The organism is Streptomyces sp. NPDC017943 (assembly GCF_044328425.1).
GTDB lineage: Bacteria > Actinomycetota > Actinomycetes > Streptomycetales > Streptomycetaceae > Streptomyces > Streptomyces djakartensis_A.
In genome coordinates this window covers 1-54,530 of sequence record NZ_JBIRHH010000008.1, presented here as the reverse complement: position 1 = coordinate 54,530, position 54,530 = coordinate 1, and the positions used below count along the sequence as shown (strand labels likewise).

The window sequence follows — 54,530 nt, the reverse complement described above, 5'->3', positions numbered from 1 at the left end:
ACAGCTCGCTACGGATGCGGGTCCTGTCCGCCGGCAGAAGGGAGCGGCTCAGAACATGTCCGGGCACCACGGCCGCCTGGACGTACGCAGCAGGGCGTCGGCCTTCCGGGCGGCGCCCGCTCGTTCTTCCCCGACCCGCCCCAGGGCCGCCAGCCGCACCGCCGACTCGTCCCCGAGCCACAGCGCCGCCAACTCCCCCAGGCCCAGCGCCAGCTCGGCGCTCTCGGTGGTCGGCGTGCAGGACGCCCCGCCGGTGCCGGCCTCCAGCCGGTAGCGCCCGCCGGTCAGCCCGTCCACCCCGGCGACCTCCAGCACCAGCGCGCCCTCGCCCTCGTACGTCCGCGCCTCCAGGGCCCGTTCGACGTCGAGGATGCGCACCCACAGCCAGTCGGACTGCGTCGTGAGGGCGGCCGCCCTCGGGTTGGGCAGCAGCAGCGGAAGCAGGTCGTCCGGGGCGCGCCAGCCGCTCTTGACCGTGACGACCCAGTCGATGGAGCACAGGTAGTGCCACAGGGCCCGCTCCGCCCGCGGGGTCACGCCGGTCAGCCAGTCCACGCTCGCCGTGTTCAACGGCTGCTTGGCGTCACCCCAGTGGTCGTCCACCCGGTAGACGGCCATGCCCTCCACCTCGCCGGACGCCGAGCGGTACACGGCGTAGAAGGGCGTCTTCCACGACGGGTCGGCGCGCAGGGCCCCCGTGTTCACCTTCCACCAGTGCTCGTCGCGGTCGATGGCGCCGGGCCGGGTGCGGCACAGCCGCTCGTGGAGCTCCGGTCCGAGCTTGCGCACGTCCTCGCCGTCCACCAGGTCGATCCGGCCGCCGTCCGCCGGGCCCGCCCATCGGGTGTCCACCCCGGCCCGCGGCACGTCGACGGTCCACTCGGCCGTCCAGGTCGCCGGGCCGAAACCGAACCGGCCGTAGATCGGGTACTCGGCGGCGATCAGGGTCGCGACGACGTCCCCCCGCTCCTTCGCGGCCGCCAGGTCCTGCGCCATCATCCGGGAGAGCAGACCCCGCCGCCGGTGGGTCGCCGTCACGGTGACGCCCGAGACGGCGTCGGCCGGGACGCTCGCCCCGCCGACGGCCGTGAGCCGCTGATCGAAGGAGCGGAGGGTCGCCACGCACCGGTCCCGGTCGAAGGCTCCCAGGTACCGCCCGGGGACGAACACCCGGCGCCGCGCCTCCACCTCCTCCTCCGACAGGGCCTGCGCCCGCAGGAAGCCGGTGCCCACGGCGCGCTGCCAGGCGGTGAACTCGGTCTCCGTGATCGGGCGTACGTCGATGCCGTCGGCGCGGTCGAGGGAGGTCATGGACCCACGCTAGGCGGCGGGCCGGCCGGTGTCGTGCGAATATCCGACCGGCCCTCCCGGTCACTCCCCCGAAGCTCAGGCCAGCAGGTCGTCCACGTGTGCCTCGCCCTCGCGGTACCGGCGGGCGATCTCCGTGCTGCACTCGTCGGCGGTGCGCTGCAACCGGCGGCGGCGGCGCGACACCTGCTGCTCGTAGCGCTCCAGGCGCCCGATGCCCGTGGTCAGCTCCGGGTCGGTGCGCGCACCCAGGTCGGACAGCTCGACCTCGCCGAGCATCTCGGCGGCCAGCCGCCGGTACTCCTCGCCCTGCGGCGCGCCCACCGTCAGGTGCCGGGCCGAGGAACGGCTGGAGGCCGGGGCGTCGCGCAGGATCTCCGCGAGCCGCTCGACGACGGAGGCCTCCAGGGGCGCGGTGACACACGCCGCGCCCTCCGGCGCACGCCGGTCCAGCTCCGCGCGCAGGATGTCGATCCGGCCCTGGAGCAGCCGCCGCACGTAACTGAGGTCGGCCTCGTCGCGCTGGGCCTCGCGGCGCAGCGCGCGCAGCTCGGCCAGGCTCAGCGCGGTCAGGTCGCGCGCGGGGGTGTCCGAAGGCAGCCGCGGGCTGTCCGTGCGCTGGACGGGCGGCCGGTGGTACTCCGGCGCCCCGACCCCCGTGTACGTCGACCAGGCAGCGCCCGGGTACTGCCCGGTGCTCGATGTGCTCATGTGCCTCGACCGTCCCCTCGACCGGTGTGTGAATGCATCGTGCCACCCCGACTGGCCGCTATGGGAACGAGTGCCCCCGATAGACCCCAGATGGGCGGTTAAGCAGCAAAATACGTCTGTGCGCTGCCTGTTGGCGCCCGCGCAAACCACTCTTTCGAGCCATGCGCCCACCGCGTGAGGCGGGAAAGTCACCGCCCTGCATGATGGACGCATGCGAGCAGTGGTGCAGAGGGTGGACGGCGCGAGCGTCGTCGTGGACGGCGAGAGCGTGGGCGCGATCGAGGGCGAGGGACTGTGCGTCCTGGTCGGCGTCACGCACGAGGACACCAAGGAGAAGGCCGCGCAGCTGGCCCGCAAGCTGTGGTCGATCCGCCTGCTGCACGACGAGAAGTCGTGCAGCGACACGGGCGCCCCCCTGCTGGTGATCAGCCAGTTCACCCTCTACGGGGACGCCCGCAAGGGCCGCCGCCCCACGTGGAACGCGGCCGCCCCGGGCGATGTCGCCGAGCCCCTCGTCGACGAGGTGGTGGCGCAGTTGCGCTCCCTCGGGGCGACGGTGGAGACGGGCCGGTTCGGGGCGGCGATGCGTGTATCACTGACCAACGACGGCCCGTTCACCGTGCTGATCGAAATCTGACCCGAAAGATCTACAAGTCCTACGGCTCGACGACGACTTCCTGGGCGGCCGCCGTGTCCCCCGCGACCAGCGGGGCGTCCACCGCCACGTTTCGCTTCACCAGGGCCAGGGCCACCGGACCGAGCTCGTGGTGACGCGCGGAGGTCGTGATGAAGCCGATCTTCCGGCCGTCGGGGGTGTCCTCGGCGAGCCGCAGTTCGGTGCCGGCCGGCGGCAGGTGCACCTCGCTGCCGTCCAGGTGCAGGAAGACCAGGCGGCGCGGCGGCTTGCCCAGGTTCTGCACCCGGGCGACCGTCTCCTGGCCCCGGTAGCAGCCCTTCTGCAGGTGCACGGCCGAGCCGATCCAGCCCAGCTCGTGCGGGATCGTGCGGTGGTCGGTCTCGAAGCCGAGCCGGGGCCGGTGCTGCTCCACGCGCAGGGCCTCGTGGGCGAGGATCCCGGCGGGCGGCCCGGACCGCTCGGCGTAGGCCTCCAGGTCGGCGCGCGGCAGGAACAGGTCCCGGCCGTAGGGGGTCTCCCGGACGACCGCGCCCTCGGGCACCTCGGCGATGGAGCCGGCCGGGAGGTGCACGACCGCGATGTCACCGGTGCGGTCGGCGACCTCGACGCGGTAGAAGAACTTCATCGACTCCAGGTAGGCGATCAGCGCCTCCTGGGTGCCCGGCTCCACGTGGGCCCAGACCGTCGTGCCGTCGTCGACGAGGTACAGGGCGTGCTCGATGTGGCCGTTCGCCGAGAGGATCAGCGCCTCGGTCGCCCGGCCCGCCGGGAGGTCGCTGACGTGCTGGGTGAGCAGCAGGTGCAGCCACGCCAGCCGGTCGTCGCCGGTGACGGTGACGACCCCGCGGTGCGAGAGGTCGACGAAGCCGGTGCCGTCGGCGAGGGCGCGCTGCTCGCGGAACAGGTCGCCGTAGTGGGCGGCGACGCCTTCGTCCACGCCCTCGGCGGGGACGGCGCCGGGCAGGGTCAGCAGAGGGCTCTTCATGTCCGTAAGCCTACGACTCGGTAGTTGAAGCCTTGAGGGTGCAGTCCTCGCAGCGGCCGAAGATCGCGAAGTGCTTCAGGTCGGTGTCGAACCCGAAGGTCTGCCGCAGCTGGGCCGTGAACTCCGCCGCGACGGACACGTCCGCCTCGATCACGTTCTGGCAGTCCCGGCAGACCAGGTGGAGATGGTGGTGCCGGTCCGCCAGGTGGTACGTCGGCGCCCCGTGGCCCAGGTGGGCGTGGCTGACCAGGCCCAGTTCCTCCAGGAGCTCCAGCGTCCGGTAGACGGTCGAGATGTTGACCCCCGACGCCGTCTTCCGCACTTCCACGAGGATGTCGTCGGGGGTCGCGTGCTCCAGGGTGTCCACGGCTTCGAGCACGAGTTGCCGCTGCGGGGTCAGCCGGTAGCCGCGCTGCCGCAGATCACTCTTCCAGTCGGTGCTCACCACACCCCAGAGTCTAGGCGGACTCGCACCGGACCGGACGGGGAAGCCGTCCGGCCGCTCGGCGAGGCGCCTACTTGAAGAAGGCGATGCCGTCGTCCGGCATGTCGTCGGGCAGGGCCTTCGCCCAGCGCTCGACCTCCTCCGGCGTGACGACCTTCTTCAGGTGCGCCGACATGTAGGGGCGCAGCTCGACCTCGGGGGTCTGCTTCTCGCCGACCCACATCAGGTCGCTCTTGACGTAGCCGTACAGCCGCTTGCCGCCGGTGTAGGGCTGGGCGGAGGCCGTGCGGGCCACCGCGTCCGTGACGAGGTCGATCTGCGGCTTCTTGTCGGCCAGCTCGCCGTACCAGATCTCGATGACGCCGTCGTCGCGGGTCATCGTGACCTCGACCTTGCGGTCGGCGTCGATGCGCCAGTAGCCGTGCTCGGACTCCAGGGGGCGGACCTTGTTGCCGTCGTTGTCCAGCACCCAGGTGTGCGAGCGGTACTCCAGGAAGTCCCGGCCGTCGTGGGTGAAGGCGACCTCCTGACCGAAGTTGCACTTCTCGGAGCCGGGGAAGTCGTGCACACCGGCGCCCGCCCAGTTGCCGAGCAGGAAGGCGAGCGGGACGAGGTCCTTGTGGAGGTCGGACGGGATCTCGATCATGGGAACTTCCTAGACGGGGGTCAGCGCTGGCCCTGGTACAGCTTCTTCACGGTCAGTCCGGCGAAGGCGAGGACGCCGACGGCGACCAGGACCAACAGGATTTCGAAGAAAAGCTCCACGGGGTGCTCCTTGAGCGGGGGTGCGAACGGTTGCACAGGGCCGAGGCCAGCTTACGCGGGCCCTGTGCGCACTACGATTCCGGCTATGGCGAACAAGCTGGTGATCAAGGTGACGGCGGGGGCCGACGCCCCCGAGCGGTGCTCCCAGGCGTTCACGGTGGCGGCGGTGGCCGTCGCCAGCGGCGTCGAGGTCTCCCTGTGGCTGACCGGGGAGTCCGCCTGGTTCGCCCTGCCCGGCCGGGCCGCCGAGTTCGAGCTGCCGCACGCCGCCCCGCTGCCGGACCTGCTGGACTCGATCCTCGCGGCCGGCCGCGTCACCCTGTGCACGCAGTGCGCCGCCCGCCGGGACATCACGGAGAAGGACGTGCTGGAGGGCGTACGCATCGCGGGCGCGCAGGTCTTCGTCCAGGAGGCGATGGCCGACGGCACGCAGGCCCTCGTCTACTGAGAGACGCCCGTGGCCCCGGCGCGGAGCCGCAGGGGCGCGGGTCGCTCACCTCGGGCGCTTCCTGCCGTCCAGTTCGTCCCACCAGTCGTCGGACTGCGGATCGCCCGAGGGGTCGTCCCACCAGCGGTCCTCCGGGCCGCGCCGGTTCGCGACCATGGCCGCCACGGGCGGGATGACCATGGCGACGACGCACATCCCGACGGCCACGGGGACGGACCACAGCCGCACGACGCCCCAGGCCAGGACGAAGAGGCCGATGCACAGGCCCATCATCGCGAAGTACGTCCGCCGCCTCCGTGCGTACATGACTCCAGCGTAGGTCCGGGCGCGCCGAAGGGCCGCACCCCAGGCGTCCAACCCGGTGGGTGCGGCCCCTCGTGAGGACTCTCGCCCTCCCGCCGTCAGACGGCGATCGCGACCTCGGCCAGGCCGCCCTGCTGGGCGACGACCGTGCGGTCGGCGCTGGCGCCGGGCACGAGGGCGCGGACGGTCCAGGTGCCCTCGGCCGCGTAGAAGCGGAACTGTCCGGTCGCCGAGGTCGGCACCTCGGCCGTGAACTCGCCGGTCGAGTCCAGCAGGCGGACGTAGCCCACCACGGGCTCGCCGTCCTTGGTCACCTGACCCTGGATGGTGGTCTCACCGGGCTTGATCGTCGAGGCGTCGGGGCCGCCGGCCTTCGCACCGCACATGTCGTACTCCTGAAGGGGGTCTGGAGAGGTCGGTCGGGTTCGCTTACTTGGCAGCGCCGAGCTCGATCGGCACGCCCACGAGGGAGCCGTACTCGGTCCAGGAGCCGTCGTAGTTCTTGACGTTCTGGACGCCGAGCAGCTCGTGCAGCACGAACCAGGTCAGCGCGGAGCGCTCACCGATGCGGCAGTAGGCGATGGTGTCCTTGGCCAGGTCGACGCTCTCCGCCTCGTAGAGGGCCTTGAGCTCCTCGTCCGACTTGAAGGTGCCGTCGTCGTTGGCGTTCTTCGACCACGGGATGTTCCGGGCGCTCGGCACGTGGCCGGGGCGCTGGGACTGCTCCTGCGGCAGGTGGGCCGGGGCGAGCAGCTTGCCGGAGAACTCGTCGGGCGAGCGCACGTCGACCAGGTTCTGCGCGCCGATCGCGGCGACGACGTCGTCGCGGAAGGCGCGGATGGAGGTGTCCTGGGCCTTGGCCTTGTAGTCCGTCTTCGGACGCTCGGGCACCTCGTCGCCGGGGACCAGCTCGCGGGCGTCGAGCTCCCACTTCTTGCGGCCGCCGTCGAGAAGCTTCACGTTCTCGTGGCCGTACAGCTTGAAGTACCAGTACGCGTAGGAGGCGAACCAGTTGTTGTTGCCGCCGTAGAGGACGACGGTGTGGTCGTTGGCGATGCCCTTCTCCGACAGGAGCTTCTCGAAGCCCTCCTGGTCGACGAAGTCACGGCGGACCGGGTCCTGGAGGTCCTGGGTCCAGTCGATGCGGATCGCGTTCTTGATGTGGTTCTTGTCGTACGCGGACGTGTCCTCGTCCACCTCGACGATCGCGATGTCCGTGTCGTCCAGGTGCTCCTGAAGCCAGTCGGCGTCTACCAGGACGTCGCTGCGGCTCATGCTCTTTCTCCTCCGGGGCAGTTACGGCGGGGCGTGCGAGGTCTGCGGGCGCGCGTCCGTGTCGGGGGCGGCGCACGGGTGCCCTTGATGCAGGGCGGCGGGGATGCGCGCACCGGCGAGCAGGCCGGCGCGGTCGCTCAGAAGGGGCGACAGAGCATGGCGGCGACGCGGCACAGGTCTACTGCCCGCCGCTTCGTGAGATCCGCCTGTCGCTTCATGGCCTCGATCGTAAGGACGGCAGGGCGGCCATGTCACCGGCGTGTCGCATGCTGAGACGGGATGATCCGCGATGTGGGATCAGTGAGCCGTCGAGCCGCTCGCCGCACGGGTTCCGCCCGGCCGGTCCGCCCGGCGCATCTGCGCTGCGGACGCCGCCGTCTCGCCCACCGGACAGCCCTGGTGGAAAGGGAGTGCCGGTCCCCTACCCGGCGAGCCGGACGTCGGAACCCTTCACCGAGATCTCCACGCCGTCGGGGGCGGCCTGGACCTTGTCGAGCTCGATGTCGCCGGGCAGGCCGTCGATCTTCTGCTGGAAGTCGGTGATGGTGCGCACCCGGTTCTCCGCGAGGTTCACCCCGGCGAACTTCGGCAGGCCGTCGGCCTTCACGCGCACGGTCCCGTCCACCACCGTCACCGTGCTGAGCACGGCGACCGGCTCGGGCAGCTTCGTGCCGAGGACGGTGGCCTCGACGGCCACCTTGATCTTGCCGTTGCCTCCGTCGGAGAGGCCGACGACGTTGGCGGTGACGCCCGGGGCGATCTGCGTGGGCTCGACCTTCGCGGTCTTCAGCAGCTCGTCGTAGGCGATGGTCGCGGTGCCGGTGGCGGTGGCCGCGGTGGCGGAGCTGTAGTCGCCGGAGAACTCGACGCCCTTCATGTCGGCCTGGAGGTCGTCGATGCGGATGGTGCGGCCGCCGTCGCCCGCGGCGGCCTCGTAGTTCTCGATGCCCACCTCGACGTCGTCGAGGGAGCCGCCGACGACCTGCGTGAGGAACGGGAAGCCGTTGATGCTCACGTCCGGGGTCGAGGACAGGTTCTCGGCCGACTTCAGGCGGTCGGCGACCTCGTCCTCGGCGAAGTTGACCGCGAGGCGGTCGGCGATCACGAACAGGCCGCCCAGGACCACGACGAAGATCAGCAGTATTCGCAGTGCGCGCATGCGGTGTTTCCCCCACCTAGGCGGTTGTGACGGCGTCCCTCGACGACCGGGCGGCCGTCCCTGGCGTGAGCGTAACTCCGCGGGCAAGGGCGGCCGCCGAATTGTCGATCATCTGTGACAGGCCGGGCGGGGCCCGGTCCGGGCGGTGGGTGCCAGGGGGTGTCCCCTAGCCCAGCGCCCGGCCCAGGACGTACACCGCCGGGGCCGCCGCGGCGAGCGGCAGGGCCACGCCCGCGGTGAAGTGGACGAAGCGGGAGGGGTAGTCGTAGCTCGCGGCGCGGTGCCCGATCAGTGCGCACGCCGCCGCTCCCGCGCCCAGCAACGCACCGGCCGTGCCCAGGTCCGTCATCGCCCCGGCCGCCGCACCGCCGCCCGCGCCCGCGAGCAGCGCCACCACCACGGACGCCGGGGTCGGCAGCGGCAGCGCCCGCGCCAGGACGGCCACCGCCACGGCGACCGCGCCCACCGTCACGGCGTCCGCGTCGGCGGCGAGGTGGCCGCCCGCCACGATCGCCAGCGCCGAGGCCGCGACCGTCGCCATCAGCCCGTACATCCGCTCGTCGGGATCGGCGTGCGAACGCAGCTGGAGCACCAGCGCGAGCAGCACCCACACCCCGAGCGCCCCCAGGATGGCCGCCGGCGACCGGTCCGAGGCCAGCAGCGCGGCGTCCGCCGCCAGCGCCCCGGCGAACCCGAGCGCGATGCCCTGCCGCGCCGGCCACATGCCGTTGAGCCGGAACCAGCCCGCGGCGGTCACGGCCTGCAGCACGACCAGCGGCACGAGCAGCGCGTACGTGCCGACCGCCGCCGCACCGGCCAGCAGCAGCCCCAGCAGGGCGGTCAGCGCGGCGGGCTGCATCCCCGGCTCGATGATGGGCGAGCGTCCCTCCGCACGGGCCCGCTGGGCGTCCGTGAGGCGGGTGTTGCCGCCGACCGTGGCCGGGCCGTACGCGGGGGCGGCCTGCCCGGCGCCGTCCGGGCCTGCGGCGTCCGGCGGGCCGTCGGGCGCGGGATGTGCGGACGGCGCCGGGTACGCCGTCTCCGCCGGGGCCGGTGCGGACACCGACTGCTGCGTCTGCGTCTCCCAGGTCTGCCCCTGCCACTGCTGCGTGTACTGCTGCGCGGCCTGCGGGTCGTCGTACCCCGGGTACGCCTGACCCGGCCACGCCTGCTGCTGCGGCTGCTGGTGCGCCTGCGGCTGCTGCGGCTGGTGCCCGTACGAGTCGTAGGGGCGGTAGCCGTCGTACCCGTCGTACCCGTCGTGTCCGCCGTACGGCTGGTCGGTCATCGTCACCCTCCTGCGAACGGCGGGAGCACCTCGACCGTGCCGCCGTCGGCCAGCCGTACCGTCTCGTGCCCGCGGGTGCCCACGGGGTCGCCGTCCACCAGGAACGAGCAGCGCAGCAGGACGCGCTCCAGCTCCCCGGGGTGCCGCTCGCGCACGCCGGCCAGCGCCTCGGCGAGCGTGGCGGCCTCGTACGGCTCCTCGGCCACTCCGGCCGCGGCCTTGGCGGCGGCCCAGTAGCGCACCGTGACCTTTGGCATCTGCTTCCTCAATCGCACAGTCGCAGCGGACTCACATCGACATTCGCACGGGTCCACCCGACGGTGAACCCCGTCAGGCTAGCCCGCCCGCCGGACCGCCCATGCCGCGATCCGGTCCAGGAGCTCCTCGCCCGCGGCGTTCTCGGCGTGCCCCATGCCGGGCTCCAGCCACAGTTCGCCCTGGTCACCGGCGGCGGCGGCCAGCATGCGCGGGTGGTCGAGCGGGAAGTAGCCGTCGGCGTCGCCGTGCACGATCAGCAGGGGCGTGGGGGCGATCCTCGGCACCGCCTCCACCGGCGACAGCGGCACCGGGTCCCAGTCGCGGTGGTGGATGCGGGTGCGCAGCCCGTAGCGGCTCACCACGCGGCCCTCGGGGCGGGTCACCAGCCAGTGCAGCCGCCGCATCGGGGCGGTCCCCCGGTAGTACCAGCGGGCCGGGGCGCTCACCGACACCACCGCGCGGCTGTCGCCGGGGTGCAGCGCCGCGTGCCGCAGCACCACCGAGCCGCCCATCGAGAACCCGACCGTCACGACCCGGCGGTATCCCAGCTCCCGCGCCCAGCGCACGGCGGCCGCCAGGTCCGCCACCTCCCGGTCGCCGACCGTCGAGCGCCCGCCGGAGGCGCCGTGCCCCCGGAAGGAGAAGGTGACCACCGCCCCGTACCGCGCGAAGGCCCGGGCCACCCGCCGCACGTGCGGCCGGTCCACGGCCCCGGTGAAGCCGTGCGCCACGACGAACACGAGGTGGCCGGAGGGCGTACCGGTGGTGCCGGACGCGGCGGCGCCCGGCTCGTGGAGGGCGTCGATCGTCACCCCGTCGGACGTCCGCAGAAACGTCCGCGACGGCCCTCGAACGGGCGTTCCCGCGGCCGTCTCGGGATGCGGACGATCGGTGGAACGCGCCACATGACCTGCCGGACCAGAGCTCATGTGGGCTATTCTGCTGGGCAGAGGACTCGGGCAGCGAAGCCCCCGGGTCCTTTTGTGCTTTCGGAAGCGTTGTATACGACGCGGGAAACCGCGGGTGTACGGGGCCTTCGGGATCGCAGAGCCCGTGCTGTGCCAACCAGCGTCCTCGCAGGGACCGAGGAGGAACCAGACGTATGAGTTCTCTGCTGCTCCTGACCAACGCCCTCCAGCCGTCGACGGAGGTGCTCCCCGCACTCGGCCTGCTCCTGCACAACGTGCGGGTGGCCCCCGCGGAGGGCCCCGCCCTCGTCGACACCCCCGGCGCCGACGTCATCCTCGTCGACGGCCGGCGGGACCTGCCCCAGGTCCGCAGCCTGTGCCAGCTGCTGCGCTCCACCGGGCCGGGCTGCCCGCTGGTCCTCGTCGTCACCGAGGGCGGTCTGGCCGCCGTCACCGCCGACTGGGGCATCGACGACGTCCTGCTCGACACCGCCGGACCCGCCGAGGTCGAGGCCCGGCTGCGGCTGGCCATGGGACGGCAGCAGATCGTCGGGGACGACTCCCCCATGGAGATCCGCAACGGCGACCTGTCGGTCGACGAGGCGACGTACTCCGCCAAGCTCAAGGGCCGGGTCCTGGACCTGACCTTCAAGGAGTTCGAGCTGCTGAAGTACCTCGCGCAGCACCCGGGCCGGGTCTTCACCCGCGCCCAGCTGCTCCAGGAGGTGTGGGGCTACGACTACTTCGGCGGCACGCGCACGGTCGACGTGCACGTACGGCGGCTGCGCGCCAAGCTCGGCCCCGAGCACGAGTCGCTGATCGGCACCGTGCGGAACGTGGGTTATCGATTCGTTACGCCGGAGAAGCCGGAGAAGATGGAGCGGGCCGCCGAGGAGGCGAAGACCGAAGCCGCCACCGCAAAAACCGGCAAAGCGGACGAGTCGGCCGCGCTGGGCGCCGCCGAGGCGCGCACCCGGGCGTGAGGAGCGCATCCCGTCGCCGACCTGGGTCTCGTCCCGCGCGAGGGCGTCGCCCGGACGGCGGTCGGGATATCGTACGGACCCTCCTTCACGCCCTGCCCGGAGCGGGTATATCCGCGTAGACTCCGCGCGTGGCCAAGGTGACTCGGGATGACGTGGCGCGGCTGGCAGGGACCTCCACTGCCGTGGTCAGCTATGTCATCAACAACGGACCCCGGCCGGTCGCCCCGGCCACGCGCGAGCGTGTCCTCGCCGCGATCAAGGAACTGGGGTACCGGCCCGACCGGGTGGCCCAGGCGATGGCGTCCCGGCGCACGGACCTCATAGGCCTGATCATCCCGGACGCCCGCCAGCCCTTCTTCGGGGAGATGGCGCACGCGGTCGAGCAGGCCGCCTCCGAGCGCGGGAAGATGGTCCTCGTCGGCAACACGGACTACGTGGCCGAGCGCGAGGTCCACTACCTGCGGGCCTTCCTGGGCATGCGGGTCTCCGGCCTCATCCTCGTCAGCCACGCGCTCAACGACCTGGCCGCCGCCGAGATCGACGCCTGGGACGCCCGGGTGGTGCTGCTGCACGAACGCCCCGAGGCCATCGACGACGTCGCCGTCACCACGGACGACCTCGGCGGCGCCGAGCTGGCCGTCCGGCACCTGCTGGAGCACGGCCACGCGTACGTCGCCTGCATGGGCGGCATAGCGGAGACGCCCGCGGTCGGCGACCCGGTCTCCGACCACGTCGAGGGCTGGCGCCGCGCGATGGACGACGCCGGGATCCCCACCGAGGGCCGCCTCTTCGAGGCCCTCTACAACCGCTACGACGCCTACCAGGCCGCCCTGAAGATCCTCTCCGGCCCGGACCGCCCACCGGCGATCTTCTGCTCCACCGACGACCAGGCGATCGGCCTGCTGCGCGCGGCGCGCGAACTGCGCATCGACGTGCCCGGCGAGCTGGCGGTGGCCGGGTTCGACGACATCAAGGAGGCGGCCCTGACCGACCCGCCCCTGACGACGATCGCCTCGGACCGTCCGGCCATGGCCCGGGCCGCGGTGGACCTCGTCCTCGACGACGGACTGCGGGTGGCGGGCTCCCGGCGCGAGCGCCTGAAGGTCTTCCCGTCACGACTGGTGGTCCGCCACTCCTGCGGCTGCGCGTAACCCGCCGGCTCCCGCGCGAGGCCCTTTACATCGGGCATACGCACTTCTGTCGGGCTTCTCAGTGAGCACTCAGGAAGCTCTCATGGTCGGGCCGCACGCTCGATGCCATGACCGAGAGCTTCCACCGCAGCGGCGAGTACCCGAACCCCTACGAGGGTCAGCAGCAGGCCCCGGTGAACCCCGAGTGGCCGCCCCCGCCGGCGTACGCCCCGGCGCACGCTCCGCACAAGCGCACCCGCGGGCCCGTGGCCCTGCTCGCCGCCGTGGCGATCGTCGCGGCCGCGACAGGCGGCGGCACCGCCTACGGCATCCAGGAGCTGGCCGGCAACGACACCGTCGCCTCCAGCTCCACCAGCACCCACGTGGTCCCCTCCAGTCAGAAGGGCACGGTCGCCGGGGTCGCCAAGGCGGTCAGCCCCAGCATCGTCGAGATCAGCGCCGACTCCAACGCCGGGTCCTCCACCGGCTCCGGCGTGATCATCACCAGCGGCGGCGAGATCGTCACCAACAACCACGTCGTCTCCGGCGCCTCGAAGATCCAGGTGACGACCAGCGACGGCAAGACGTACTCCGCGAAGACCGTCGGCACCGACAGCAAGAAGGACCTGGCGCTGATCGAGGTGCAGGACGGCTCCGGCTTCAAGGCCGCCACGCTCGGCGACTCGGCCGGGGTGCAGGTCGGCGACCAGGTCGTGGCGATCGGCTCGCCCGAGGGGTTGTCCGGCACGGTGACCAGCGGCATCATCTCGGCCCTCGACCGCGACGTGACCGTCCCGACCGACGAGGGGCAGCAGCAGCCCCAGCAGGGCGGGGAACAGTGGCCGTTCGAGTTCGGCGGGCGTCAGTTCAACGGCGACACCGGCAGCGACACCACGACGTACAAGGCGCTCCAGACCGACGCGTCCCTCAACCCGGGCAACTCCGGCGGCGCGCTGATCGACATGAACGGCAACATCATCGGCATCAACTCCGCGATGTACTCGCCGGCGAGCCAGGCCTCCTCGTCCGCCGACGCGGGCAGCGTCGGCCTGGGCTTCGCCATCCCGATCGACACGGTGAAGGCCGACCTCGCGAAGCTGCGGGCGGGCTCGACGGACTGATTCCCCCGGCGGACGGAGGGCGCCCGGCCCCGCGCCGAGTCGTGCGACGCTGAGAACGTCAGAGCACCCCCGCCCCCACCACACCCGAGGACCGCCCGCCCATGAGCCCCGCAGACGGCGACCGTGACACCCAGCGCATCCTGATCGTCGACGACGAGCCGGCCGTACGCGAAGCGCTCCAGCGCAGCCTGGCCTTCGAGGGGTACGGCACGCAGGTCGCGGTCGACGGCGCGGACGCCCTGGAGAAGGCCGCGGTCTACCGCCCCGACCTCGTCGTCCTCGACATCCAGATGCCGCGCATGGACGGGCTGACCGCCGCGCGCCGCATCCGCGCCGCCGGCGACACGACACCCATCCTGATGCTCACCGCCCGCGACACGGTCGGCGACCGCGTCACCGGCCTCGACGCGGGCGCCGACGACTACCTGGTCAAGCCGTTCGAACTGGACGAGCTCTTCGCCCGGATCCGCGCCCTGCTGCGCCGCAGCTCCTACGCGGCGGCCATGGGCGCGGCCGGCCCGGCCGACGAGGACGTGCTGGCCTTCGCCGACCTGCGCATGGACCTCGCCACGCGCGAGGTCACCCGGGGCGGGCGCCCGGTGGAGCTCACCCGCACGGAGTTCACGCTGCTGGAGATGTTCATGGCGCATCCGCGCCAGGTCCTCACCCGGGAGCAGATCCTCAAGGCCGTCTGGGGCTTCGACTTCGAGCCGTCGTCGAACTCCCTGGACGTGTACGTGATGTACCTGCGCCGCAAGACCGAGGCGGGCGGGGAGCCGCGCCTGGTCCACACGGTGCGCGGGGTCGGCTACGTGCTCCGCCAGGGCGGCGCCGAGTGAGCAGGCTCGTCCGCCGCTTCCGCTCGCTGCCGATCCGCTCGCGGCTGGCGCTGCTGGTGGCGGCGGCCGTGGCGTTCGCCGTGGCGGCGGTGTCGGTGACCTGCTGGTTCATCGTGCAGGGCAAGCTGTACGACGAGATCGACGAGGACCTGAAGTCGTCGGTGGGGCCGGTGCACCCGGACGAGTTCCGGGACCTCGTGGCCGCCTGCCCCCAGACCCCGTCCGACGCGCTGGGTGTGGGCTCGCGGCCCAAGAGCTACGGGCAGTTGGTCAGGGTCGACGGCAGGGTGTGCCTTTTCCCCAGCTCCACGGCCCAGGTGCAGGTCAGCGGCGCCGACAAGACCGTGGCCAAGGCCCCCGACCCGAACGTGCAGCACTTCCGGGACGGTACCGACACCGACGGGAACAGGCTGCGCGTCATGACCACCGCGCTCGTCGTCAAGGACGACTCCCTGCGGCCGGGCGTGGCCGCGGACTACTCGCTGGTCGTCGCCCTGCCGCTGAAGGGCACCCAGTCCACGCTCAACGAACTGGCGCTGATCCTGCTGCTGGTGTCGGGCGTGGGGGTGCTCGGCGCCGGCGCGGCCGGGCTGGCCGTCGCCCGGGCCGGGCTGCGGCCCGTCGACAAGCTGACCGACGCCGTCGAGCACGTGGCCCGCACCGAGGACCTGAACATCCGCATCCCCGTGGAGGACGACAGCGAGGACGAGATCGCCCGCCTGTCCCACTCCTTCAACTCGATGACCTCGGCGCTGGCCAGCTCCCGGGACCTCCAGCAGCAGCTGATCGCCGACGCCGGCCACGAGCTGCGCACCCCCCTGACCTCGCTGCGCACCAACATCGAGCTCCTCACCCGCAGCGAGGAGACCGGCCGCCCCCTCCCCGAGGCCGACCGCAAGGCCCTGCTGGCCTCGGTGAAGGCCCAGATGACGGAACTAGCCGCGCTCATCGGCGACTTGCAGGAGCTGTCCCGCCCGGACACCGGCCACCACGCCGGCCGGACCCAGATCGTCGCCTGGCACGACACGGTCGAGTCGGCGCTGCGGCGGGCCCGGCTGCGGGGCCCGGACCTGACGATCACGGCGGACGTCGAGCCGTGGTTCGTCCGGGCGGAGCCGTCCGCCCTGGAACGGGCGGTGGTCAACATCCTGGACAACGCGGTGAAGTTCAGCCCGGAGAGCGGCGTGATCGACGTACGCCTGGCCGACGGCACCCTCACGGTCCGCGATCATGGCCCGGGCATCCCCACCGACGAACTCCCCCACGTCTTCGACCGCTTCTGGCGCTCCCCGAGCGCACGGTCCCTGCCGGGCTCGGGCCTGGGCCTGTCGATCGTGGCCCGCACGGTGCAGCAGGCGGGCGGCGAGGTGACCCTGGCCCCGGCCGAGGACGGAGGCACGGTGGCGACGGTCCGGCTCCCGGGAGCGACGGTCCCCCCGCCGGCGGACCTCCCTACCGACTGACGTACGCCACGAAGGATGCCCAGGGGCTCGAGCCGCGCGGCAGGGGTGCTCGAAGGCGCCAGGGCGGTACTGCGCGACGGCAAGGCCGGTGAACACGCCCTGGCGCCTCCACCGCGGCGACGAGTGAAGTGTCAGTGGAAGCCGAGCATGCCGGGGGAGTCGATGTCCACGGTGACCACGCCCGGCGGATAGGCGTCCTCCTTACGACCCCACGGACAGCCCCGACCCCGACACCCGCACCCGGATGCCGTCGCGCTGCACGCGGACCTCCTGCAACCGCACGTTCCCCTGCTCCGGCTCCGGGAGTTCGAACGCCAGGGACAGCCGCTCGGCCAGGACCGGGCGGGTCAGGCCGGACAGGGCGTCGAGCAGGTTCGGGTCGAGGCCGAGCCGGCGCAGCACCTGCGGGTGGTCCAGGGCCAGGTCGACGAGGTTCAGGCGCTGGGCCTGGCGCGCGAAGCGCGGGGACCCAATGAGCTCGGTGAGCCTGCCGTCGTCGGCCAGGGCCTCGCGCACGGTCGCCCCGGGCACCCCGAGCCGCCGCACGAGGGCGGGGACGGACAGCAGGGCCTTCGCCTTGCGGGTCTGCCGGGCCAGGTCCGCGCTGCCCTCGGGCGTGAGGTGCAGGCCCTGCGCGGGACCGGTGCCCGGGCGGTAGGTGGCCAGGTCGCCGATGTCCAGGCGCATGCTGCCGATCTCGGTGGCGATGCCGCGCGCGCCCTGGCGCCGGATCCGGGCCTCGGCGTGCATCCGCAGATCGTGCCCGGCGACCGGCAGGGTGCCCTCGGCCCGTACGCGGTCGCGGCCCTCGCCGGTGAACGTGACCTGGGAGGCGCCGAGTTCGCGGTTGAGGTCGGCGAAGGACAGCTGCACCTCCCCGTCGAAGCGGGGGACGCGGGCGCCGCGTACGGAGGTGAGGCCGTCGGCGTCCAGGCGGACGTCGTGGGCCGTTGCGGACACCTTCGCGAGGGAGACCCGGTCGGCGGCGACGTCCGGGACGGTCACCTTCACCGACTCCAGCCGCTCAGCGGCGACTTGGGTGAGGAAGGGGAAGCCGCCGATCTCCACCTCGGGCGCTGCGGCCAGGTCGAGGCGGTCCTGGAGGGTGTCGGCGGCGCGGTGCTCGGCGTAGAGCAGGGCCCAGCGGTCGGCGAGGGCGGCGAAGGCGGCGACGACGACCAGGCCGACCACTGCCTTCACGGCGAGGGGCAGTCCGGCGAAACGATTCTTCCGCCGCCTGCCGCTCCGTCGACCGCCCCGCCTGCCGCCCCGCCGGTGGTCCGGCGGGGCCCAGGCGTCCTCGGCGCCCTCCTCGGGCGCCTCGGGGAGGAACTCCTCCAGAGGGGTCACCTCGAGAGGCCCGTCGTCGAGGGCGGCGAGCTCCTCGTACGGGTTGGGCCGGGGATGCGCAGCTGCGTGGTGGGGGGTACGCATCGAGCCATCCGACCACGCGCACCGGCCCCACCCGCAACTCGAACCCCGGGTATGCGACCTACTTCACGATCGTGATCCGGTCGGCCTTCGGGGGCGCGATCGGGCTGGTCGCCGAGGAGTTGGCCGTCAGGTACTGCTCCAGCGCGGTCAGGTCGTCGGCGCCCACGACGTCGCCGGTGCCCTGTCCCAGCGTCGGGAAGCCGTCGCCGCCGCCCGCGAGGAAGCTGTTCGTCGCGACGCGGTAGGTGGCCGACGGGTCGATGGCCGAGCCGTTCAGCTTGATGCTGTCGGTGACCACCCGGTCGGCACCGGACTTGGTGAGGTCCAGCGTGTACGTCAGACCGGACGAGACCTGGAGGATCTTCGGCGCGGCCGCGTTCGGGCCGGACACCTGCTCCTTGAGCGCCTGGATCACCTGCGCGCCCGTGAAGTCCTGGAGGTTCACGGTGTTGGCGAACGGCTGGACCGTGAAGCCCTCCGCGTAGGTGACGACACCGTCGCCCTCGGCGCCCTTGGCCGCGTAGGTCAGGGGCGCGCGGATGCCGCCGGGGTTCATCAGCGCCAGGTCGGTCTCCGGGTCGAGCTGCTTGCCGTGGGCGAGCTGGGCGTCGGCGATGAGGTCGCCGAGCGGGGACTCGGTGCCGGTGTTGCCGATGTCGCCGGAGATGTAACCGATGGGCCGGTTGCCGATGGGCGCGGCCAGGGTGTTCCACTTGCCGATCAGCTCGGTCATGTCGGGCGCCTTGGGGACGTCCCGGGTGACCACGCGGTTCGCGGACTTCACCGCCGTACGGGCGATGTCGCCGGTCCTGCGGTCGTAGGTCAGCGTCGTGTCGGTGTAGAGGCGGCCGAAGGACGCGGCCGAGGTGACCATGCGGGGCTTGCCCGCCGGGTCGGCGATGCTGCACACGTACGCGTTGTGGGTGTGGCCGGTGACCAGCGCGTCCACCTGCGGCGTGACGTTCTTGGCGATGTCGACGATCGGGCCGGAGATGCCGTCGCCCGCACCCGGGGAGTCACAGTCGTAGTTGTACGACGTCGACGCCGGGAAGCCGCCCTCGTGGATGAGCGCGACGATCGACTTCACGCCCTGCTTCTGGAGCACCTTGGCGTACTTGTTGATCGTCTCGGTCTCGTCCTTGAAGGACAGGCCCTTGACGCCCTCGGCGGAGACGATGTCCGGGGTGCCCTCCAGGGTCACGCCGATGAAGCCGACCTTGACGCCGTTCTTCTTCCACACCCAGTAGGGCTTGAGGATCGGCTTCTTCGTCTTCTCGTCGAGGACGTTGGCCGCGAGGTAGGGGAAGTCGGCGCCCTGGAACTTCTCGTCCGCGTAGCAGCCGTCCTTCGGGTGGCAGCCGCCGTTCTGGAGGCGGCCGAGCTCCTTGGCGCCCTCGTCGAACTCGTGGTTGCCGACGGAGGTGACGTCGAGGTCGAGCTTGTTCAGCGCCTCGATGGTCGGCTCGTCGTGGAACAGGCCGGACAGCAGCGGGGAGGCGCCGACCATGTCGCCGCCGGCCGCGGTGATGGAGTACTTCTCGCCCTCGCGGGCCTGCCGCAGGTGCGTGGCGAGGTACTCGACGCCACCGGCGTCGATGGTCTTCGTCGTGCCGTCGGGCTGCGTCTCGGTGACGCGGCCGGAGGAACCGGCCGGGGGCTCCAGGTTGCCGTGCAGGTCGTTGAAGGACAGCAGCTGCACGTCCTGGTAGCGGCCGTGCCCGTGGCCGCCCTTGCGGTGGTCCTCACCGGCGCTCGCGGAGCCGGGCAGCGCCGCGGCGGCCAGCGCGCCGACGGTGACGACACCGGCGGTGAGCGCGGCGAGACGGGTCGTACGGCGTTTCCGGCGCTCCGGATGCGCCGGTGAAGTGGCTGGCATTCGCCCCCCTGTGGGTCTGCGGTGACAGTGATGTCGTCGCGCGCAGCCTAAAGTCAACGCGCGTAGCGCGACAGGCCTTTCATGGTTACGAGTGGGTTGCTTCTTTGCCGCCGATTTGCCGGTGCCGCCCCGTACCCTCGTACGCATGACCAGCGACGACACCGTACGGCCCGGCCGCCCCCGCTCGATCGAGACCCTTGCCGCCCTCTCCGCGGAGCAGACCGAGGCCGTGCTCGGACTGCTCGACGAGGCGGCCCGGACCGACGGTCAGCAGGCGGTGTCCGAACAGGGCCGGTTGCAGCTGCGGGGCGGGGAGCGCGAGGGCGTGTCCCACCTGCTCCTCACCGTGGACGGGCACCTCGTCGGATATGCCCAGTTGGAGGACACCGACGAGGTCGAGCCGCCCGCCGCCGAGCTGGTGGTGCATCCGGGGCATCGCGGACACGGGCACGGGCGGGCCCTCGGCTCGGCCCTGCTGGCCGCCTCCGGCAAGCGACTTCGCGTGTGGGCGCACGGCGGGCACTCCGCCGCCCGGCACCTCGCCCAGGTCCTCGGCCTCACGCTGTTCCGCGAACTCCGCCAGATGCGCCGCCCCTTGGCCGGCTTCGACACCCCGCAGCCGGTGCTGCCCGAGGGCGTCACCGTACGCCCCTTCGAGCCCGGCCGGGACGACGCGGCCTGGCTCGCCGTCAACGCCGCCGCCTTCGCCCACCATCCCGAGCAGGGCTCGCTCACCCAGCGCGACCTGGACGACCGCAAGGCCGAGCCGTGGTTCGACCCGGCGGGCTTCTTCCTCGCGTTCCGCGGCGACGAACTCGTCGGCTTCCACTGGACGAAGGTGCACGACCGCGAGCGCCTCGGCGAGGTGTACGTCCTCGGTGTCGCCCCGGGCGCGCAGGGCGGCGGCCTCGGCAGGTCCCTCACGACGATCGGCCTGCGCCACCTGGCGGACCGGGGCCTGCCGACCGCGATGCTGTACGTCGACGCCGACAACAAGGCGGCGGTGACGGTCTACGAACGCCTGGGCTTCACCACGCACGAGGTGGACCTCATGTACCGGACGGAGACCTGAGCCGTGTCCCGGGCGCCCGATCCGCGCATCCGCCCGGCCGGTGAGGGCGACCTGGCGGCCCTCGTCCGCCTGCGCGACGACGCGGCCCGCTGGATGCTGTCCCACGGCATCACCGGGCAGTGGCGCCCGGGCGAGCTGGGCCGGGAGCACTTCCGCCGGGCCATGGCGGCCGGCGAGGTCTGGCTGGCCGAGTCCGAGGGGCGCCTGACCGGCGCCTGGGAGCTGTGGTGGCAGGACGAGGACGCCTGGGGCCCGCAGCCGCCGGTGGCCGGGTACGTGCACCGGCTGATGGTGGACCGGTCGGTCGCCCCGCCCGGGACGGCTGCTGCTGGGGGCCGCCGAGCGCCGCGTGGCCGGGACGGGCCGGACCTCGGTACGGCTGGACTGCCTGGCGTCCAACGCCCGGCTCAACGCCTACTACGAGGACGCCGGTTACCGGATCGTGGGCCGCAAGGAGGGCAAGCCGCAGCCGGGCGGGGTGCCCAAGTCCTTCACGCTGAGGGAGAAGCGGCTCCCGTAGGGGTGGGCCGGGCCCAGGCCGGGCGCCAGGTCTGCCCCTGCGGCGGTGCGGGGCGGTTCGCCGTGAGGTGGTCCTGGAGCGCGGCCAGACCGGGGTGCCGGTTGTCCGTGCGCCGCAGCAGGGAGTGCGGGTAGACCGGGACCGGGTCGCGCAGCGGGACCAGCCGCAGGTCGTGGCCGGCCGGCCAGACGTGCGGGGTCCGTTCGCTCAGGACGGTCGCCACGGTCGGGGAACCGGCGACCGTGTCGAGCAGCGCCTCCAGACCGAAGTTGGGCCCGACGGTGTCGACGGCCGGCCCGAACTCCGCGGCGAACGCCTCGTAGTACGCGTGCCACTCGGTCCCCGGCACGTTCCCCGGCATCCAGATGCGGTGCCCGGCCAGTTGCGCGGGCGTCACCCAGGGCGCCTTCGCGAAGGCGTGCCCGGGGCCGACGCACAGGTGCAGCGGCTCGTCCAGGACCGGGACGGCCGCGATGCCGTCGGGGAGCCGGTGCCCGGGCATCGTGACGGCCCGGAAGGTGGCGTCGACGGCCCCGTCCCGCACCGCCGCCGTCGCCGTGTCCGCGTCGAACAGCGTGACGACGTCCAGGGCGATCCCCGGATGCGCCCGGTGGAAGTCCTGCACGAGCCCCCCGACGGCGCTCCGGCGCCCCACCACGTCCACCCGCAGCGCCCGGTCCCCGGGCCGCACCGCGGCGGCGGCCCGCTCCTCCGCCCGCAGCAGGACCCGGGCGTGCGGCAGCAGCGCCTGGCCGTCGATGGTCAGCTCCGCACCCCGGGGGGTACGCACCAGCAGCCGCACCCCGAGGTCCTTCTCCAGCACCGCGATCCGCTTGGAGACGGCCTGCTGGGTGAGCCCGAGGTCGACGGCGGCCCGCTGGAACTGCCCGGAATCGGCGATCGCGACGAAGGCCCGCACGGCTTTGAGATCCACGCCGGGAGCTTAGCGGCACGCCGGATGGTTGTGCGGGAAGGGGCTCCTCGGGTGCTCGTGCCGATTACCCGGCCCGCTGCACAACTGTTGGTTGTGACAGGCGTCGGCACCCACCGCCGCCGGCCGACGGCCTGCCGCGACCCGGCTTGACTTCCACCCGGACCTTCCACCACCCTTTCACTACTCAATTAGTGAAAGGGTGGTTCAGGCAGTGGTCGAATACCGCATCGACCGGCGCAGCGGCGTGGCCACCTACGTCCAGATCGTCCAGCAGACCAAGCAGGCCCTGCGCCTGGGCCTGCTGCAACCGGGAGACCGGCTCCCCACGGCCCGCGAGGTCGTGGAGGCCACCGCCATCAACCCGAACACCGTGCTCAAGGCCTACCGGGAGCTGGAGCGCGAGGGCCTGGTCGAGGCCCGTCGCGGACTCGGCACCTTCGTACGCCGGTCCCTGGGCGCCGCCCCCGCCGACTCCCCGCTGCGCGCGGAGCTGGACGCCTGGGCGGCCCGGGCCCGCGAGGCCGGCCTGGAGCGCGAGGACGTGGCCGCCCTTTTCGCTTCCGTACTCGACGCGCAGTTCACACAGACCAAGGGGGACGCATGACCGACACCGCCATCGAGGCGGCCGGACTGGGCAGGAGGTACGGGCTCCGCCGCCGGCCGGCGCTGGACGGGTGCTCCTTCCGGCTCCCGGCAGGCCGCGTCTGCGCCCTCGTGGGCCCCAACGGCGCCGGCAAGTCCACCCTGCTGGCCCTCGCGGCCGGACTGCTGCGCCCCACCGAGGGCACCGTCACCGTGCTCGGCACCACCCCGGCGGCGGCCCGTGAGCGCCTCGCGCACGTCGCCCAGAACAAGCCGCTGTACCCCCAGCTCACCGTCGCGGGCACGCTGCGGCTGGGCCGGGACCTCAACCCGAGGCGCTGGGACGCCCGGACCGCCGAGCGGATCGTGGCCGAGGGCGACCTCGACCCCGGTGCCCGCATCCGCTCCCTCTCCGGCGGCCAGCGCACCCGGGTCGCCCTCGCCCTGGCCCTCGGCAAGCGCCCCGAGCTGCTGCTCCTGGACGAGCCGATGGCCGACCTCGACCCGCTCGCGCGGCACCAGCTGATGGCCACGCTCATGGCCGACGCCGCCGACCACGGCACCACGGTTGTCATGTCCTCGCATGTCGTGGCGGAGCTGGAGGGCTCCTGCGACCACCTGCTGCTGCTCGGCCGCGGCCGGGTCCGGCTGGCCGGGCCGCTGGACGACCTGCTCGCCGCGCACACCCTGGTCACGGCCCGGGCGGGCGACTCCCTGGCCCCGCACACCGTGGTCGAGTCCCGCACCACCGGCCGCCAGCTGACCGCCCTGGTCCGGCCCGCGGGCGCCCTCGGCGACGCACGGCACGGCGACCGCCCCTCCCTGGAGGAGGTCGTCCTGGCCCACCTGCGTGCCCCCGATGCCCCTTCGCTGCTGCTCGACCCGCAGGAGGCCGCCGTATGACCGCCGTGACGGACGCGACCCCGGTCGCCGCCCCCCGGTTCCCGGGGCCGCGCGGGCTGTTCCTCGCCGGACTGCGCGTGCACCGCTCGGCGCTGGTCTTCTGGATCGGGCTGGTCGCGGTGGCCGCGGGGGCGCTGCTGTGGGCGCTCGGCCCGGGGGCGGACGCCGCGTGGGCCGAGTACCGGGAGATGGGCTGCACCAAGGGCAGCCCGACCCTGGGCTGCGACATTCCCGAACCCGCCATGTTCCGGTACGAGACCGTGGTGACGGTCGCCGAGGGCCTGCTCTCCCTGGTGCCGGTGCTCACCGGCGCGTGGGCGGGCGGGCTGGTCGGCCGCGAGCTCGAGGACGGCACCGCCCGCCTGGCCTGGACCCAGTCGGTCACCCCGGCCCGCTGGCTCGCCGCCAAACTGGCCGTCCCGGCCCTGCTGCTGGTGCCGGGCACCCTCGCGCTGACCCTGCTGCACCGCACCCTGTGGGCCTCGGACCACCACCTGATCCGGGCCATCGGCTGGTCCGAGTGGCACGACGACAGCGTCTTCGAGGCCAACGGCGTCCTCGCCACCGTCCACCCCCTGGCCGCCCTCGCCCTGGGCGTCCTCGCGGGCGTGGTCCTGCGCCGCGCCCTGCCCGCCCTCGGTGCCGCCGTCCTGGCCGTGGCGGCTCTGATCTGGGCGCTCGACGAGGCGCGCCCGCATCTGTGGCCGACCCCGCCGGGGACGGCTCAGCTGATGCACGAGCACCCGGCGTCCCACTTCTGGCCCCTGCAACTGGTCGAGACGTCCCTGGTGCTGGCCGTCGCCGCCCTGGCCGCCACCGCCGCGTTCGCCCTGCTGGCCCGGCGCCTGCCCTGAGCCCGGTCCGCGCGTCCGTCCACGGGGGGACGGACGCGCGGATCGACACCCGGCGCGCGGGATCGGCACCCCCGGGAAGGCCGGACCCGTCCACAGCCTGTGCACGGCCCCGCCGTCGGCGCCCGGCCCCCCACGCGCCCCATCCGCCCCCCTCGCACCCCGGCGGGCCGCCCCCCGGTGTCCCGCACGTCATGTCTCCGTAACCGCCGATTCAGACGGGCTTGCGACGCTCGGCCAATGAATCCCGCCGTGCCAGAGCCGTCGCCGCCCCCGATGGGGCCCGCGGGGAACGGGAGCGCTCATGAGACTCCGCCGCTCGCGCCCGCGCCTTCCGACGCGCCCGTGATGCTCGCGGCGCGGAAGAATGGGTCCATGAGCCAGCCGAACACCCAGGCACAGGTCCAGCACCCGCAGCCCTCCGTGGGCTCCATCGCGGCCCACCGCCCGCACACGGTCGCCGCCGTCGTGTCCGACCTGGAACCCGACATCGACGCCGACCTCGACGCCTACGAGGAGTCGCCGTACGACGGGCCCCAGCTGCCCCAGGGCCGGTTCCTCGACCGGGAGCGCAGCTGGCTCGCGTTCAACGAGCGGGTGCTCGAACTCGCCGAGGACCCGAACACGCCCCTGCTGGAGCGGGCCAACTTCCTCGCGATCTTCGCCAGCAACCTGGACGAGTTCTTCATGGTCCGGGTCGCCGGCCTCAAGCGCCGCATCGCCACCGGCGTGGCCACCCGCTCCGCCTCCGGCCTCCAGCCCCGCGAGGTGCTGGAGATGATCTGGGCGCGCTCCCGCGAGCTCATGGCCCGCCACGCCGCCTGCTACCACGAGGACGTCGCCCCCGCACTCGCGGAGGAGGGCATCCACCTGGTCCGCTGGAACGAGCTGCAGGAGAAGGAGCAGGCCCGCCTGTTCACCCTGTTCCGGCACCAGATCTTCCCCGTGCTGACCCCGCTGGCGGTCGACCCGGCGCACCCCTTCCCGTACATCTCCGGCCTGTCGCTGAACCTGGCCGTCGTCGTGCGCAACCCGGTCACCGGCCACAAGCACTTCGCCCGGGTCAAGGTGCCGCCGCTGCTGTCCCGCTTCCTGGAGAGCTCCCCCGGCCGCTACGTCCCCATCGAGGACGTCATCGCCGCGCACCTGGAGGAGCTGTTCCCGGGCATGGAGGTGCTGGAGCACCACGCCTTCCGCCTCACCCGCAACGAGGACCTGGAGGTCGAGGAGGACGACACCGAGAACCTGCTGCAGGCCCTGGAGAAGGAACTCATGCGGCGCCGCTTCGGCCCGCCGGTGCGCCTGGAGGTCGAGGAGTCCATCGACCGCGACGTCCTGGACCTGCTGGTGCGCGAGCTGAAGATCAGCGAGGCCGAGGTGTACCCGCTGCCGGGCCCGCTGGACCTCACCGGCCTCTTCCGCATCGCCTCGCTGGACCGGCCGGAGCTGAAGTACCGCAAGTTCGTCGCCGGCACCCACCGCGACCTCGCCGAGGTCGAGTCGGCGTCCGCGCCCGACATCTTCGCCGCGCTGCGCGAACGGGACGTGCTGCTGCACCACCCCTACGACTCGTTCTCCACGTCCGTGCAGGCCTTCCTGGAGCAGGCCGCCGGGGACCCCGACGTCCTCGCCATCAAGCAGACCCTGTACCGGACCTCGGGCGACTCCCCCATAGTCGACGCGCTCATCGAGGCCGCCGAGTCCGGCAAGCAGGTCCTGGTGCTGGTCGAGATCAAGGCCCGCTTCGACGAGCACGCCAACATCAAGTGGGCCCGCAAACTGGAGGAGTCCGGCTGCCACGTGGTCTACGGCCTGGTCGGGCTGAAGACCCACTGCAAGCTGTCGCTGGTGGTCCGCCAGGAGGGCGAGACGCTCCGCCGCTACAGCCACGTCGGCACCGGCAACTACCACCCGAAGACGGCCCGCCTCTACGAGGACCTCGGCCTGCTCACGGCCGACCCGCAGGTCGGGGCGGACCTCTCCGACCTGTTCAACCGGCTCTCCGGCTACTCCCGCCGCGAGACCTACCGCAGGCTGCTCGTCGCCCCCAAGTCCCTGCGCGACGGGCTGGTCTCGCGGATCACCAAGGAGATACAGCACCACCGCGCGGGGCGTCCCGCGTACGTCCGCATCAAGGTCAACTCGATGGTCGACGAGGCCGTCATCGACGCCTGCTACCGCGCCGCCCAGGCCGGGGTGCCGGTGGACATCTGGGTGCGCGGCATCTGCGCCGTGCGCCCGGGCGTCGCCGGCCTGTCGGAGAACATCCGGGTCCGCTCGATCCTCGGCCGGTTCCTGGAGCACTCCCGGGTGTTCGCCTTCGGCAACGGCGGCGAGCCCGAGGTGTGGATCGGCAGCGCCGACATGATGCACCGCAACCTCGACCGCCGGATAGAGGCCCTGGTCCGGGTCACCGACCCGGCCCACCGGGCGGCCCTGAACCGGCTGCTGGAGACCGGCATGTCCGACTCCACCGCCTCCTGGCACCTCGGTCCGGACGGCGAGTGGACCCGGCACGCCACCGACGCGGACGGCCAGCCCCTGCGCAACGTCCAGGAGATGCTCATAGACGCCCGGAGGCGCCGGCGTGGCACAGCGACACCTTGACCCGACGGGCCCCCGGCCCGGGACCGCCGCGCCCCTGGCGAAAACCCGGCCGGGGACCGTCGCGACCGCCCCGACCGGTGACGCCCTCGCGGGCTATCTGCGGGCCCAGGCCACGGAGTTCCTCCGGGCCCTGCGCCTGCACCGCGAGACGGGGGCGGGGGCGGGCGGCTCGGAGACTTCGGCGGAGGCGGCCCGCGCCCTGCGCCGCTCGGCCCGCCGGATCAGCGCGAGCCTGCACACCTTCCAGCCCCTGCTGGACGCCGACTGGTGCGAGGCGGTGCGGCCCGAACTGGCCTGGGTGTCGGGCACCCTGGCGATGGAGCACGCCTGCACGGCCCGCCTGGAACGCCTGCTGGCCGCCCTGCACCGCCTGTCGGGTTCCACCGCCTTCCCGGGCGCGGCGGGTCCGCCCCCCGGCGGCCGGGCCTCCGGTGCGGCGCCCGTCCCGGCCGGGGCGGCTCCCCGGGGCGCCACCGCGGCCCCGGAGCGCGGCAACCTCACCGTCGGGGCGGCGAAGGCGGGCGCCCTGCTCGACCGCCAGCTCACCCTCGCCCGCACCCGCGCCCACTCCACCGCCCTTCAGGCCCTGGGCAGCAGCCGCTTCCACGCCGTCGCCGACAAGGTCGCCGTGCTGGCCAGCGAGGTCCCCCTCACCGGCCCCGCCGCCACCACCGACCTGCGCCTCCTCGCCGGGGCGGCCGAGGACCGGCTCACCGACGCCGTGACCGCCCTGCCCCTGGTCACCGCGGGCAGCCCCTACAACGCCGCGGCCCTCGTCCACGGCCTGTCCCCCGACACGGTCCCGCACCCGCAGGACGCCCCCTGGCACCAGGTCCGTCTGCTGCTGCGCCTGCACCGCTACGCCCGCGAGACGGTCAGCGGCCCCCGCGGCAACGCCGTCGTCGACCTGCGTCTGCTCGCCGCGGGCCAGGCGCTGAACCTGCACCGCGACGCCTCGGAGGCGGCAGCGGCGGCGGCCCAGGCGGCCCGTACCCCGCGGATCGCCCCGGCCACGGCGTACGCGCTCGGCGTGCTCCACGCCGACCAGCGGCACGAGGTGGAGGCGGCACGTTTCACGTTCCAGCAGGCCTGGCAGAAGGAGACCGTCGGCGCGTGAGGACCGGGCCGGGCGGCAGGAGGCGGTGAACGGCGTGAGCACTTCCGGGGACGGCACGGTCCTGGCGGCGGGCTGCGTGCTGTGGCGCCGCTCCCCCACCGGCGGCGAGCCGCGGCTCTGCTTGGTCCACCGGCCGAAATACGACGACTGGTCGTGGCCGAAGGGGAAGCTCGAGCCGGGCGAGGAGGCCCTCGCCGGCGCCCTGCGCGAGGTCGAGGAGGAGACGGGGTGCCGGGCCGTGCCGGGCCCGGAGCTGTCCACCCTGCACTACCTGGCCGGAGGCCGCCCCAAGCAGGTCCGTTACTGGGCCGCCGAGGCCGTGTCCGGCACGTTCACCCCGTCGGACGAGGTCGACCGGGTGCTGTGGCTGACGCCCGCCGCGGCCCGCGACCGGCTCACCCGGCCCCAGGACCGGCCCCTGGTCGACGAGTTGCTCACCGCGCTGCGGCCGCCCGGGGCGCCCTCGTCGGCTCCTGACTGACCGACGGCCCCGGCCGGCCTCCCCGCCGTCCGGGACGACCGGCCGGCCGTGATCGCCACCTGACCGCTGTGTCCTCTTTCGTCCGCCGAAGCGGCATGCCGCCGTGTCCTGCCCGTGAGCATTCCGTGACCTCACCAGGCCTTAGACAGGGGTTCACCCCTCGTTCATGTGCGGCCATCGGCTCCTTCACCTGATCTGCCTAATTTCGGCCTTACCGACGCGAGCCGCGCCAAGCGAGCGGGTCCGCGTCCGCGTCACTCAGACTTCGCACGCCGCCGGATTCAGGACGGCGGCTCCCGGAAGGAACTCAAGTGAAGCTTCAGCGCATGAACCGGCGGGCCCTCGCTCTCGGTGCTCTCGCCGTCTCCGGCGCCCTGGCCCTCACGGCGTGCGGCTCCGACGACACCGGCGGCAACAGCGACGGCGGCGGCTCCTCCAACGCCGCGGCGCCGAGCAACGTCAAGTGCGACGACGCCAAGGGGCAGCTGCTCGCCGACGGCTCCTCCGCGCAGAAGAACGCCATCGACGCCTGGGTGAAGCAGTTCACCGCGGCCTGCCAGGGCCTCCAGATCAACTACAAGGGCGGCGGCTCCGGCGCCGGCGTCACCGCGTTCACCCAGGGCCAGGTGGCCTTCGCCGGTTCCGACTCGGCGCTGAAGCCCGACGAGGTCACCGCCTCCAAGAAGGTCTGCTCCGGCGGCCAGGGCATCGACCTGCCGATGGTCGGCGGCCCGATCGCGGTCGGCTACAACGTCAACGGCGTGGACAACCTCGTCCTGGACGCCCCGACCCTGGCGAAGATCTTCAACAACCAGATCACCAACTGGAACGACAAGCAGATCGCGAAGCTGAACCCCGACGCGAAGCTCCCGGACCTCAAGATCCAGGCGTTCCACCGCTCGGACGACTCCGGCACCACGGACAACTTCACCAAGTACCTGATCGCCACCGCCAAGGGCGACTGGCCCTACGACGGCGGCAAGACCTGGCAGGCCAAGGGCGGCCAGTCCGCCTCCGGCTCCTCCGGTGTCGCCCAGCAGGTGAAGCAGACCAACGGCGCCATCGGCTACTTCGAGCTGTCCTACGCCAAGGACGGCCTGAAGACCGTCGACCTCGACACGGGCGCCGCCCAGCCGGTGAAGGCCAGCGTCGAGAACGCCACGAAGGCCATCTCCGAGGCGAAGGTCGTCGGCACCGGCAAGGACCTCGCTCTGGAGCTGAACTACGCCACCAAGGCCGAGGGCGCCTACCCGATGGTCCTGGTCACCTACGAGATCGTCTGCGACAAGGGCAACAAGTCCGACACGCTGCCCGGCACCAAGGCGTTCCTGCGCTACATCGCCTCCGAGGACGGCCAGAAGATCCTCGCCGAGAACGACTACGCGCCGATCCCCGACGACATCATCGCCCAGGTCCGCACCACCATCGAGAGCCTGAGCTGACCCGCGTGCGGCCCGGCCCCCACCCCGGGACCGGGCCGCACCGTCCGGTGCACCGCCGCCAGTGGCCGTACCCCGCGTACGGCTCCGCAGACCGGAGAACCCGATGGGCACACCCACACAGACAACCGACGCACCTCCCCCCGCCTCACAGCCGGTGATCGACAAGCGCGCCGCGCGCGGCGCCACCCGGCCCGGAGACCGGATCTTCCTCGGCCTCTCCCGCGGTTCCGGCATCCTGCTCCTGGTGGTCATGGCCGCGATCGCGGTCTTCCTCACCTACCGGGCGTCCCTCGCCATCAGCAAGGACGAGGGCAACTTCCTCACCACCTTCCAGTGGGACACCAACCTCGTCCCGCCGGACTTCGGCATCGCCGTCCTGGCCTTCGGCACGGTGGTCTCCTCGATCATCGCCATGGTCATCGCGGTCCCGGTCGCCGTCGCCATCGCCCTGTTCCTCACCCACTACGCCCCCCGACGGCTGCGCGGCCCGATCGCCTACGTGATCGACCTGCTCGCCGCCGTGCCGTCGATCGTCTACGGCCTGTGGGGCGCCCTGGTCCTCGTCCCGCACATGACCGGCCTGTTCGGCTGGCTGGACGACTACCTCGGCTGGACCGGCGTCTTCTCGTGGGAGGGCGGCGCCCCCCGCTCGATGCTGACCGTCGGCATCCTGCTCGCGATCATGATCCTGCCGATCATCACCAACGTGAGCCGCGAGGTCTTCCGCCAGGTCCCGCAGATGCACGAGGAGGCCGCGCTGGCGCTCGGCGCCACCCGCTGGGAGGTGATCCGCATGGCGGTCATCCCCTTCGGCCGCTCCGGCGTCATCTCCGCCTCGATGCTCGGCCTCGGCCGCGCCCTCGGCGAGACCATGGCCGTCGCCACGGTGCTCTCCCCGACCTTCGACATCCAGGCCAGCCTGCTGGACCCGGGCGGCGGCACGTTCGCCCAGAACATCGCCAGCAAGTTCGGTGAGGCCACCGAGTTCGGCCGCGACGCGCTGATCGCCTCCGGCCTGGTCCTGTTCGTCATCACCCTGCTGGTCAACGGCGCGGCCCGCGCGATCATCGCCCGCCGCAAGGAGTACTCGGGGGCCAACGCATGAGCACCGCAACCCTGACCCCCGAGGGCCCCAGCAGCCTGCGCGGCGCCCGCCTGCCCAAGTGGTCCCCGTTCGCCATCGCCGGCGGCTCGATCGCCCTCGCGGCCGGCATCGGCCTCGCCGCCGGACTGCACAGCCGCGTCCAGTGGGGCCTGATCGCCGCGATCCTCTACGTCGTCGGCACGTACGCCATCGCCGCGGCCGTCGAGGGCAAGCGGCAGGCCAAGGACCGCATCGCGACCTCCCTGGTCTGGGTCGCCTTCCTGCTCGCCGTCGTGCCGCTGGCCTCGCTGGTCTGGTCGACCGTCGCACGCGGCGTGAAGGTCCTCGACGTCTACTTCCTGACGCACTCCATGGGCGTCGTCGCCGACACCGAACCCGGCGGCGGCATCTACCACGCCATCCTCGGCACCCTGCAACAGGTCGGACTCGCCACCGTGATCGCCGCGCCGATCGGCGTGCTCACCGCGATCTACCTCGTCGAGTACGGCCGGGGCAACCTCTCCAAGGCCATCACGTTCTTCGTCGACGTCATGACCGGCATCCCGTCGATCGTCGCGGGCCTGTTCATCCTCAGCCTCATGCTGATGCTCGACATGCAGCCCTTCGGCTTCGCCGGCTCGCTGGCCCTGGCCATCCTGATGATGCCGGTGGTCGTCCGCTCCACGGAGGAGATGCTCAAGCTCGTGCCCAACGAGCTGCGCGAGGCCTCCCTGGCGCTCGGCGTCCCCAAGTGGCGCACCATCCTGAAGGTGGTCCTGCCCACCTCCATCGGCGGCATCACGACCGGCATCATGCTCGCGATCGCCCGCATCACCGGCGAGACCGCCCCGGTGCTGCTGCTGGTCTGGGGCAACGCGTTCATCAACGCCAACCCCTTCGAGGGCGCGCAGGCCTCCCTGCCGCTGTACATCTACCAGCAGTACGCGAACAGCGCGGGCTCCGGTGCGGCGTACGACCGCGCCTGGGCCGCCTCGCTGACCCTCATCGCCTTCGTGATGCTCCTGAACCTGGTGGCCCGCGGGATCGCCCGCTGGAAGGCCCCGAGCACCGGTCGCTGAAGCGTCAATCTGCGGCTACCGCCGCGCGGGGCCACACAGCGACCCCCCAACACTTGGAAGTGAAGAAGCAATGGCCAAGCGAATCGACGTGAGCGGACTCACCGCCTACTACGGCTCCCACAAGGCGATCGAGGACATCTCGATGACCGTCGAGCCGCGCTCGGTGACGGCCTTCATCGGCCCGTCCGGCTGCGGCAAGTCGACGTTCCTGCGCACCCTGAACCGCATGCACGAGGTCACCTCGGGCGGCCGCGTCGAGGGCAAGGTGCTCCTGGACGACGAGGACCTCTACGGCACGGGCATCGACCCGGTGTCCGTGCGCCGCGAGGTCGGCATGGTCTTCCAGCGGCCCAACCCGTTCCCGACGATGTCGATCTTCGACAACGTGGCGGCGGGCCTGCGGCTGAACGGCTCCTACAAGAAGAGCGAGCTGTCCGACATCGTCGAGCGCTCCCTCAAGGGCGCGAACCTCTGGAACGAGGTCAAGGACCGGCTGAACAAGCCCGGCTCGGGCCTGTCCGGCGGCCAGCAGCAGCGCCTGTGCATCGCCCGGGCCATCGCGGTCGAGCCGAACGTCCTGCTCATGGACGAGCCCTGCTCGGCCCTGGACCCCATCTCCACGCTGGCGATCGAGGACCTGATCGGCGAGCTCAAGGAGCGCTTCACGATCGTCATCGTGACGCACAACATGCAGCAGGCGGCCCGCGTCTCGGACCGCACCGCGTTCTTCAACCTCGCGGCCGTCGGCCAGCCCGGCAGGCTCATCGAGATCGACGAGACGGAGCGCATCTTCTCCAACCCGTCGGTCCAGGCCACCGAGGACTACATCTCCGGCCGCTTCGGCTGACCGTCCCCCCGGTGCTCCTCGCGGTGCTGCATGGCGGTGCCACCGCGAGGCCGAAAAAGGGCCCGCCCCCGGATTCCCGGGGGCGGGCCCTCTCGCGTCGTGCGGGCGGTGCGGGCGTCCTACAGGAACGCCAGGTTCACGATCCCGAAGGACGCCGCGGCCACCAGGGCGGCGGCCGGCATCGTGATGAACCAGCCCAGGATGATGTTCTTCGCGACGCCCCAGCGCACCGCGTTCACGCGCTTGGTGGCGCCCACGCCCATGATGGCGGAGGTGATCACGTGGGTCGTGGAGATGGGCGCCTTGAACAGGAACGCCGTGGTGAACATGATCGAGGCACCGGTCGTCTCCGCGGCGAAGCCCTGCGGCGGGTCCAGCTCGATGATCTTGCGCCCCAGGGTCCGCATGATGCGCCAGCCGCCCGCGTAGGTGCCCAGCGACAGCATCACCGCACAGACGATCTTGACCCACACCGGGATCGGGTCGCCGTAGTCCTCGACGTCGGCGATGACCAGGGCCATCACCACGATGCCCATGGTCTTCTGCGCGTCCTGCAGACCGTGGCCGAGGGCCATGCCCGCCGCGGACACCGTCTGGGCTATGCGGAACCCGCGCTTGGCCTTGTGCGGGTTGGAGCGCCGGAACAGCCACAGGATGGCCGTCATCACGAGGTAACCGGCGATCAGGCCGACCACCGGCGAGATGAACATCGGGATGACGACCTTGTCCAGCACGCCGTGCCAGTAGACCGTCGTGCCCCCGGCCAGCGCCGCGCCCACCATGCCCCCGAACAGCGCGTGCGAGGACGAGGACGGCAGGCCGAAGTACCAGGTGATGAGGTTCCAGGTGATCGCGCCGACGAGCGCGGCGAAGAGGATGCCCATCCCCTTCGAGCCCTCGGGCGTCTGGATCAGGCCCTCGCTGACGGTCTTGGCGACTCCCGAGCCCAGGAAGGCGCCGGCCAGGTTCATCACGGCGGCCATCGCCAGCGCGGCCTTCGGCGTCAGCGCCCGCGTGGACACGGACGTGGCGATGGCGTTCGCCGAGTCGTGGAAGCCGTTGGTGTACGTGAAGAAGAGCGCGACCCCGATGGTCGCGATCAGCGCGAAGGTGTCCATGAAGGGCTCAGGACTCCTTGACGGCGATGGTCTCCACCGTGTTCGCCACGTGCTCGAACGCGTCCGCCGCTTCCTCCAGCACGTCCACGATCTGCTTCAGCTTCAGCACGTCCATGGCGTCGTACTTGCCGTTGAAGAGGTGCGCGAGCAGCTTGCGGTGGATCTGGTCGGCCTGGTTCTCCAGACGGTTGACCTCGATCCAGTACTCGGTGAGGTTCTCCATCGTCCGCAGGTGCGGCATCGCCTCGGCGGTCAGCTCCGCCGCGCGCGCCAGCACCTCGATCTGCTGGTCGACGCCCTTGGGCAGTTCCTCGACGTTGTAGAGGACGACCAGGTCGACGGCCTCCTCCATGAAGTCCATGATGTCGTCGAGGGACGAGGCCAGGGAGTAGATGTCCTCGCGGTCGAACGGCGTGATGAACGAGGAGTTCAGCTGGTGGAAGATCGCGTGCGTGGCGTCGTCACCTGCGTGTTCCGCGGCCCGCATACGCTCTGCGATCTCGGCCCGGGCGGAAGAGTCCGCCCCGAGCAGTTCCATCAGGAGCTTCGAGCCCGTGACGATGTTGTCCGCGGAGGCGGCGAACATGTCGTAGAAGCTCGTCTCCCTGGGGGTCAGACGAAAGCGCACGTGGGGTCCTCGGGGTGCTTCGGTTTCGGTCAGGCTGATGCTAGGCGCAACATCCGGCCACGGCTATCGGGCCGCCCACCAGTGTCGCCCATCGGGCACAGTGATGAGCACGGGGGCGGCCCCAGGCCCGTATACCCGGGAAACTTCGGTACCATATACCCAGTAGGGGTATATGTCGGCGCACTGCCCACCAGGAGGACGCGATGACCGACGTGACCGACACGACAGATGTCGCGCATGTCACCCACGGCACCGCCGACACCACCGGCGCGGACGCCGTGACCGAACACGACCACGGGGTGCACGGGTACCACAAGCAGAAGGACGAGCACCTCAAGCGGCTGCGCCGCATCGAGGGCCAGATCCGCGGCCTGCAACGCATGGTCGACGAGGACGTCTACTGCATCGACATACTCACGCAGGTCTCCGCGTCCACCAAGGCCCTGCAGTCCTTCGCCCTGCAGCTGCTGGAGGAGCACCTGCGGCACTGCGTCGCCGACGCGGCCCTCAAGGGCGGTGACGAGATCGACGCCAAGGTGAAGGAGGCGACCCAGGCGATCGCCCGCATGCTGCGGACCTGACCCGGGCCCGGGCCGTTCAGCGCCCGGAGGCGGCGCGTTCCTCGGCCACGTTCAGCACCTCGTCGATGCTCTCCAGGCTGAGCCGCTCCTGCGCGGCCGAGGCGGCGATGATGAGCTCGCCGCACAGCTCGATCTCGGCGAGGGCCACGTGGTCCTGAACTGCCGTACCGCCGACCGGAGCCACGCGCGTCACCTCGTCTCTGCCGTTACCGACTTCCTAGAGTAGGGAGCGGCGCACACACCGCGCATGGCACGGACGGGCTAGTTCGCGCCGGTCACTCCTCGGCGATCCTGCCCGCGTAGATGTCGCCGCCCTCCGGCAGCCGGATGCGCGCCGGAGCCCCGAAATCGTAGAGCAGCGTGGTCGAGGCGACGGCCACCGGGTTCTTCTGCTGCCCGTTCAGGAAACTGAAGCGGTGGCGCACCTTGCGGATGCGCCCCTCGTCGTCGAGCCAGACGTCGAAGGGGACCTCCGCCGTGGCGAACCCCTTCCCGGCCGCGCGCAGCGAGCCCGCGCTGCCCTCGGAGGCCCGCCGGGCCGCGGCGCCGAGATCGGCCGTCCCCCGGTAATGCCGCACCGCCGTGCCCGCCACCTCGGTCGGGCCCACGTACGTCGCCGTCCGCGTCCCGCGCAGGACCTCCGCCGCCGTGAACGGGTCGGTGGCACCGCCGGTGACGAGGTTGCCGTCGGTCAGGGTCCGGGTGTCCACCCGCACCCACTTGTCCGGCGGGACGCCGGCTCCCCGGTTCTTCATGTACAGCGCGCCGGGCGCCAGCAGCTCGGTGATGGGGCGGCTCTCGGCGGCCCCCGCCGGGTCCTGCGGCAGCAGCACCTCGAGCCGTCCCGTGTGGCGGCGGAAGTCGTACACCCCGGCGCCCCGGATCGTCACGCGCGTCCCGCCGGCCGCCATCTCCATCGACGTCCGGGCCCGGGCGCTGCCCGCGTCCACCAGCCGGCCGGCGGCCCCGCGCAGCACGGCCACGGCGTCCCCGCCCCGGGCGTCCCCGGCGACGGCGTCCCCGCCCGCGCACCCGCCGGCGCCCAGTCCCGTCGCGGCCATCACCCCGGCCGCGACGAGCGCCGCACCCGTCCGCCGGCTCCGCCGATCCCGCTGCCGCCCAGTCATCGCCTGCCTACCCCCAGCCGGTACGTCCGTCACGGGCCCCCTGTTGTTCCGGTTAACGACGGGTATGTGCCCTCGTCACGCGGGCACCCGCCGCCCGGCACCCCCGCACGTCACCCGGGGTGGGTAACGTGGCCGGCGTGGCGCAGCAGGACGGGCCGGAGCCCGACCCCGATCTCCTCGAACACCGCACGACGACGCAGGAGAAGGGCCGCTTCTGCGTGGCCCGGTGCACCTGCGGCTGGTACGGCCCGGCCAGACGGGCCCGCAGCCAGGCCCGCACGGACGCGGAACGCCACGCAACGGACTGAAAGCCCACCACCGCCCCGCCACCCGCGGGGCGTGCCGTGCGCCGTGCGCCGTGCGCCGTGCGCCGTGTGCCGTGTGCCGTGCGCCGTGTGCCGTGCACTGTCCGCTGTCCGCTGTCCGCTGTCCGCTGTCCGCTGTCCGCTGTCCGCTGTCCGCTGTCCGCTGCGGCATGGAACCCGCGCCGCCCTCCCCCCGTCTCCCACGGCGGAACCACCGGGAGGCCCCATGGAACGGCGCACAGTCCTCACCGCCGGCAGCGCGGCGATCGCCGCCGCCGCGACGTCCTTCAGCACCGCCTGCACCCCGTCGGGCGCCCGTTCCGGGCCACCGGCCGCCACCCCGCGCACCACCACGGCCTCGAAGGCCACCGCGGCCGGCTGGTCCGCCCTGGGCCGCGCTCTGGACGGTCCCCTGGTGCGGCCCGGCGACGCGGCCTGGAAGACGGCCCGTCAGCTGTACAACACCCGGTTCGACGGCCTGCGTCCCGCGGCGGTCGCCTACGTCTCCCACGCGGACGACATCCGCACGGCCCTGGACTACGCCCGTGCCCACTCCCTGCGCGTGGCGATCCGCAACGGCGGCCACTCCTACGCCGGCTGGTCCTCCGGCGACGGCCGGCTGATCCTCGACGTGTCGAAGCTCAACCGCGTGCGCGCCTCCGGCGACAGCGCGGTCGTCGGCGCCGGCGCCAAACTCATCGACGTCTACCGCGCCCTCGCCGCGAAGGGCGTCACCATCCCCGCCGGCTCGTGCCCCACGGTCGGGGTCTCCGGGCTGACCCTCGGCGGCGGCCACGGCGTGGTCTCCCGGGCCTACGGTCTGACCTGCGACAGCCTCACCCGGGCCACGCTGATCACCGCGGACGGCAAGCAGCTCACCGCGGACTCCCGTGAGAACAAGGACCTGTTCTGGGCCCTGCGGGGAGCGGGCAACGGCAACTTCGGCGTGGTGACGGAACTGCACTTCAGGACCCACCCGGCCCCGCAGGGCGTCTCGGCGTACCTGTCCTGGCCCTGGTCGAAGGCCGCGGCGGTGGTGCGGGCCTGGCAGGAGTGGGGCCCCTCGCAGCCCGACGAGATCTGGTCGTCCCTGCACCTGGCGAACGCCGCCGGGGGCACCCCGACCGTCTCGGTGGCCGCGTTCTCCCTGGGCACCTACGGCGAGTTGAAGAACGCCGTGGACCGCCTCGCGGACCGGGTCGGCGCCCCGGCGCGCAGCGTCTCCCTGAAGCGCCGCTCGTACGAGGAGTCGATGGAGGTGTACGCGGGCTGCTCCTCGTTCCCGACGGACGCGCAGTGCCATCTGCCCGGGACCACACCGGGCCGTTCCTCGAAGGGCGCGCTGGGCCGCGAGACGTACGCGGCGGCCTCGGACTTCTTCGACCGCTCGCTGTCCGCGGCCGGCATCCGCACGCTGCTGGACCGGATCGCCTCGGTGCGCGGCGGCACCGGCAGCATCGCCCTCACGGCCCTGGGCGGCGCGGTGAACCGCGTCTCCCCCACCGCCACGGCGTTCGTGCACCGCCGTTCGCGGATGCTGGCCCAGTACATCGGCGCCTGGCGGGCCGGGACGAGCGGCGCGACCGCCCGCGACTGGCTGGCGTCGGCCCACCGGGCGATGCGCCCGCACGCCTCGGGCGCGGCCTACCAGAACTACACGGACCCGACGCTGACCGACTGGCGCACGGCGTACTACGGGGACGCGGCGACCCGGCTGGCCAAGCTGAAGAAGCAGTACGACCCGGACCGCTTCTTCACCTACCCCCAGGCACTGTGACCCCGTGCCCGGCCCGGGCCCGGACCTAGGCGGCCAGGTCGCGCTCGGAGGTGCGGTCGGTGCGCGCCTCCGGGACCGCGGTGTCCTGGCCGGACTCCCGTCCCCGGGCCCGCACCAGCCATCCCGCGCGGGGCGACCGCTCGACCGCCTTCGCCAGCGGCGTCAGCAGGGCCATGGCGACGGGCGACAGCAGCAGGGCCACGGCCGTGCCGAGCGCGAACCCGCCCACCACGTCCGTCGGGTAGTGCACGCCCATGTAGACCCGGATGAACCCGCCGAACAGCGCGAGCACCAGTGCGACGAGCCCGAACTTGCGGTGGGCGACGAAGAGTCCGACCGCCAGGGCCATCACGAGCGTGGCGTGGTCGCTGACGAACGAGTAGTCGGTCTTGCCCTGGACGAGCACTTCGAGGCCCTGGTGGTCCAGGAAGGGCCGGGGCCGTTCGACGAATCCCCGTATCGGCACGTTCACCAGCACCGCGACGCCCGCGGCCAGCGGCGCCCAGGCCAGGGCGGCGACCGTGGAGGCCGCGTCCTCGCCGCCGCGCCGCCGCACGGACCACCAGCAGCCGAGCACGAGCAGGACGATGGCGAGCAGCAGCCCGTACTCACCGACGTACTCCATGACCCGGTCGAACCACGGTGGGGCGGCCTTGGCCAGGCCGTTGATGTCGTAGAGCAGGTCGACGTCGGGGTTCGACCCGGAATCGGCGAGTCCAGCCATGGTGCTGCGGCCCCTTCGTCGTCTTGGCGGCGCACCGTGCGTGCGCCGTGCCTGCCACCCCCGTGGGTTGTAGATCCGCTTCCGCTGCACGCGTGCGTGGCACGCGCTTCCTGACGTCTGCTCGGCTACGACATCAGGAACGCATGGTCCTCGTTGATACGTTCCACACTCCACCGAATGATCACGCAGACGTTATCGAAGAGAGATACGTCGTCGCAGCTCAGGGGGTGGGTTCACGCTCGGTTCACACCGCGGTGGGCAGCGCTTTCGCGCCATCTTCGGTGACACGGGTCGCCCCGAAGTAGTCGGGCGTGTCGATCGGGTCGAACCGGATGACCGCACCGGTCCGCGGCGCGTCGATCATGTACCCACCGCCGACATAAATGCCGACATGCCGGATGGCCCGGGAATTGGTCAGGTCGTCCGAGAAGAACACCAGGTCGCCGGGGAGCAGTTCGTCCCGCGCGGGGTGCGGTCCCGCGTTGTACTGGTCGTTGGCGACCCGTGGCAGCTTCACGCCGACGCTGGCGTACGCGGCCTGGGTGAGCCCGGAGCAGTCGAAGCGTCCGCCCTGCTCAGGGGTGCCGGTGCCGCCCCAGAGGTACAGCGTGCCGAGCTTCTTCTGCGCGTACTCGATTGCGCCGGCGGCCTGCTGCGAGGGATCGACCCGGCCCACGGGCGCGGCGAAGCTCTCGGAGAGGGTGGTGATCCGCTTCACGTAGTTCCGGGTCTCGCTGTACGGCGGCACGCCCCCGTACTTGATGACCGCGTACGCCCCCGCGTTGTAGGCCGCCAGCATGTTTTCGGTCGGATTTCCGCCAACCTTCTTCACGTACGAGGCGAGTTCGCAGTCGTAGGAGGCCGCCGAGGGGATCGCGTCCGCCGGGTCCCACACATCGCGGTCCCCGTCCCCGTCGCCGTCGATGCCGTGGCTGGCCCAGGTGCCGGGGATGAACTGCGCTATGCCCTGCGCGGCGGCGTGGCTCTGCGCCCGGGGGTTGAAGCCGCTCTCCTGGTAGAGCTGGGCCGCGAGCAGCGCGGGACTGATGGCGGGGCAGAGGTTGCCCCACCGCTGCACGAGGGGTGCGTACGCGGCGGGCACCGATCCCTTGGCCAGCGCCTTCGCCCCGCCGCCCAGGCCGTTGACGACGTTTCCGGCGACGAGGTAGACGCCGATCACGAGCAGCATCACGAAGGCGAGGGCGGAACTGATGGCGACGCCCGCCAGGATCCATGTCTTACGCACCGTCAACCGCCCCTCACAGCCCAGGAGTCCGCGAGCCAGTGTAGAGGCGGGTGCCGCGCACAGGAATGATCACGGGGAGGGGAGTCGGGGCGGGCGGGTGAACGACCGGCGGCCCGGGCGGCGCGGTGGGTGCGGCCGCGGCACGAGCGGCGCGGCGGGGGCGCGTGCGGCGCATGGGGACGGCACACGGGCGGCCCGCCGCCCTCGACGGCAGGTCAGACGCTCTCCCGGCGCTCGCCGCCGGGCAGCGGGTAGCGCGCGCCCGTCAGTTCCTCCGAGATGGTCCACAGCCGCCGGGCCGCCAGCGGGTCGCCGGCCGCGCGGGAGCGGCCGACCAGGGTGGGGGCGCCGCGCATCTCGCCGAGTCCGTCCGGGCCGACGTAGCTCGCGCCGGGCAGGTCCTGGGTCGCGGCGTAGAGGGTGGGCAGGGCACCCGCCCTGTCGTCCTGGGCGAGGAACCGGTTGCCCAGCCGCAGCAGCGCCCGTACCACCGGGTTGGCCGTGCCCTGCTGGAGGTTGGTGGAGGCGTAGCCCGGGTGCGCGGCCAGGGCGCGGACCGCGGAGCCCGAGGCGGTCAGCCGGCGCTGGAGCTCCAGGGTGAACAGCAGGTTGGCCAGCTTGGACCGGGCGTAGGCGCGCTGCGGGGTGTAGCGCGACGCCAGGTCGAGGTCGTCGAAGTCGATCCGGGCGCGGCCCCAGCGGTGGGCGCCGGAGGAGACGGTGACGACGCGGCCGGTGATGTGCGGGAGCAGCAGATTGGTCAGGGCGAAGTGCCCGAGGTGGTTCGTGCCGAACTGCATCTCGAAGCCGTCCCTGGTGCGCTGCCGCGGGAGCATCATCACGCCGGCGTTGTTGACGAGCAGGTGCAGCGGATCCCGCCAGGACTCGGCGAAGGCCCGCACGGAGGCCAGGTCGGCCAGGTCCAGCCGGCGCACCTCGGTGCTGCCCCGGACCGAGGCGGCCGCGGCCCGTCCGCGGTCGGTGTCCCGCACCGCGAGCACGACGTGCGCCCCCGCCCGGGCCAGCGCGTCGGCCGTGGTGAGCCCGATGCCGCTGTTGGCGCCGGTGACGACGGCGGTCCGCCCGGACAGGTCCGGGAGGCGGTCCGCACGGAAGGTCTCGTTGCTCTGGAGGTCCGTCTTCTCAGCCATGAACCGAATGTAGGCGCCGCCAACAATGCTGTCAATGACAACAATGTCGACGCCGTCAACATTGCGTTATCATGCTGCGCATGTCGGACAGCCGCCCCTACCACCACGGAGACCTGCGCTCCACCCTGCTCGCCGGCGCGGAACGCACCCTGCGGGAGAAGGGGGCCGCAGCGCTGTCCCTGCGCGAACTGGCCCGTGAGGCCGGCGTCAGCCACGCCGCGCCGGGCCGCCACTTCAAGGACAAGCAGGCCCTGCTCAACGCCCTGGCCCTGACCGGCTACGACCGGCTCGGCCAGGCCCTGGAGAGCGCCGACGACCCGGCACTCCCGCTGGAGCGGCGGCTGACCGTCCTGGCCCGGGCCTACCTCGCCTTCGCGATCGACAACGGCGAGCTGCTGGAGCTGATGTACGCCCGCAAGCACGAGCCGGACGCCTCGGAGCAGATGACCGCGGCCGTCGACCGGACGGTGGGCTCCCTGGAGCGGGTCGTCGCCGACGCCCAGGAACGCGGCGAGATCATCGCGGGCGACCCGCACCACATCACCCTGCTGACCGGCGCCACCCTCCAGGGCATCGCCTCCTTCGCCGCGAGCGGCATGCTCGACCCCGCGAGCGCGCTCGACGGCATCGAGGAGCTCGTCCATCTCCTCCTGCACGGCCTCAAGCCCCGCTGACCCCCCGGCCACCGGATCACGCCGACGGACCACGGCACCACCGCCGCCCGGAGTACACCCGCCGGGCCCCCGACCCGCCCCCCGAGTCACCCCCGGCCCACCGCCGCCCCGTGACGCACCGTCACGACCACATGCCGAGCGGGGCCGTGGCGGGTAGCCTTCCTCCGGGAAGCACCGGCGCGGCCCTCACCCGATCAGCCGTCAGAAACCGTCCGTGAAGGTGAGCAAGGCCGCAGGAGGGCACAACGACGGAACCACACACCAGGTTCCGCTCTCACCTCATTGCCCGGGGTGACCCGCCGTGATACACAGAGTGACCATACGATCCTTCGTACGCCGTTCACCGTCCCCCTCCCGGGCCGGCACCGAAACGGTGGCAAGGTTTTCGTACGAAACCCGTCCATCAATGACGCCAAGTCGACATACGGCGGCATCATTGTCGGCGAGAATGATGCCTGACCTCTGCATGCCCGCAGAGGATGCGGAACTACCCACCAGGGGCGGTGACTTACATGCTCTTTGCGGCCGACAAGGGAGACATCAACACCATCATCGGCGGGATCGCTCCGGACTGGGGCCCCTTCGGCAGCCTGGGCACCGAGGCGAAGACGATGGTCCAGGTCGTGATGGCGTTCGCCATCCTGATCTGTCTCGGCATCGCCGTCTGGGGCGCCGCCAAGCAGCGCATCGGGGCGACGGCCCTGCGGGACACCTTCAGCGCGGAGCAGGGCAAGGGCCTCATCATCGCGGGCCTGACCGGCGTCTTCATCATCGGTTCCCTCGGCACGCTGTTCACGATCGTGTACGGCATGGCCGTGTAGACCGGGCACCGTCCGTCCCGGCCGGCACGCCCGGCTCCCCCGCCCATCCCACCCGCCCGTCGTGCCCACCGGCTGAGGTTGCGTTTCCCTGATGTCGAGTCACCACACCGCGCCCGCGCGGGAACCAGCACGGCTACCGTCGTACGTGGAGTACGTGCACGACGACCGGTACGAAGTGTTTCCGCACGACGTCGAGGGGGCGTACGCGGCATGAGTCTCGGTGACGAACGGGAGTCCTCCGGGGGCTACGGCGGCACGGGCCAGACCCGCACCCGCCTGCCCGACACGGACCCCGACCCCTACGGCACGCAGCGCCGCGGCCCCCGCTCCTCGTCCCGCGGCCTGGTCACGGTCGTCGGCGTGGTGGTCCTCCTGATCGCCGCGATCGCCTTCGCCAACCGTGGGGGAGGCGACGCGTCGGACACCGACGGCACCACGAACAAACCGGACGCCGCTCCCACGGCGCCCTCGGGGCAACATCCCGTCAAGACCAAGTCCGCCACGGGCATCCCCTCGGGCTTCCCCCAGAACCGGGAGGGGGCGGAGAGTGCTGGGGCGAATTACGCCGTGGCACTCGGGTCCGCCGAGATGTTCGACAAGGACAAGCGGGACGCCATCCTGCAGTCGATCATCGTCCCTTCCCGGGTCTCGTACTTCAAGGGCATGCTGGACAAGGCATACTCGCCTGCTTTCAACAAGAACGTCGGTCTGAACGAGGACGGATCGACTCCGCAGGGCTACACATTCGTGTCCCGCACGAGCCCCATCGGTACCAAGGTCACCGAGGCGTCCCAGGAGAGCGCGACCGTGGATGTCTGGTGCAGCGGCCTCCTCGGTCTCGCAGGTGAGAACTCCACCACGCCGGTCACGAACAGCTGGTTCACCATCACCATGGAACTGAAATGGACCGGCGATGACTGGAAGATCGTGACTCACTCACAGAAGGACGGGCCGACGCCCGTCCCCGGTGACGACAGAGCATCCAGTGCCGACGAGATGGCAAAGGCTGTCGAGGAGTACGGAGGGTTCTCATATGCCCGTTGACAACCACGTACTCAAGCTGGCGGGCACCCTCGTCGCCGTGCAGACCACTGTGGTCCTGATGGCCACGCGTGCCGTCGCCGCGCCCACACCCACTCCCACACCCAGCGACGGCCGCTGTGACGCGATCCACGGCCCGGCCAAGGAGTACTGCGAACGAGGCAACGGCGGATCCAGACGTTCAGGCGGCGGCTCCTCCACCATCGACACGTCCACCCTCGACCCCCTCTCCTCCCTCGCCAAAGGCTGTGCCGACGCCGCCTCCTGGACCGTCGACAAGCTCAGCGACGCCGTGCAGGAGACCGCCAACGTCGACTTCACCAACCCCAAGTTCCTTCAGCAGTACGCCGTCGTCTTCGCCGCCTCGACGATCCTCACCCTCGTGCTGTGGATCCTGGCCGTCGCCAAGCGCGCCGTACGCGGCGTCCCCCTCGGCACCGCCCTGTCCGAAGCCGTCGGCTTCCTCTGGCTGACCGTCCTCGCCTCCGCCTTCACCCCACTGATCCTCTACACCGTCGTCTCCGCCACCGACGGCATCACCCAGGTCCTCGCGAAGGCGACCGGCGACCAGACCGACGCCTTCTTCGGCACCTTCTCCGAGGCCCTGAAGAAGGGCGAGGACATCGGCGGCGGCCCGATCATGCTGATCGTCGTCTCCCTGGTCAGCATCCTCGCCGCCGGCGTGCTCTGGCTGGAACTCGTCATCCGCGCGGCCCTGCTGTACGTCGGCGCCCTCCTCGGCACCGTCGTCTACGCCGGCCTCGTCGACAAGAACCTCTGGGGCCACGTCCGCCGCTGGGCGGGCATCATGATCGCGGTGATCCTCGTCAAGCCCGTCATCGTGATCGTGCTCGGCCTCGCCGGCGCGCTCTCCGCCGACGACGGCCCGAACGCCTTCTCCGCCGTCGTCTCCGGCCTGGCCATCATCCTGCTCGCCATCTTCGCCAGCGCGATGATCTACCGCTTCGTCCCCGGCTTCGGCGACGAGATCGCCGGCTCCCGCAACAACCGCATCATGCAGGGCGCCGAGAGCAAGGCCGCGGCCGTCATCAGCTCCCCGGCGTCCCTGGTCGCGCAGGGCATCAAGACCCACAGCACCCGCGCCGACCACCAGGGCGGAGGCGGCCAGTCCGCCGCCCCCCGCCCCAGCAACCCCGCATCCGGCGGGGTCGCCGCGCACAGCACGCGCCCCGCGAACGGCGGCGGCGGAACTGTCCCCTCCGCCGCACCCGCACCCCGTTCGGGCAGCCCCGTCAACACGCCCCACGCAGGCAACACCCGCAACAGCAGTACCAACCGCACGGGAGGTGAAGGGCGTTGACGACCGAGTCCCACGTGTCCCATCCGGTCACGCCCCGCCGTACGTATCTGATCGGCCGCGCCCGGCCGAACGCGATCATCGGCCGCAACCGCGAGACGGGCGAGATCGCCCTGATCGTCGTGGGCGCGTTCCTCGGCATGATGTGCGGGCTCCTCGTCCCCGTGCTGTCCCTGCGCATCGTGCTGCTCGCCGGCTTCCCCATGCTGGCGCTGGCCGCGGTGTACGTGCCGTACAAGCACCGCACGTTCTACAAGTGGTTCGAGATCAACCGCAGCTACAAGCGCACCCTCAAGCGCAACTCCGCCTACCGCTCCACCGCCGTCGAGGCCGGCACCCGCCTCGACGGACGCGAGATCGAGGTCGGCCCGCCCCCCGGCATCGGCCGCATCACCTGGCTGTCCGCCCCCTTCGGGCCCGACGAGATCGCCGTCCTGCTGCACGCCGACCGCAAGACCGTCACCGCCGCCATCGAGATCGAGGGCCCGGGCGTCGGCCTGCGCGACAGCGAGGACCAGGAGGCCCTGGTCGACCGCTTCGGCACCCTGCTCAAGCACGTGGCCAACGGCGACGGCTTCGTCACCCGCCTGCAGATGCTCGCCCGCACCCTTCCCGCCGACCCCGACGCCCACGCCAAGGACGTCGCCGTCCGCGGGGACGACAAGGCCCTGCCCTGGCTGCAGGAGTCCTACGACCAGCTCCAGTCCATGGTGTCGACCAGCAGCGAGCAGCACCGCGCCTACCTGGTCGCCTGCATGCACTACAACCGCGAGCTCGCCGCCGAGGCCAACGCCATGGCCCGGGCCGCCCGCGCCCACGGCGGCAAGGTCGACCGCGACGCCGGACTCGCCGTCGTCATGGCCCGCGAGCTCACCGACATCTGCTCGCGCCTCCAGGAGGCCGACATCCGCGTCCGCCAGCCGCTCGGCCAGAGCCGGCTGTCCTCGCTGATCCACTCCATGTACGACCCGGACCACCCCATCGACCACATCCAGGCGATGACCAAGCGCAACGCCTGGCCGGCCGAACTGGACGCCACCGAGCCCACCTACCTCCAGGCCAAGACCCGCGAGTCCTCCACCCGCGCCCCCTGGTGCCACGCCACGGCCTGGGTGAAGGAGTGGCCGATGACCCCCGTCGGCGTCAACTTCCTCGCCCCGCTGCTCGTCCACACCCCCGACGTGATCCGCACGGTCGCCGTCACCATGGACCTCGAACCCACCGAGGTCGCCATCGAGCGCATGCTCACCGAGAAGACCAACGACGCGGCCGAGGCGTCCCGGGCCGCGAAGATGAACCGCACGGTCGACCCGCGGGACGTCGCCGCCCACTCCCGGCTCGACCAGCGCGGCGAGGACCTCGCCAGCGGCGCCGCCGGCGTCAACCTCGTCGGCTACATCACCGTCTCCTCCCGTTCCCCCGACGCCCTCGCCCGCGACAAGCGGACGATAAGGGCCTCGGCCGGAAAGTCGTACCTCAAGCTCGAATGGTGCGACCGCGAGCACCACCGCGCCTTCGTGAACACCCTTCCCTTCGCCACCGGCATCCGGAGGTAGGACCTGATGCGGGATCCGCTGTCCGTCCTCACCGAGGCCTTCACGTCCTTCCTCTTCGGGAAGGTCGAGACGACCCGGCTCCCGGTGCGCACGTCCACGGGCCAGGCCCAGGCGGTCTACCTCCCGACCGCCGCCCCCGGCCTCGGCGACTCCGGTGTCATCATCGGCCGCGAGGTCTACTCGGGGAAGGGCTACATCTACGACCCCTTCCAGCTCTACGGCCAGCAACTGCCCGCCCCCCACTGGCTCGTCCTCGGCGAGTCCGGCAACGGCAAGTCGGCGCTGGAGAAGACGTACGTCCTGCGCCAGCTCCGCTTCCGCGACCGCCAGGTCGTCGTCCTGGACGCCCAGGGCGAGGACGGCGTCGGCGAGTGGAACCTCATCGCGCAGGAGCTGGGGATAACTCCCATCCGCCTGGACCCGACGGCGGCCCTGGACATGGGCATCCGCCTCAACCCGCTCGACCCCGCGATCACCACCACGGGCCAGCTGGCCCTGCTCCGGACGATCATCGAGGTCGCCATGGGCCACGGCCTGGACGAACGCTCCGGCTTCGCCCTCAAGGTCGCCCACGCCTACGTCAACGAGACGATCACCGACCGCCAGCCGGTCCTCACCGACATCGTCGAGCAACTGCGCCACCCCGAGCCCACATCCGCCGAGGCCATGAACGTCGCCATAGACGACGTCCGCGCCTGGGGCCTGGACGTGGCGCTCGTCCTGGACCGGCTCGTCGACGGCGACCTGCGCGGCATGTTCGACGGCCCCACCACGGTCGGCATCGACCTGGACGCGCCGCTCATCGTCTTCGACCTGTCCCACATCGACCGCAACTCCATCGCCATGCCCATCCTCATGGCGATCGTGGGCGTGTGGCTGGAGCACACCTGGATCCGCCCCGACCGGAAGAAGCGCATCTTCCTGGTCGAGGAGGCCTGGCACATCATCAACAGCCCCTTCGTGGCGCAGCTGTTCCAGCGCCTGCTGAAGTTCGGCCGACGGCTCGGCCTGTCGTTCGTCGCGGTCGTCCACCACCTGTCCGACGTCGTCGACGGCGCCGCGGCCAAGGAGGCCGCGGCGATCCTCAAGATGGCCTCGACCAGGACGATCTACGCCCAGAAGGCCGACGAGGCCAGAGCCACCGGCCGCGTCCTCGGCCTGCCCCGCTGGGCCGTCGAGATCATCCCGAGCCTCACCCCGGGCATCGCCGTGTGGGACGTCAACGGCAACGTCCAGGTCGTCAAACACCTGGTCACCGAGACCGAACGCCCCCTGGTCTTCACCGACCGCGCGATGACCGAGTCCTCCATCGACCACGCGGACGACGCCCTGCGCGCCGCCGAACGCGAGGCGGAGGCACGGGCCGCGGCCTTCGTGGAACACCACATGGGCGACTCCGAATCGACGGTGGCGTAAGGGGCGGCGCGTGAGACCGGACGACCCCCGCAGCCGGCGGGACACCCAGGGCGGCATCCCCGACGGCCTGCTGATCGGCATACTCGCGCTGCTCCTCGGCACGACCCTGCTGGTGTGGACGGCCACGGGCCTCGCGGGCCTGTTCGCCCACGGATCCTGGCCGTCCGGGGTCACCTTCACCGCCACGCCCCTGGCCATGCGCGAACTCATCGCCCACCCCCAGGACATCACCGGCGCCTGGCCCGCCACACCCCCCGGGGACCTCTCCGGCTACGGCCTCTTCTGGGGCCTGTTCATCGGCCAGCTGATGCTGCTGTTCGTCCTGACCGTCTTCGCGATGGGCACACTGGCCCGCTGGAGAGCGGTCCGCGCCGGACGCCGCCTCGCCGGGGCGAGGGCGGACGACGGCCCGTACGAGACGACGCCCCCGGCCCACCACGACGTACCGGCGGCCCACCCCGCCCCGGCGCAGCACGATGCACCCGCGGCGGCCCGGAACGGCGTCCCCGGCACGGTCTCCCACGACCTGCCGGCCACCGCCCCGCACCTGCCACCCACCCCGGCACCCACCGCCACCGACCTGCCGGCCCCGGCGGCGCACCACGCCCCCACCCCGGCCCCGGCCGCCCCGGCCGGCCCCCACGACCTGCCCACACCGCGCCGGGCCACGGCTCCCACGGCTCCCACGGCCCCCACGGCCCCGGCGCCACTGTTCGCCCGCGAAGGACCCGGAGGAGAGGCCGCAGGAGGGCCCGGCACGTGGACGAAGGTCTTCGTGGCCCCCAGGGAAACCCGCCGCACCACCGCAGCCCAGGCCGTACGCGACGCCGAGGGCCCCGCCCTGGTCGTCACCTCCGACCCCGCCCTCTGGCAGGAGACGAAGGACGCCAGGTCGAAACTCGGCCCCACCCACCTCTACGACCCGGCCCACCTCTGCGACACCCCGGCCCGCCTGCACTGGTCCCCCACCACCGGCTGCGAGGACCGGGACACGGCAGCCGCACGGGCCACCGCCCTCCTCACCCCCTTCCGCCCCACCGCCCGGCTCGACCAGGCGGTCGGCGACACGGCCACCACCCTGCTGCGGAGCTACCTGCACGCCGCCGCCATCGACGGCCGCACCGTCCGCCACGTCCACCGCTGGTCCCAGGGCACCCAGATCCAGGACGCCGTACGCATCCTGCGCACCAGCCCCAAGGCGGCCCCCGGCTCCGCCGGCGAACTCGAAGGGGCCCTCACCGCCCACCCCGAACGCCGCGACGTGGCCCAGCAGCTGACGACCCGTGCCCTCGCGGCCCTCTCCACGGTCAATATCCGCGAGGCCTGCACTCCCAACCGAAATGATGCCCTCGCCTTGGATTCCTTCGTCCACGAAGGGGGAACGCTTTACGTGGTGGGGGAATCCATCGAGGACCCCAGGACGAACCCGGGCGCGATGCCCTTCCTGACGGCCCTCGTCTCAAGCGTGGTCGAGCGCGGCCGGCACATGGCCGAACGGTCATCGGCCGGTCGCCTCGACCCACCAATGACGCTCGTCCTGGACGACGTCGCCGCCGTGGCCCCGCTCCCCCAGCTCCCCGAGCTGCTGGCCACGGGAGCGGACCGGGGCCTGCCGACCCTGGCCCTGCTCCGCTCCGCCGAACAGGGCAGGTCCCGCTGGCCCCACGACGACCTGCCGGTCCAGCTCCCCGGCCGGGCCGGCACCTGACCCGCCCACCGGGCACACCGCTCCCACACGGGAGTCACTCCGGCGAGAGGCACTTCCGCCCCCGTCACTTACGCGACGGTCACTCCCGCTCGAGCACGAACTCCAGCTCCCGCTCCCCCGCGTCCCCCAGCGGCACCGTCAGCCCGCTCGGCGAGAACCCCGCCCGCCGGTAGAACCGCTGCGCCCGCCCGTTGTCCTCGTGCACGATGAGCCGCACCCGCTCCAGACCCCGCCCCCACGCCCACTCGAGGGCGGCGTCGAACAGCACCTCCGTCAGCCCGCTCCCCCGCTCCTCGGGCCGCACGAAGACCGCGACGACATGCCCCTGCTTCCGCTCCACCGGGAACCCGGCCCAGTCGGTCGTCCCGGGCTCCTCCACCAGCACGGTCAGCGTCCCCACCCACCGCCCGTCCGGCGCCTCGGCGATGATCTGCTGCGCCCGGTCGGCCCCCTCGGCGGCCCCGGCCGTCCGCTCCCGCCAGAACGCGTCCGGCCTGGCCGCGGCCTGCTCGTACGTCTCCAGGAAGGCCAGGTGCGCCACCGGGTCCCGCAGCGCCGCGAGCCGCAGCTCCTTGGCCGCGGGCCACTCGTCGGCACGAACGGACCGGATCACATAGCTCATACGGCCACGGTAGTACCCGGGTACGACACCCCTCACCCGGATTACCACCGCCGTCCGACGACCGCGGCCCCCGCGCGGACGAGCATCGAAGCATGCTGACGGCACAGAGACTCACCAAACGCTACGGCGACCGGACGGTCGTCTCGGACCTGTCCTTCACCGTCCGCCCGGGAACGGTCACCGGCTTCCTCGGCCCCAACGGCGCCGGCAAGTCCACGACCATGCGCATGCTCCTCGGCCTCGACGCCCCCACCCGCGGCCACGCCACCGTGAACGGCCGCTCCTACGCCGCCCACCCCGCGCCCCTCACCGAGGTCGGGGCCCTGCTGGAGGCCCGCTCGGTCCACCCGGGCCGCACCGCGCACCACCACCTTCAAGCCCTGGCCCTCACCCACGGCATCCCCCGCACCCGGGTCGACCACGTCCTGGCCCTCACCGGCCTCACCGACGTGGCCCACCGCCGCGTCAAGGGCTTCTCCCTCGGCATGGGACAGCGCCTCGGCATCGCCGCCGCACTCCTCGGCGACCCGGCCGTGCTGATCCTCGACGAGCCGGTCAACGGCCTCGACCCCGAGGGCGTCCTGTGGATCCGCACCCTGCTCAAGTCCCTCGCCGCGGAGGGCCGCACGGTCCTCGTCTCCTCCCACCTGATGAGCGAGACGGCCCTCACCGCCGAGCACCTGGTCATCATCGGCCGCGGCCGCCTCCTCGCCGACACCACCGTCGCCGACTTCGTCCGCGCCTCGGCCGCCGGCACCACCAGGGTCGTCACCCCGGAGGCCACCACCCTCGCGCACCTCCTCACCGCCCCCGGCGTCACCCTCACCACCGACACCCCCGGCACCCTGCTGGTCGGCGGCACCGACGCCGAACACATCGGCCGAACGGCAGCCGCCCACGGCATCCCCCTCCACGAACTGACCCCCGGCGCCGCCTCCTTGGAAGCCGCCTTCATGGACCTCACCCGCGACGCGCTGGAGTACCCGGCGACCCTGGAAGGAACAGCGGCATGACCACGGCAGCACCGCCCCACCGCGTGACCCCCGCCCGCGTCCTGCACTCCGAGTGGCACAAGCTCCGCACCCTGCGCTCCACCTGGGTCAACCTCACCGCCACCACCGTCCTGACCGTGGCCATGGGCATCGGTCTCGGCGCCGCCTACGACGGTTCCGGCGAAGGCGGCATGGACCCCGTCATGTTCGTGCTGCTCGGCACCCAGTTCGCCACGATCAACCTCGGCGTGCTGGGCATCCTCGCCACGGCCGGCGAGTACTCCACCGGCCAGATCCGCGCCACCCTGACCGCCGTCCCGCGCCGCCTGCCCGTCCTCTGGTCCAAGGCCGCCGTCCTGGCCGCGGTCGCCCTCCCCCTCACCCTGGTCACCAACCTGCTGACCTTCCCCCTGGCCCAGACCTTCCTCGCCGGCACCGACCAGGCGGCCTCCCTCACCGACCCGGGCGTCCTGCGCGCCCTCGCCGGCAACGCCGCCGGGCTCGCGCTCCTCACCGTCCTCGCCCTCGGCATCGGCGCCCTGGTCCGCTCGGTCCCGCTCGCCATCGGCGCCTTCATCGGCCTGCTCATGATCGTCCCGGAGGTCCTGGCCATGCTCCCGTACGCCGTCGTCGACGACGCCGTCCGCTACTTCCCCGGCAAGGCCCTCGAAGCCCTCACCACGGCACGACCCGCCCCGGAAGCGGCATCGCCGGGCGCCGCACTGTTCGCCATGGTCCTCTGGACGGCCGTGACCCTCGCGGCGGCCGCGGTGGTCCTGCGCCGCCGGGACGTGTGACGCCCCGTCCGGCAGGCCCCACGATGGACACCGTGACGCATGACAAGGCGCCGGAGCCCTTCACCGAACACGCCCACCGCCTCAGCCGCCGGTTACGCGCCTTCGACCGACGCCATCCACTGCTGTGGGACCTGCACTTCACCGGCTTCTGGGTGACGGCCGCGCTGATCGACCACCTCGGCGGCGGCTGGCGCAACAACGCCCACCAGCTCGACGTCCCCGGCTGGCTGCTCCTCACCCTCAGCCTCGGCCTCTCCCTCCCGCTGCTGATCCGGCGCACCCACCCCGGCGCGGCCCTGGCCGCCACGCTGCCCTTCGCCCTGGTCAACGCCTGGACCGGCGCCGCGCTCCAGGCCGCACTCCTCCAGCTGGTCCTCGTCTACCACCTGACCCTGCGCCGCCCGCTGCGCAACCTGTGGTGGGCCACGCTCCTGGTCATCACCCCGGTCCTCGTCTCGGCGGTCCGCCATGGGGAGGGCACCTGGGACCAGCAGATCGGCTCCCAGCTGATGTCCGTCGCGGTCGCCGCCCTCATCGGCGCCACGGTCCGCACCCGCCGCGACCACACCGAAGCCCTGGAGGACCGCGCCCGCCGCCTGGAGAGCGAACGCGACCAGCAGGCCCGGCTCGCCACCGCGGCCGAACGCGCCCGCATCGCCCGGGAGATGCACGACATCATCGGGCACAACCTCTCCGTCATCACCGGCCTCGCCGACGGCGGCCGCTACGCCGCCTCCAGGAACCCCGAACGCGCAGCCCAGGCCCTCGACGCCATCGCCACCACCAGCCGCCAGGCCCTCACCGAACTGCGCCGCCTCCTCGACGTCCTGCGCGAGGAGGAGAAAGAACGCGCGGACCTCACCCCGCAACCCGGCCTCACCGACCTCGACCAGCTCCTCGACGGCGTCCGCGCGGCCGGCCTCCCCGTCCAGCTGACCGTCGACGGCACGCCCAGCCTCCCCCCGGGCCGCCAACTCACCGTCTACCGGGTCGTCCAGGAGGCCCTCACCAACACCCTGAAGCACGCGGGCCCGCACACCACCGCGACCATAGCCCTCGCCTACGACGACCAGGCCGCCGTCACCGTGACGATCACGGACACGGGGACCGCCCCGCCCGCGCCCCCGGACTCCCGGGCGGCCGGCCGCGGCCTCCCGGGAATGCGCGAGCGAACAGCCCTGTACGGCGGCACACTTGAGGCCGGCCCCCGCCCGCACCCGGAGCAGGGCTGGCGCGTCCGCCTACACCTTCCGGAGGAACCCCCGCAGTGACCACGGTCCTGATCGCCGACGACCAGCCCCTGCAGCGCTTCGGCTCCCGCATGCTCCTGGAGAGCCAGGACGACATGACGGTCGTCGGCGAGGCGACGAACGGCGGCGAAGCGGTCCGCCTGACCGCCGAACTCCACCCCGACGTGGTCCTCATGGACATCCGCATGCCCGGCCTGGACGGCATCGAGGCGACCCGCCGCATCACGGCCGTCGGTGACCGCACCCGCGTCCTCATCGTCACGACATTCGACCTGGACGAGTACGCCTACGCGGGTCTCCGTGCCGGCGCCTCGGGGTTCCTGGTGAAGGACGCCCAACCCGAGGACCTCCTGTCCGGTATCCGTGCGGTGGCGACCGGCGATGCGGTCGTGGCCCCCAGCCTGACGCGCCGCCTGCTGGACGCCTACGTCCACCACCTGCCGGCGGACACCACCGCGGCCACTCCGCCGGAGGACGACCCCCGACTCGCCTCCCTGACCGACCGGGAACGCGAGATCCTCACGGTCATCGGCAGGGGCTGGACCAACAGCGAGATAGCGGCGCGTCTCCACCTCGCCGAGTCCACGGTGAAGACACACGTGGGCCGCATTCTCGCCAAGACCGGCTCCCGTGACCGTATTCAGGCGGTCATCCTCGCGTACGACGCGAAACTGGTGGAGCCGTCCTGAAACGCAGAAAACCCCCGCATCTTTCGATGCGGGGGTTTTCCCAACAATTGTTCGGCGGCGTCCTACTCTCCCACAGGGTCCCCCCTGCAGTACCATCGGCGCTGTAAGGCTTAGCTTCCGGGTTCGGAATGTAA

At 72.2% G+C, this 54,530-nt stretch carries 56 protein-coding genes, 1 rRNA gene and 1 pseudogene; 33 read left to right on the top strand and 25 right to left on the bottom strand.

What is annotated here, in order from left to right; translation table 11 throughout:
- Positions 1 to 48: 48 nt before the first annotated feature.
- Positions 49 to 1,311 (bottom strand): GNAT family N-acetyltransferase, encoded by a 1,263-nt coding sequence (locus ACH4C6_RS25165; protein ID WP_398110852.1) that lies wholly within the window; start codon positions 1,309 to 1,311, stop codon positions 49 to 51.
- A 75-nt stretch (positions 1,312 to 1,386) separates the two neighbouring features.
- Positions 1,387 to 2,019, bottom strand: a complete 633-nt coding sequence (locus ACH4C6_RS25160; RefSeq protein ID WP_398110851.1) for an aerial mycelium formation protein — start codon at positions 2,017 to 2,019, stop codon at positions 1,387 to 1,389.
- A 211-nt stretch (positions 2,020 to 2,230) separates the two neighbouring features.
- Here ACH4C6_RS25160 and dtd point away from each other — a divergent pair, with 211 nt between their 5' ends.
- Positions 2,231 to 2,656 carry a D-aminoacyl-tRNA deacylase gene (dtd, locus tag ACH4C6_RS25155; protein WP_398110850.1) on the top strand — a complete coding sequence of 142 codons (426 nt, stop codon included), beginning with the start codon at positions 2,231 to 2,233 and terminating at the stop codon, positions 2,654 to 2,656.
- A gap of 19 nt (positions 2,657 to 2,675) precedes the next feature.
- Here dtd and ACH4C6_RS25150 read toward each other — a convergent pair whose 3' ends face one another.
- The 3 genes from ACH4C6_RS25150 to ACH4C6_RS25140 form a co-directional block, all read right to left on the bottom strand.
- A complete protein-coding gene (locus tag ACH4C6_RS25150) occupies positions 2,676 to 3,641 on the bottom strand; it encodes a YgfZ/GcvT domain-containing protein (RefSeq protein ID WP_398110849.1) in 966 nt (321 codons plus the stop codon).
- A gap of 10 nt (positions 3,642 to 3,651) precedes the next feature.
- Positions 3,652 to 4,089, bottom strand: coding sequence for a Fur family transcriptional regulator (locus ACH4C6_RS25145; RefSeq protein WP_369194710.1), 438 nt, complete (start codon positions 4,087 to 4,089; stop codon positions 3,652 to 3,654).
- Positions 4,090 to 4,156: 67 nt separating this feature from the next.
- A complete protein-coding gene (locus tag ACH4C6_RS25140) occupies positions 4,157 to 4,732 on the bottom strand; it encodes an FABP family protein (protein WP_398110848.1) in 576 nt (191 codons plus the stop codon).
- Between the two features lie 204 nt (positions 4,733 to 4,936).
- On the opposite strand from ACH4C6_RS25140, the gene ACH4C6_RS25135 reads away from it, so the two are divergent.
- Positions 4,937 to 5,299 (top strand): DsrE family protein, encoded by a 363-nt coding sequence (locus ACH4C6_RS25135; protein WP_333935212.1) that lies wholly within the window; start codon positions 4,937 to 4,939, stop codon positions 5,297 to 5,299.
- 45 nt (positions 5,300 to 5,344) lie between these two features.
- Here ACH4C6_RS25135 and ACH4C6_RS25130 read toward each other — a convergent pair whose 3' ends face one another.
- The 8 genes from ACH4C6_RS25130 to ACH4C6_RS25095 all read right to left on the bottom strand — a co-directional run bounded on the left by ACH4C6_RS25130 (position 5,345) and on the right by ACH4C6_RS25095 (position 10,511).
- Entirely contained in the window at positions 5,345 to 5,605 is a 261-nt protein-coding gene (locus tag ACH4C6_RS25130; RefSeq protein ID WP_398110847.1) for a DUF3099 domain-containing protein, read from the bottom strand.
- A gap of 95 nt (positions 5,606 to 5,700) precedes the next feature.
- The gene (locus ACH4C6_RS25125) at positions 5,701 to 5,988 is read right to left on the bottom strand and encodes a DUF1416 domain-containing protein (RefSeq protein ID WP_398110846.1); all 288 of its coding nucleotides are present in this window, start codon (positions 5,986 to 5,988) and stop codon (positions 5,701 to 5,703) included.
- A gap of 43 nt (positions 5,989 to 6,031) precedes the next feature.
- The gene (locus tag ACH4C6_RS25120) at positions 6,032 to 6,877 is read right to left on the bottom strand and encodes a sulfurtransferase (RefSeq protein WP_398110845.1); all 846 of its coding nucleotides are present in this window, start codon (positions 6,875 to 6,877) and stop codon (positions 6,032 to 6,034) included.
- Positions 6,878 to 7,014: 137 nt separating this feature from the next.
- On the bottom strand, positions 7,015 to 7,095 hold the full coding sequence (locus tag ACH4C6_RS25115; protein ID WP_350751515.1) for an Ms5788A family Cys-rich leader peptide: 81 nt from the start codon (positions 7,093 to 7,095) through the stop codon (positions 7,015 to 7,017).
- A 203-nt stretch (positions 7,096 to 7,298) separates the two neighbouring features.
- Positions 7,299 to 8,036 (bottom strand): DUF2993 domain-containing protein, encoded by a 738-nt coding sequence (locus ACH4C6_RS25110; protein WP_398110844.1) that lies wholly within the window; start codon positions 8,034 to 8,036, stop codon positions 7,299 to 7,301.
- 166 nt (positions 8,037 to 8,202) lie between these two features.
- Positions 8,203 to 9,324: a hypothetical protein gene (locus ACH4C6_RS25105; protein ID WP_398110843.1), complete on the bottom strand. Its 1,122-nt coding sequence runs from the start codon at positions 9,322 to 9,324 to the stop codon at positions 8,203 to 8,205.
- A 2-nt stretch (positions 9,325 to 9,326) separates the two neighbouring features.
- The gene (locus tag ACH4C6_RS25100; protein WP_107456736.1) at positions 9,327 to 9,581 is read right to left on the bottom strand and encodes a MoaD/ThiS family protein; all 255 of its coding nucleotides are present in this window, start codon (positions 9,579 to 9,581) and stop codon (positions 9,327 to 9,329) included.
- Between the two features lie 78 nt (positions 9,582 to 9,659).
- Positions 9,660 to 10,511, bottom strand: a complete 852-nt coding sequence (locus ACH4C6_RS25095; RefSeq protein WP_398110842.1) for an alpha/beta hydrolase — start codon at positions 10,509 to 10,511, stop codon at positions 9,660 to 9,662.
- Positions 10,512 to 10,684: 173 nt separating this feature from the next.
- Between ACH4C6_RS25095 and ACH4C6_RS25090 the strand changes: the two genes are divergently transcribed.
- The 5 genes from ACH4C6_RS25090 to ACH4C6_RS25070 all read left to right on the top strand — a co-directional run bounded on the left by ACH4C6_RS25090 (position 10,685) and on the right by ACH4C6_RS25070 (position 16,026).
- The gene (locus tag ACH4C6_RS25090) at positions 10,685 to 11,473 is read left to right on the top strand and encodes a response regulator transcription factor (protein WP_398110841.1); all 789 of its coding nucleotides are present in this window, start codon (positions 10,685 to 10,687) and stop codon (positions 11,471 to 11,473) included.
- 128 nt (positions 11,474 to 11,601) lie between these two features.
- Complete coding sequence (locus ACH4C6_RS25085; RefSeq protein ID WP_398110840.1) at positions 11,602 to 12,624, top strand: LacI family DNA-binding transcriptional regulator; 1,023 nt, start codon at positions 11,602 to 11,604, stop codon at positions 12,622 to 12,624.
- Between the two features lie 107 nt (positions 12,625 to 12,731).
- On the top strand, positions 12,732 to 13,724 hold the full coding sequence (locus tag ACH4C6_RS25080) for a S1C family serine protease (RefSeq protein ID WP_398110839.1): 993 nt from the start codon (positions 12,732 to 12,734) through the stop codon (positions 13,722 to 13,724).
- Between the two features lie 101 nt (positions 13,725 to 13,825).
- Positions 13,826 to 14,563 carry a response regulator transcription factor gene (locus ACH4C6_RS25075; RefSeq protein ID WP_398110838.1) on the top strand — a complete coding sequence of 246 codons (738 nt, stop codon included), beginning with the start codon at positions 13,826 to 13,828 and terminating at the stop codon, positions 14,561 to 14,563.
- Positions 14,560 to 16,026 carry a sensor histidine kinase gene (locus ACH4C6_RS25070; protein WP_398110837.1) on the top strand — a complete coding sequence of 489 codons (1,467 nt, stop codon included), beginning with the start codon at positions 14,560 to 14,562 and terminating at the stop codon, positions 16,024 to 16,026. The genes ACH4C6_RS25075 and ACH4C6_RS25070 overlap by 4 nt, the downstream gene beginning before the upstream one ends.
- A gap of 201 nt (positions 16,027 to 16,227) precedes the next feature.
- Here the strand turns inward: ACH4C6_RS25070 and ACH4C6_RS25065 are convergent, their stop codons facing one another.
- Both ACH4C6_RS25065 and ACH4C6_RS25060 read right to left on the bottom strand, forming a co-directional pair.
- Positions 16,228 to 17,460 (bottom strand): DUF2993 domain-containing protein, encoded by a 1,233-nt coding sequence (locus ACH4C6_RS25065; RefSeq protein ID WP_398110836.1) that lies wholly within the window; start codon positions 17,458 to 17,460, stop codon positions 16,228 to 16,230.
- Between the two features lie 58 nt (positions 17,461 to 17,518).
- A complete protein-coding gene (locus tag ACH4C6_RS25060) occupies positions 17,519 to 19,336 on the bottom strand; it encodes a bifunctional metallophosphatase/5'-nucleotidase (protein ID WP_398110835.1) in 1,818 nt (605 codons plus the stop codon).
- 145 nt (positions 19,337 to 19,481) lie between these two features.
- Here ACH4C6_RS25060 and mshD point away from each other — a divergent pair, with 145 nt between their 5' ends.
- Positions 19,482 to 20,408, top strand: a complete 927-nt coding sequence (gene mshD, locus ACH4C6_RS25055) for a mycothiol synthase (protein ID WP_398110834.1) — start codon at positions 19,482 to 19,484, stop codon at positions 20,406 to 20,408.
- 3 nt (positions 20,409 to 20,411) lie between these two features.
- A pseudogene (locus ACH4C6_RS25050) lies at positions 20,412 to 20,928 on the top strand (N-acetyltransferase).
- On the opposite strand, the gene ACH4C6_RS25045 reads toward ACH4C6_RS25050, so the two are convergent.
- A complete protein-coding gene (locus ACH4C6_RS25045) occupies positions 20,900 to 21,862 on the bottom strand; it encodes a LysR family transcriptional regulator (protein WP_398110833.1) in 963 nt (320 codons plus the stop codon). The pseudogene ACH4C6_RS25050 and the gene ACH4C6_RS25045 sit on opposite strands and share 29 nt — an antisense overlap.
- A gap of 211 nt (positions 21,863 to 22,073) precedes the next feature.
- Here ACH4C6_RS25045 and ACH4C6_RS25040 point away from each other — a divergent pair, with 211 nt between their 5' ends.
- From ACH4C6_RS25040 to pstB, 10 genes are all read left to right on the top strand, one after another.
- Positions 22,074 to 22,466 (top strand): GntR family transcriptional regulator, encoded by a 393-nt coding sequence (locus tag ACH4C6_RS25040; RefSeq protein ID WP_398110832.1) that lies wholly within the window; start codon positions 22,074 to 22,076, stop codon positions 22,464 to 22,466.
- Positions 22,463 to 23,347, top strand: coding sequence for an ABC transporter ATP-binding protein (locus ACH4C6_RS25035; protein WP_398110831.1), 885 nt, complete (start codon positions 22,463 to 22,465; stop codon positions 23,345 to 23,347). Before ACH4C6_RS25040 ends, ACH4C6_RS25035 begins: the two co-directional genes overlap by 4 nt.
- Positions 23,344 to 24,201: an ABC transporter permease gene (locus tag ACH4C6_RS25030; RefSeq protein ID WP_398110830.1), complete on the top strand. Its 858-nt coding sequence runs from the start codon at positions 23,344 to 23,346 to the stop codon at positions 24,199 to 24,201. Before ACH4C6_RS25035 ends, ACH4C6_RS25030 begins: the two co-directional genes overlap by 4 nt.
- A gap of 372 nt (positions 24,202 to 24,573) precedes the next feature.
- Positions 24,574 to 26,805 carry an RNA degradosome polyphosphate kinase gene (locus ACH4C6_RS25025; RefSeq protein ID WP_398110829.1) on the top strand — a complete coding sequence of 744 codons (2,232 nt, stop codon included), beginning with the start codon at positions 24,574 to 24,576 and terminating at the stop codon, positions 26,803 to 26,805.
- A complete protein-coding gene (locus tag ACH4C6_RS25020; protein WP_398110828.1) occupies positions 26,786 to 27,922 on the top strand; it encodes a CHAD domain-containing protein in 1,137 nt (378 codons plus the stop codon). Before ACH4C6_RS25025 ends, ACH4C6_RS25020 begins: the two co-directional genes overlap by 20 nt.
- Before the next feature lie 34 nt (positions 27,923 to 27,956).
- Positions 27,957 to 28,403, top strand: a complete 447-nt coding sequence (locus tag ACH4C6_RS25015) for an NUDIX hydrolase (protein ID WP_398110827.1) — start codon at positions 27,957 to 27,959, stop codon at positions 28,401 to 28,403.
- Positions 28,404 to 28,714: 311 nt separating this feature from the next.
- A complete protein-coding gene (pstS, locus tag ACH4C6_RS25010; RefSeq protein ID WP_398110826.1) occupies positions 28,715 to 29,845 on the top strand; it encodes a phosphate ABC transporter substrate-binding protein PstS in 1,131 nt (376 codons plus the stop codon).
- A gap of 103 nt (positions 29,846 to 29,948) precedes the next feature.
- The gene (pstC, locus tag ACH4C6_RS25005) at positions 29,949 to 30,950 is read left to right on the top strand and encodes a phosphate ABC transporter permease subunit PstC (RefSeq protein ID WP_398110825.1); all 1,002 of its coding nucleotides are present in this window, start codon (positions 29,949 to 29,951) and stop codon (positions 30,948 to 30,950) included.
- Positions 30,947 to 32,008, top strand: coding sequence for a phosphate ABC transporter permease PstA (gene pstA, locus ACH4C6_RS25000; RefSeq protein ID WP_398110824.1), 1,062 nt, complete (start codon positions 30,947 to 30,949; stop codon positions 32,006 to 32,008). Before pstC ends, pstA begins: the two co-directional genes overlap by 4 nt.
- 70 nt (positions 32,009 to 32,078) lie before the next feature.
- Positions 32,079 to 32,855, top strand: a complete 777-nt coding sequence (pstB, locus tag ACH4C6_RS24995; RefSeq protein ID WP_398110823.1) for a phosphate ABC transporter ATP-binding protein PstB — start codon at positions 32,079 to 32,081, stop codon at positions 32,853 to 32,855.
- Positions 32,856 to 32,974: 119 nt separating this feature from the next.
- On the opposite strand, the gene ACH4C6_RS24990 is transcribed toward pstB, so the two are convergent.
- Both ACH4C6_RS24990 and ACH4C6_RS24985 read right to left on the bottom strand, forming a co-directional pair.
- Positions 32,975 to 33,973, bottom strand: coding sequence for an anion permease (locus ACH4C6_RS24990; protein WP_398110822.1), 999 nt, complete (start codon positions 33,971 to 33,973; stop codon positions 32,975 to 32,977).
- A 7-nt stretch (positions 33,974 to 33,980) separates the two neighbouring features.
- Positions 33,981 to 34,601: a DUF47 family protein gene (locus tag ACH4C6_RS24985; protein ID WP_362235767.1), complete on the bottom strand. Its 621-nt coding sequence runs from the start codon at positions 34,599 to 34,601 to the stop codon at positions 33,981 to 33,983.
- Positions 34,602 to 34,804: 203 nt separating this feature from the next.
- Between ACH4C6_RS24985 and ACH4C6_RS24980 the strand changes: the two genes are divergently transcribed.
- On the top strand, positions 34,805 to 35,182 hold the full coding sequence (locus tag ACH4C6_RS24980) for a metal-sensitive transcriptional regulator (RefSeq protein ID WP_398110821.1): 378 nt from the start codon (positions 34,805 to 34,807) through the stop codon (positions 35,180 to 35,182).
- 16 nt (positions 35,183 to 35,198) lie between these two features.
- On the opposite strand, the gene ACH4C6_RS24975 is transcribed toward ACH4C6_RS24980, so the two are convergent.
- Positions 35,199 to 35,366, bottom strand: coding sequence for a hypothetical protein (locus ACH4C6_RS24975; RefSeq protein ID WP_369194770.1), 168 nt, complete (start codon positions 35,364 to 35,366; stop codon positions 35,199 to 35,201).
- 91 nt (positions 35,367 to 35,457) lie between these two features.
- Positions 35,458 to 36,309: a hypothetical protein gene (locus ACH4C6_RS24970; protein WP_398110820.1), complete on the bottom strand. Its 852-nt coding sequence runs from the start codon at positions 36,307 to 36,309 to the stop codon at positions 35,458 to 35,460.
- Positions 36,310 to 36,446: 137 nt separating this feature from the next.
- Between ACH4C6_RS24970 and ACH4C6_RS24965 the strand changes: the two genes are divergently transcribed.
- Together ACH4C6_RS24965 and ACH4C6_RS24960 are read left to right on the top strand one after the other, a co-directional pair.
- Positions 36,447 to 36,617, top strand: a complete 171-nt coding sequence (locus tag ACH4C6_RS24965; RefSeq protein WP_398110819.1) for a hypothetical protein — start codon at positions 36,447 to 36,449, stop codon at positions 36,615 to 36,617.
- A gap of 223 nt (positions 36,618 to 36,840) precedes the next feature.
- Positions 36,841 to 38,391 (top strand): FAD-binding oxidoreductase, encoded by a 1,551-nt coding sequence (locus tag ACH4C6_RS24960; RefSeq protein ID WP_398110818.1) that lies wholly within the window; start codon positions 36,841 to 36,843, stop codon positions 38,389 to 38,391.
- Between the two features lie 25 nt (positions 38,392 to 38,416).
- Here ACH4C6_RS24960 and ACH4C6_RS24955 read toward each other — a convergent pair whose 3' ends face one another.
- From ACH4C6_RS24955 to ACH4C6_RS24945, 3 genes are all read right to left on the bottom strand, one after another.
- Entirely contained in the window at positions 38,417 to 39,115 is a 699-nt protein-coding gene (locus ACH4C6_RS24955) for a phosphatase PAP2 family protein (RefSeq protein WP_398110817.1), read from the bottom strand.
- Positions 39,116 to 39,359: 244 nt separating this feature from the next.
- A complete protein-coding gene (locus tag ACH4C6_RS24950; protein ID WP_398110816.1) occupies positions 39,360 to 40,361 on the bottom strand; it encodes an NlpC/P60 family protein in 1,002 nt (333 codons plus the stop codon).
- 215 nt (positions 40,362 to 40,576) lie between these two features.
- Positions 40,577 to 41,512, bottom strand: a complete 936-nt coding sequence (locus ACH4C6_RS24945; protein WP_398110815.1) for an oxidoreductase — start codon at positions 41,510 to 41,512, stop codon at positions 40,577 to 40,579.
- Between the two features lie 71 nt (positions 41,513 to 41,583).
- On the opposite strand from ACH4C6_RS24945, the gene ACH4C6_RS24940 reads away from it, so the two are divergent.
- The 7 genes from ACH4C6_RS24940 to ACH4C6_RS24910 all read left to right on the top strand — a co-directional run bounded on the left by ACH4C6_RS24940 (position 41,584) and on the right by ACH4C6_RS24910 (position 50,046).
- Positions 41,584 to 42,186, top strand: a complete 603-nt coding sequence (locus ACH4C6_RS24940; RefSeq protein WP_398110814.1) for a TetR/AcrR family transcriptional regulator — start codon at positions 41,584 to 41,586, stop codon at positions 42,184 to 42,186.
- Between the two features lie 512 nt (positions 42,187 to 42,698).
- Positions 42,699 to 43,007 carry a hypothetical protein gene (locus tag ACH4C6_RS24935; RefSeq protein ID WP_333935173.1) on the top strand — a complete coding sequence of 103 codons (309 nt, stop codon included), beginning with the start codon at positions 42,699 to 42,701 and terminating at the stop codon, positions 43,005 to 43,007.
- Between the two features lie 210 nt (positions 43,008 to 43,217).
- Positions 43,218 to 44,051 (top strand): hypothetical protein, encoded by an 834-nt coding sequence (locus ACH4C6_RS24930; protein WP_398110813.1) that lies wholly within the window; start codon positions 43,218 to 43,220, stop codon positions 44,049 to 44,051.
- Positions 44,041 to 45,369, top strand: a complete 1,329-nt coding sequence (locus ACH4C6_RS24925) for a hypothetical protein (protein ID WP_398110812.1) — start codon at positions 44,041 to 44,043, stop codon at positions 45,367 to 45,369. Before ACH4C6_RS24930 ends, ACH4C6_RS24925 begins: the two co-directional genes overlap by 11 nt.
- Positions 45,366 to 46,922 carry an SCO6880 family protein gene (locus ACH4C6_RS24920; protein ID WP_398110811.1) on the top strand — a complete coding sequence of 519 codons (1,557 nt, stop codon included), beginning with the start codon at positions 45,366 to 45,368 and terminating at the stop codon, positions 46,920 to 46,922. The genes ACH4C6_RS24925 and ACH4C6_RS24920 overlap by 4 nt, the downstream gene beginning before the upstream one ends.
- 6 nt (positions 46,923 to 46,928) lie before the next feature.
- Positions 46,929 to 48,338 (top strand): ATP-binding protein, encoded by a 1,410-nt coding sequence (locus ACH4C6_RS24915; RefSeq protein WP_398110810.1) that lies wholly within the window; start codon positions 46,929 to 46,931, stop codon positions 48,336 to 48,338.
- A 10-nt stretch (positions 48,339 to 48,348) separates the two neighbouring features.
- Positions 48,349 to 50,046 carry a type VI secretion protein gene (locus tag ACH4C6_RS24910; RefSeq protein ID WP_398110809.1) on the top strand — a complete coding sequence of 566 codons (1,698 nt, stop codon included), beginning with the start codon at positions 48,349 to 48,351 and terminating at the stop codon, positions 50,044 to 50,046.
- A 79-nt stretch (positions 50,047 to 50,125) separates the two neighbouring features.
- Here the strand turns inward: ACH4C6_RS24910 and ACH4C6_RS24905 are convergent, their stop codons facing one another.
- On the bottom strand, positions 50,126 to 50,668 hold the full coding sequence (locus ACH4C6_RS24905; RefSeq protein ID WP_398110808.1) for a GNAT family N-acetyltransferase: 543 nt from the start codon (positions 50,666 to 50,668) through the stop codon (positions 50,126 to 50,128).
- 92 nt (positions 50,669 to 50,760) lie between these two features.
- Here ACH4C6_RS24905 and ACH4C6_RS24900 point away from each other — a divergent pair, with 92 nt between their 5' ends.
- Genes ACH4C6_RS24900 through ACH4C6_RS24885 form a run of 4 tightly spaced genes read left to right on the top strand, consistent with a single transcriptional unit; the run spans position 50,761 to position 54,396 of the window.
- A complete protein-coding gene (locus tag ACH4C6_RS24900; RefSeq protein ID WP_398110807.1) occupies positions 50,761 to 51,681 on the top strand; it encodes an ABC transporter ATP-binding protein in 921 nt (306 codons plus the stop codon).
- Positions 51,678 to 52,457, top strand: a complete 780-nt coding sequence (locus ACH4C6_RS24895) for an ABC transporter permease (RefSeq protein ID WP_398110806.1) — start codon at positions 51,678 to 51,680, stop codon at positions 52,455 to 52,457. Before ACH4C6_RS24900 ends, ACH4C6_RS24895 begins: the two co-directional genes overlap by 4 nt.
- A 23-nt stretch (positions 52,458 to 52,480) precedes the next feature.
- A complete protein-coding gene (locus ACH4C6_RS24890) occupies positions 52,481 to 53,728 on the top strand; it encodes a sensor histidine kinase (RefSeq protein ID WP_398110805.1) in 1,248 nt (415 codons plus the stop codon).
- Positions 53,725 to 54,396, top strand: a complete 672-nt coding sequence (locus ACH4C6_RS24885; protein ID WP_398110804.1) for a response regulator — start codon at positions 53,725 to 53,727, stop codon at positions 54,394 to 54,396. Before ACH4C6_RS24890 ends, ACH4C6_RS24885 begins: the two co-directional genes overlap by 4 nt.
- Positions 54,397 to 54,445: 49 nt before the next feature.
- Here the strand turns inward: ACH4C6_RS24885 and rrf are convergent.
- A 5S ribosomal RNA gene (rrf, locus tag ACH4C6_RS24880) occupies positions 54,446 to 54,530 on the bottom strand; the annotation flags it as partial.

What these genes read in the sequence shown, in the direction of transcription:
- ACH4C6_RS25165 (WP_398110852.1), bottom strand. Translation starts at nt 1,311, where the DNA reads ATGACCTCCCTCGACCGCGCCGACGGCATCGACGTACGCCCGATCACG.
- ACH4C6_RS25160 (WP_398110851.1), bottom strand. Translation starts at nt 2,019, where the DNA reads ATGAGCACATCGAGCACCGGGCAGTACCCGGGCGCTGCCTGGTCGACG.
- dtd (WP_398110850.1), top strand. Translation starts at nt 2,231, where the DNA reads ATGCGAGCAGTGGTGCAGAGGGTGGACGGCGCGAGCGTCGTCGTGGAC.
- ACH4C6_RS25150 (WP_398110849.1), bottom strand. Translation starts at nt 3,641, where the DNA reads ATGAAGAGCCCTCTGCTGACCCTGCCCGGCGCCGTCCCCGCCGAGGGC.
- ACH4C6_RS25140 (WP_398110848.1), bottom strand. Translation starts at nt 4,732, where the DNA reads ATGATCGAGATCCCGTCCGACCTCCACAAGGACCTCGTCCCGCTCGCC.
- ACH4C6_RS25135 (WP_333935212.1), top strand. Translation starts at nt 4,937, where the DNA reads ATGGCGAACAAGCTGGTGATCAAGGTGACGGCGGGGGCCGACGCCCCC.
- ACH4C6_RS25130 (WP_398110847.1), bottom strand. Translation starts at nt 5,605, where the DNA reads ATGTACGCACGGAGGCGGCGGACGTACTTCGCGATGATGGGCCTGTGC.
- ACH4C6_RS25125 (WP_398110846.1), bottom strand. Translation starts at nt 5,988, where the DNA reads ATGTGCGGTGCGAAGGCCGGCGGCCCCGACGCCTCGACGATCAAGCCC.
- ACH4C6_RS25120 (WP_398110845.1), bottom strand. Translation starts at nt 6,877, where the DNA reads ATGAGCCGCAGCGACGTCCTGGTAGACGCCGACTGGCTTCAGGAGCAC.
- ACH4C6_RS25115 (WP_350751515.1), bottom strand. Translation starts at nt 7,095, where the DNA reads ATGAAGCGACAGGCGGATCTCACGAAGCGGCGGGCAGTAGACCTGTGC.
- ACH4C6_RS25110 (WP_398110844.1), bottom strand. Translation starts at nt 8,036, where the DNA reads ATGCGCGCACTGCGAATACTGCTGATCTTCGTCGTGGTCCTGGGCGGC.
- ACH4C6_RS25105 (WP_398110843.1), bottom strand. Translation starts at nt 9,324, where the DNA reads ATGACCGACCAGCCGTACGGCGGACACGACGGGTACGACGGGTACGAC.
- ACH4C6_RS25100 (WP_107456736.1), bottom strand. Translation starts at nt 9,581, where the DNA reads ATGCCAAAGGTCACGGTGCGCTACTGGGCCGCCGCCAAGGCCGCGGCC.
- ACH4C6_RS25095 (WP_398110842.1), bottom strand. Translation starts at nt 10,511, where the DNA reads ATGAGCTCTGGTCCGGCAGGTCATGTGGCGCGTTCCACCGATCGTCCG.
- ACH4C6_RS25090 (WP_398110841.1), top strand. Translation starts at nt 10,685, where the DNA reads ATGAGTTCTCTGCTGCTCCTGACCAACGCCCTCCAGCCGTCGACGGAG.
- ACH4C6_RS25080 (WP_398110839.1), top strand. Translation starts at nt 12,732, where the DNA reads ATGACCGAGAGCTTCCACCGCAGCGGCGAGTACCCGAACCCCTACGAG.
- ACH4C6_RS25075 (WP_398110838.1), top strand. Translation starts at nt 13,826, where the DNA reads ATGAGCCCCGCAGACGGCGACCGTGACACCCAGCGCATCCTGATCGTC.
- ACH4C6_RS25065 (WP_398110836.1), bottom strand. Translation starts at nt 17,460, where the DNA reads ATGCGTACCCCCCACCACGCAGCTGCGCATCCCCGGCCCAACCCGTAC.
- ACH4C6_RS25060 (WP_398110835.1), bottom strand. Translation starts at nt 19,336, where the DNA reads ATGCCAGCCACTTCACCGGCGCATCCGGAGCGCCGGAAACGCCGTACG.
- mshD (WP_398110834.1), top strand. Translation starts at nt 19,482, where the DNA reads ATGACCAGCGACGACACCGTACGGCCCGGCCGCCCCCGCTCGATCGAG.
- ACH4C6_RS25035 (WP_398110831.1), top strand. Translation starts at nt 22,463, where the DNA reads ATGACCGACACCGCCATCGAGGCGGCCGGACTGGGCAGGAGGTACGGG.
- ACH4C6_RS25030 (WP_398110830.1), top strand. Translation starts at nt 23,344, where the DNA reads ATGACCGCCGTGACGGACGCGACCCCGGTCGCCGCCCCCCGGTTCCCG.
- ACH4C6_RS25025 (WP_398110829.1), top strand. Translation starts at nt 24,574, where the DNA reads ATGAGCCAGCCGAACACCCAGGCACAGGTCCAGCACCCGCAGCCCTCC.
- pstC (WP_398110825.1), top strand. Translation starts at nt 29,949, where the DNA reads ATGGGCACACCCACACAGACAACCGACGCACCTCCCCCCGCCTCACAG.
- pstA (WP_398110824.1), top strand. Translation starts at nt 30,947, where the DNA reads ATGAGCACCGCAACCCTGACCCCCGAGGGCCCCAGCAGCCTGCGCGGC.
- pstB (WP_398110823.1), top strand. Translation starts at nt 32,079, where the DNA reads ATGGCCAAGCGAATCGACGTGAGCGGACTCACCGCCTACTACGGCTCC.
- ACH4C6_RS24990 (WP_398110822.1), bottom strand. Translation starts at nt 33,973, where the DNA reads ATGGACACCTTCGCGCTGATCGCGACCATCGGGGTCGCGCTCTTCTTC.
- ACH4C6_RS24980 (WP_398110821.1), top strand. Translation starts at nt 34,805, where the DNA reads ATGACCGACGTGACCGACACGACAGATGTCGCGCATGTCACCCACGGC.
- ACH4C6_RS24970 (WP_398110820.1), bottom strand. Translation starts at nt 36,309, where the DNA reads ATGACTGGGCGGCAGCGGGATCGGCGGAGCCGGCGGACGGGTGCGGCG.
- ACH4C6_RS24960 (WP_398110818.1), top strand. Translation starts at nt 36,841, where the DNA reads ATGGAACGGCGCACAGTCCTCACCGCCGGCAGCGCGGCGATCGCCGCC.
- ACH4C6_RS24955 (WP_398110817.1), bottom strand. Translation starts at nt 39,115, where the DNA reads ATGGCTGGACTCGCCGATTCCGGGTCGAACCCCGACGTCGACCTGCTC.
- ACH4C6_RS24945 (WP_398110815.1), bottom strand. Translation starts at nt 41,512, where the DNA reads ATGGCTGAGAAGACGGACCTCCAGAGCAACGAGACCTTCCGTGCGGAC.
- ACH4C6_RS24940 (WP_398110814.1), top strand. Translation starts at nt 41,584, where the DNA reads ATGCTGCGCATGTCGGACAGCCGCCCCTACCACCACGGAGACCTGCGC.
- ACH4C6_RS24935 (WP_333935173.1), top strand. Translation starts at nt 42,699, where the DNA reads ATGCTCTTTGCGGCCGACAAGGGAGACATCAACACCATCATCGGCGGG.
- ACH4C6_RS24930 (WP_398110813.1), top strand. Translation starts at nt 43,218, where the DNA reads ATGAGTCTCGGTGACGAACGGGAGTCCTCCGGGGGCTACGGCGGCACG.
- ACH4C6_RS24925 (WP_398110812.1), top strand. Translation starts at nt 44,041, where the DNA reads ATGCCCGTTGACAACCACGTACTCAAGCTGGCGGGCACCCTCGTCGCC.
- ACH4C6_RS24915 (WP_398110810.1), top strand. Translation starts at nt 46,929, where the DNA reads ATGCGGGATCCGCTGTCCGTCCTCACCGAGGCCTTCACGTCCTTCCTC.
- ACH4C6_RS24905 (WP_398110808.1), bottom strand. Translation starts at nt 50,668, where the DNA reads ATGAGCTATGTGATCCGGTCCGTTCGTGCCGACGAGTGGCCCGCGGCC.
- ACH4C6_RS24900 (WP_398110807.1), top strand. Translation starts at nt 50,761, where the DNA reads ATGCTGACGGCACAGAGACTCACCAAACGCTACGGCGACCGGACGGTC.
- ACH4C6_RS24895 (WP_398110806.1), top strand. Translation starts at nt 51,678, where the DNA reads ATGACCACGGCAGCACCGCCCCACCGCGTGACCCCCGCCCGCGTCCTG.
- ACH4C6_RS24890 (WP_398110805.1), top strand. Translation starts at nt 52,481, where the DNA reads ATGGACACCGTGACGCATGACAAGGCGCCGGAGCCCTTCACCGAACAC.